The 57671-nt window shown below is 46.6% G+C and carries 54 protein-coding genes and 1 pseudogene (1 of these 55 running past the window's edge); 8 read left to right on the forward strand and 47 right to left on the reverse strand.

The window, feature by feature from the left end:
- Positions 1 to 87: 87 nt before the first annotated feature.
- The 7 genes from KB559_RS15775 to KB559_RS15805 all read right to left on the reverse strand — a co-directional run bounded on the left by KB559_RS15775 (position 88) and on the right by KB559_RS15805 (position 8131).
- The gene (locus tag KB559_RS15775; protein WP_211022897.1) at positions 88 to 1887 is read right to left on the reverse strand and encodes a glycosyl hydrolase family 8; all 1800 of its coding nucleotides are present in this window, start codon (positions 1885 to 1887) and stop codon (positions 88 to 90) included.
- A 30-nt stretch (positions 1888 to 1917) separates the two neighbouring features.
- A complete protein-coding gene (locus KB559_RS15780; RefSeq protein WP_211022898.1) occupies positions 1918 to 2925 on the reverse strand; it encodes a LacI family DNA-binding transcriptional regulator in 1008 nt (335 codons plus the stop codon).
- Between the two features lie 37 nt (positions 2926 to 2962).
- A complete protein-coding gene (locus KB559_RS15785; protein WP_211022899.1) occupies positions 2963 to 4306 on the reverse strand; it encodes an ABC transporter substrate-binding protein in 1344 nt (447 codons plus the stop codon).
- A 45-nt stretch (positions 4307 to 4351) separates the two neighbouring features.
- Positions 4352 to 5194 carry a carbohydrate ABC transporter permease gene (locus tag KB559_RS15790; protein ID WP_211022900.1) on the reverse strand — a complete coding sequence of 281 codons (843 nt, stop codon included), beginning with the start codon at positions 5192 to 5194 and terminating at the stop codon, positions 4352 to 4354.
- On the reverse strand, positions 5194 to 6087 hold the full coding sequence (locus tag KB559_RS15795) for a carbohydrate ABC transporter permease (protein WP_211022901.1): 894 nt from the start codon (positions 6085 to 6087) through the stop codon (positions 5194 to 5196). Before KB559_RS15795 ends, KB559_RS15790 begins: the two co-directional genes overlap by 1 nt.
- Positions 6088 to 6432: 345 nt before the next feature.
- Positions 6433 to 7449 carry a carbohydrate-binding protein gene (locus KB559_RS15800; RefSeq protein WP_211022902.1) on the reverse strand — a complete coding sequence of 339 codons (1017 nt, stop codon included), beginning with the start codon at positions 7447 to 7449 and terminating at the stop codon, positions 6433 to 6435.
- A gap of 124 nt (positions 7450 to 7573) precedes the next feature.
- A complete protein-coding gene (locus KB559_RS15805) occupies positions 7574 to 8131 on the reverse strand; it encodes a TetR/AcrR family transcriptional regulator (protein WP_211022903.1) in 558 nt (185 codons plus the stop codon).
- A 167-nt stretch (positions 8132 to 8298) separates the two neighbouring features.
- Between KB559_RS15805 and KB559_RS15810 the strand changes: the two genes are divergently transcribed.
- The 4 genes from KB559_RS15810 to KB559_RS15825 all read left to right on the forward strand — a co-directional run bounded on the left by KB559_RS15810 (position 8299) and on the right by KB559_RS15825 (position 11398).
- On the forward strand, positions 8299 to 9225 hold the full coding sequence (locus tag KB559_RS15810) for a DsbA family protein (RefSeq protein WP_247681869.1): 927 nt from the start codon (positions 8299 to 8301) through the stop codon (positions 9223 to 9225).
- A gap of 101 nt (positions 9226 to 9326) precedes the next feature.
- Entirely contained in the window at positions 9327 to 9683 is a 357-nt protein-coding gene (locus KB559_RS15815) for a putative zinc-binding protein (protein ID WP_211022904.1), read from the forward strand.
- A 129-nt stretch (positions 9684 to 9812) separates the two neighbouring features.
- A complete protein-coding gene (locus KB559_RS15820; protein ID WP_211022905.1) occupies positions 9813 to 11195 on the forward strand; it encodes a VWA domain-containing protein in 1383 nt (460 codons plus the stop codon).
- A gap of 44 nt (positions 11196 to 11239) precedes the next feature.
- On the forward strand, positions 11240 to 11398 hold the full coding sequence (locus tag KB559_RS15825; RefSeq protein ID WP_211022906.1) for a hypothetical protein: 159 nt from the start codon (positions 11240 to 11242) through the stop codon (positions 11396 to 11398).
- 25 nt (positions 11399 to 11423) lie between these two features.
- Here KB559_RS15825 and KB559_RS15830 read toward each other — a convergent pair whose 3' ends face one another.
- Together KB559_RS15830 and KB559_RS15835 are read right to left on the reverse strand one after the other, a co-directional pair.
- A complete protein-coding gene (locus KB559_RS15830; protein WP_211022907.1) occupies positions 11424 to 11993 on the reverse strand; it encodes an SF0329 family protein in 570 nt (189 codons plus the stop codon).
- 18 nt (positions 11994 to 12011) lie between these two features.
- Positions 12012 to 13001, reverse strand: a complete 990-nt coding sequence (locus tag KB559_RS15835) for a tRNA dihydrouridine synthase (protein ID WP_211022908.1) — start codon at positions 12999 to 13001, stop codon at positions 12012 to 12014.
- A 254-nt stretch (positions 13002 to 13255) separates the two neighbouring features.
- Here KB559_RS15835 and KB559_RS15840 point away from each other — a divergent pair, with 254 nt between their 5' ends.
- A complete protein-coding gene (locus KB559_RS15840) occupies positions 13256 to 15181 on the forward strand; it encodes a chitobiase/beta-hexosaminidase C-terminal domain-containing protein (RefSeq protein ID WP_211022909.1) in 1926 nt (641 codons plus the stop codon).
- 41 nt (positions 15182 to 15222) lie between these two features.
- Here KB559_RS15840 and KB559_RS15845 read toward each other — a convergent pair whose 3' ends face one another.
- From KB559_RS15845 to KB559_RS15950, 21 genes and pseudogenes are all read right to left on the reverse strand, one after another.
- Entirely contained in the window at positions 15223 to 15939 is a 717-nt protein-coding gene (locus KB559_RS15845) for a response regulator transcription factor (RefSeq protein ID WP_211022910.1), read from the reverse strand.
- A gap of 7 nt (positions 15940 to 15946) precedes the next feature.
- Complete coding sequence (locus tag KB559_RS15850) at positions 15947 to 18094, reverse strand: sensor histidine kinase (RefSeq protein WP_211022911.1); 2148 nt, start codon at positions 18092 to 18094, stop codon at positions 15947 to 15949.
- Positions 18095 to 18303: 209 nt separating this feature from the next.
- Positions 18304 to 18804 carry a cupin domain-containing protein gene (locus tag KB559_RS15855; RefSeq protein WP_211022912.1) on the reverse strand — a complete coding sequence of 167 codons (501 nt, stop codon included), beginning with the start codon at positions 18802 to 18804 and terminating at the stop codon, positions 18304 to 18306.
- A 138-nt stretch (positions 18805 to 18942) separates the two neighbouring features.
- Entirely contained in the window at positions 18943 to 20640 is a 1698-nt protein-coding gene (locus KB559_RS15860; RefSeq protein ID WP_211022913.1) for a hypothetical protein, read from the reverse strand.
- Positions 20641 to 20791: 151 nt separating this feature from the next.
- Complete coding sequence (locus tag KB559_RS15865) at positions 20792 to 22390, reverse strand: type I restriction-modification system subunit M (protein ID WP_211022914.1); 1599 nt, start codon at positions 22388 to 22390, stop codon at positions 20792 to 20794.
- A 36-nt stretch (positions 22391 to 22426) separates the two neighbouring features.
- Positions 22427 to 23044 carry a protein adenylyltransferase Fic gene (gene fic, locus KB559_RS15870; RefSeq protein ID WP_211022915.1) on the reverse strand — a complete coding sequence of 206 codons (618 nt, stop codon included), beginning with the start codon at positions 23042 to 23044 and terminating at the stop codon, positions 22427 to 22429.
- Between the two features lie 19 nt (positions 23045 to 23063).
- Entirely contained in the window at positions 23064 to 24275 is a 1212-nt protein-coding gene (locus KB559_RS15875) for a restriction endonuclease subunit S (protein ID WP_211022916.1), read from the reverse strand.
- Between the two features lie 146 nt (positions 24276 to 24421).
- Entirely contained in the window at positions 24422 to 27631 is a 3210-nt protein-coding gene (locus KB559_RS15880; protein ID WP_211022917.1) for a type I restriction endonuclease subunit R, read from the reverse strand.
- Positions 27628 to 28203 carry a restriction endonuclease subunit S gene (locus KB559_RS15885; RefSeq protein ID WP_211022918.1) on the reverse strand — a complete coding sequence of 192 codons (576 nt, stop codon included), beginning with the start codon at positions 28201 to 28203 and terminating at the stop codon, positions 27628 to 27630. The genes KB559_RS15880 and KB559_RS15885 overlap by 4 nt, the downstream gene beginning before the upstream one ends.
- Before the next feature lie 254 nt (positions 28204 to 28457).
- Positions 28458 to 29103 (reverse strand): annotated as a pseudogene (locus KB559_RS25195) (IS3 family transposase); the annotation flags it as partial.
- Positions 29104 to 29435: 332 nt separating this feature from the next.
- The gene (locus KB559_RS15900) at positions 29436 to 30056 is read right to left on the reverse strand and encodes a 7-cyano-7-deazaguanine synthase (protein WP_211022921.1); all 621 of its coding nucleotides are present in this window, start codon (positions 30054 to 30056) and stop codon (positions 29436 to 29438) included.
- Positions 30043 to 31398: a nucleoside 2-deoxyribosyltransferase gene (locus KB559_RS15905; protein ID WP_211022922.1), complete on the reverse strand. Its 1356-nt coding sequence runs from the start codon at positions 31396 to 31398 to the stop codon at positions 30043 to 30045. The genes KB559_RS15900 and KB559_RS15905 overlap by 14 nt, the downstream gene beginning before the upstream one ends.
- Positions 31388 to 31738, reverse strand: coding sequence for a hypothetical protein (locus KB559_RS15910; RefSeq protein ID WP_211022923.1), 351 nt, complete (start codon positions 31736 to 31738; stop codon positions 31388 to 31390). Before KB559_RS15910 ends, KB559_RS15905 begins: the two co-directional genes overlap by 11 nt.
- 106 nt (positions 31739 to 31844) lie before the next feature.
- Positions 31845 to 32309, reverse strand: coding sequence for an NUDIX hydrolase (locus KB559_RS15915; RefSeq protein WP_211022924.1), 465 nt, complete (start codon positions 32307 to 32309; stop codon positions 31845 to 31847).
- A gap of 333 nt (positions 32310 to 32642) precedes the next feature.
- Positions 32643 to 33194, reverse strand: coding sequence for a hypothetical protein (locus tag KB559_RS15920; RefSeq protein ID WP_211022925.1), 552 nt, complete (start codon positions 33192 to 33194; stop codon positions 32643 to 32645).
- On the reverse strand, positions 33194 to 33526 hold the full coding sequence (locus tag KB559_RS15925; RefSeq protein ID WP_211022926.1) for an STAS-like domain-containing protein: 333 nt from the start codon (positions 33524 to 33526) through the stop codon (positions 33194 to 33196). The genes KB559_RS15920 and KB559_RS15925 overlap by 1 nt, the downstream gene beginning before the upstream one ends.
- A 13-nt stretch (positions 33527 to 33539) precedes the next feature.
- Positions 33540 to 34598, reverse strand: coding sequence for a hypothetical protein (locus tag KB559_RS15930; protein ID WP_211022927.1), 1059 nt, complete (start codon positions 34596 to 34598; stop codon positions 33540 to 33542).
- Between the two features lie 659 nt (positions 34599 to 35257).
- Positions 35258 to 36811 (reverse strand): 23S rRNA (uracil(1939)-C(5))-methyltransferase RlmD, encoded by a 1554-nt coding sequence (gene rlmD, locus KB559_RS15935; RefSeq protein WP_247681871.1) that lies wholly within the window; start codon positions 36809 to 36811, stop codon positions 35258 to 35260.
- A gap of 551 nt (positions 36812 to 37362) precedes the next feature.
- Complete coding sequence (locus KB559_RS15940) at positions 37363 to 38244, reverse strand: diacylglycerol kinase (protein WP_211022929.1); 882 nt, start codon at positions 38242 to 38244, stop codon at positions 37363 to 37365.
- A gap of 53 nt (positions 38245 to 38297) precedes the next feature.
- The gene (locus KB559_RS15945) at positions 38298 to 39101 is read right to left on the reverse strand and encodes a sirohydrochlorin chelatase (RefSeq protein ID WP_247681872.1); all 804 of its coding nucleotides are present in this window, start codon (positions 39099 to 39101) and stop codon (positions 38298 to 38300) included.
- Positions 39102 to 39103: 2 nt separating this feature from the next.
- Positions 39104 to 39394 (reverse strand): YerC/YecD family TrpR-related protein, encoded by a 291-nt coding sequence (locus tag KB559_RS15950; protein WP_091230469.1) that lies wholly within the window; start codon positions 39392 to 39394, stop codon positions 39104 to 39106.
- A 249-nt stretch (positions 39395 to 39643) separates the two neighbouring features.
- Here KB559_RS15950 and KB559_RS15955 point away from each other — a divergent pair, with 249 nt between their 5' ends.
- Positions 39644 to 40144 carry a hypothetical protein gene (locus KB559_RS15955; RefSeq protein ID WP_211022930.1) on the forward strand — a complete coding sequence of 167 codons (501 nt, stop codon included), beginning with the start codon at positions 39644 to 39646 and terminating at the stop codon, positions 40142 to 40144.
- 19 nt (positions 40145 to 40163) lie between these two features.
- On the opposite strand, the gene corA is transcribed toward KB559_RS15955, so the two are convergent.
- From corA to KB559_RS15975, 4 genes are all read right to left on the reverse strand, one after another.
- Positions 40164 to 41123, reverse strand: a complete 960-nt coding sequence (corA, locus tag KB559_RS15960; protein ID WP_211022931.1) for a magnesium/cobalt transporter CorA — start codon at positions 41121 to 41123, stop codon at positions 40164 to 40166.
- 91 nt (positions 41124 to 41214) lie between these two features.
- Positions 41215 to 42204, reverse strand: a complete 990-nt coding sequence (locus tag KB559_RS15965; RefSeq protein ID WP_211022932.1) for an inorganic phosphate transporter — start codon at positions 42202 to 42204, stop codon at positions 41215 to 41217.
- Positions 42205 to 42298: 94 nt separating this feature from the next.
- Entirely contained in the window at positions 42299 to 42913 is a 615-nt protein-coding gene (locus KB559_RS15970) for a DUF47 domain-containing protein (protein WP_114498688.1), read from the reverse strand.
- Positions 42914 to 43110: 197 nt separating this feature from the next.
- Positions 43111 to 44190, reverse strand: coding sequence for a DUF3048 domain-containing protein (locus KB559_RS15975; protein WP_211022933.1), 1080 nt, complete (start codon positions 44188 to 44190; stop codon positions 43111 to 43113).
- A gap of 150 nt (positions 44191 to 44340) precedes the next feature.
- Here KB559_RS15975 and KB559_RS15980 point away from each other — a divergent pair, with 150 nt between their 5' ends.
- Complete coding sequence (locus KB559_RS15980; RefSeq protein WP_211022934.1) at positions 44341 to 44850, forward strand: DoxX family membrane protein; 510 nt, start codon at positions 44341 to 44343, stop codon at positions 44848 to 44850.
- A gap of 30 nt (positions 44851 to 44880) precedes the next feature.
- On the opposite strand, the gene KB559_RS15985 is transcribed toward KB559_RS15980, so the two are convergent.
- The 3 genes from KB559_RS15985 to KB559_RS15995 all read right to left on the reverse strand — a co-directional run bounded on the left by KB559_RS15985 (position 44881) and on the right by KB559_RS15995 (position 46960).
- Positions 44881 to 45672 carry a dioxygenase family protein gene (locus KB559_RS15985; RefSeq protein WP_211022935.1) on the reverse strand — a complete coding sequence of 264 codons (792 nt, stop codon included), beginning with the start codon at positions 45670 to 45672 and terminating at the stop codon, positions 44881 to 44883.
- Between the two features lie 120 nt (positions 45673 to 45792).
- Positions 45793 to 46620 (reverse strand): alpha/beta hydrolase, encoded by an 828-nt coding sequence (locus KB559_RS15990; RefSeq protein ID WP_211022936.1) that lies wholly within the window; start codon positions 46618 to 46620, stop codon positions 45793 to 45795.
- A gap of 124 nt (positions 46621 to 46744) precedes the next feature.
- Positions 46745 to 46960 (reverse strand): hypothetical protein, encoded by a 216-nt coding sequence (locus KB559_RS15995; RefSeq protein ID WP_211022937.1) that lies wholly within the window; start codon positions 46958 to 46960, stop codon positions 46745 to 46747.
- A gap of 259 nt (positions 46961 to 47219) precedes the next feature.
- Here KB559_RS15995 and KB559_RS16000 point away from each other — a divergent pair, with 259 nt between their 5' ends.
- Positions 47220 to 47918, forward strand: a complete 699-nt coding sequence (locus KB559_RS16000; RefSeq protein WP_211022938.1) for a DUF1129 family protein — start codon at positions 47220 to 47222, stop codon at positions 47916 to 47918.
- A 71-nt stretch (positions 47919 to 47989) separates the two neighbouring features.
- On the opposite strand, the gene KB559_RS16005 is transcribed toward KB559_RS16000, so the two are convergent.
- The 10 genes from KB559_RS16005 to purH form a co-directional block, all read right to left on the reverse strand.
- A complete protein-coding gene (locus KB559_RS16005) occupies positions 47990 to 48748 on the reverse strand; it encodes a hypothetical protein (RefSeq protein WP_211022939.1) in 759 nt (252 codons plus the stop codon).
- Positions 48745 to 49446 (reverse strand): ABC transporter ATP-binding protein, encoded by a 702-nt coding sequence (locus KB559_RS16010; RefSeq protein ID WP_247681873.1) that lies wholly within the window; start codon positions 49444 to 49446, stop codon positions 48745 to 48747. The genes KB559_RS16005 and KB559_RS16010 overlap by 4 nt, the downstream gene beginning before the upstream one ends.
- A 28-nt stretch (positions 49447 to 49474) precedes the next feature.
- Positions 49475 to 49849 carry a GntR family transcriptional regulator gene (locus tag KB559_RS16015; RefSeq protein ID WP_211022940.1) on the reverse strand — a complete coding sequence of 125 codons (375 nt, stop codon included), beginning with the start codon at positions 49847 to 49849 and terminating at the stop codon, positions 49475 to 49477.
- A gap of 38 nt (positions 49850 to 49887) precedes the next feature.
- Entirely contained in the window at positions 49888 to 50652 is a 765-nt protein-coding gene (locus KB559_RS16020) for an ABC transporter permease (protein ID WP_211022941.1), read from the reverse strand.
- Positions 50645 to 51613 (reverse strand): ABC transporter ATP-binding protein, encoded by a 969-nt coding sequence (locus KB559_RS16025; protein ID WP_211022942.1) that lies wholly within the window; start codon positions 51611 to 51613, stop codon positions 50645 to 50647. The genes KB559_RS16020 and KB559_RS16025 overlap by 8 nt, the downstream gene beginning before the upstream one ends.
- Positions 51614 to 51859: 246 nt before the next feature.
- Positions 51860 to 53122: a threonine ammonia-lyase IlvA gene (gene ilvA, locus KB559_RS16030; RefSeq protein ID WP_211022943.1), complete on the reverse strand. Its 1263-nt coding sequence runs from the start codon at positions 53120 to 53122 to the stop codon at positions 51860 to 51862.
- A 157-nt stretch (positions 53123 to 53279) separates the two neighbouring features.
- Positions 53280 to 53507 carry a hypothetical protein gene (locus tag KB559_RS16035; protein ID WP_211022944.1) on the reverse strand — a complete coding sequence of 76 codons (228 nt, stop codon included), beginning with the start codon at positions 53505 to 53507 and terminating at the stop codon, positions 53280 to 53282.
- 103 nt (positions 53508 to 53610) lie between these two features.
- On the reverse strand, positions 53611 to 54516 hold the full coding sequence (locus KB559_RS16040; protein ID WP_211022977.1) for an AraC family transcriptional regulator: 906 nt from the start codon (positions 54514 to 54516) through the stop codon (positions 53611 to 53613).
- 306 nt (positions 54517 to 54822) lie between these two features.
- Positions 54823 to 56094: a phosphoribosylamine--glycine ligase gene (gene purD / locus KB559_RS16045; protein ID WP_211022945.1), complete on the reverse strand. Its 1272-nt coding sequence runs from the start codon at positions 56092 to 56094 to the stop codon at positions 54823 to 54825.
- Positions 56095 to 56459: 365 nt separating this feature from the next.
- On the reverse strand, positions 56460 to 57671 hold the 3' portion of the coding sequence (purH, locus tag KB559_RS16050) for a bifunctional phosphoribosylaminoimidazolecarboxamide formyltransferase/IMP cyclohydrolase (protein WP_211022946.1). Its footprint extends 336 nt past the window's final position; only the last 1212 of its 1548 coding nucleotides appear in the window; the start codon falls outside the window, past its right edge; it ends in the stop codon at positions 56460 to 56462.

A 57671-nucleotide genomic window follows, 5' to 3' on the forward strand; every position in this document is an offset into this window, starting at 1 on the left:
CGCAAACTGAGGGAGAATCCCCTCGCAGTTTGCGCTTTTACTCTTAACAATAAGATCATGCCTGTCTGCTCTACTTTACCTTACAAGTTAAGGAGCATCAGATTTCGAAGCAAGCAGCACTGCTACCTCAGCCCGCGTGATTGAGGCGGCCTCATCAACACCAGCCTCTACATCATCCACCGAAGTAAGCTTCTTTGCCTTCGCCAACAAAACAGTTACTTCACCTCTACTTATTTGCTCTTTAGGCTTGAAGCTGTCACTTTCTGATTCATTCCCCAGTATACCTGCCTGTACTAGCCGAGAAACCGCAGGTAATGCCCAAGGTTGGATTGTTGCAGCATCCAGATACGGCAGTTCGAACTCCCCTGCCGCTTCAAGCCCTAGCCATTGATCAAGGGCAACGGCAAATTCCGCCCGACTAATCGCTTCATCCGGCTTAAACTTACCATTCGGGTAACCATTAAAAGTTCCCTTTAACAAGCTGTCAACAATTACCTTTTCCGCCTCATGCCCAGCAATATCTGCGGAGGCAACTCCGGTTGGAGACCACCAATTCCCCGACACGACAATCATGCTGAGCAACCGGATCGAATTGCCGTAGTAATAGCTCCACTCCACTTCCGTCGGATTGACGGCATCCGTATGATAATCCCACAGATCGTTAAGCCATTGCTGATTACTGCTGTCGACCATCGCGCTGACCATCATTGGAGCCGTAAAGTCGAGCCCGCCGTCCCATTCACTCAGTTTCGTCTTGCCGTCAAGCGAATACCCTGACCAGATTTGGCCGGGTTCGTCATGCTTACTAGTGACAAATTGATTGAGTGTGGTCAATTGCTTCAGTGCGCCTTTGTCTCCTGTCAGTAAAAAGTCGGTCCCGATACGCCAAGGCGTCCGGCAAGAATTGTAATTATATGCTCCGTCAAACTCGGACTCCAGGAAGTAACCGCTCTCAGTATTCCAAGTAAATTCTGACACAGGCTTGTAGGTTCCATCTTTCTCATCCAGGTACAGGAAGTCCGGGAGCAAGCCGGTCGAAGGACTGTACGTCGAAACCACACTATTTACAATTCCATACGTCTTCTCGATCACCTTCAGCCAGCGTTCATCGCCGGTTGCTTTATAGAACTCCTTCATATGCTGGAGCATGAAATCCGAGGGGCGGGTCGCATTTTTGAAATCGGGACCTCCCTTCGAACCCGGCACCCAATCGCCCAATTGCAAATGGAAGTGATCCGGATGAACCTCGCTCTCGAGGATCGCACGGATAACCTTTATCGCTTCCGCCCGATAATTAATCTTTCCGGCACTCCCCCATTGCTTATCGGCCAACAGCAGCGAGTACGCAATGTCCATATCGCCGTCAATCGCGGAATCGGTTCCGTTGACATTGTAGATTGCTCCGTCCCGATCCGCCTGCTGCCATGCCATCAAATCGGGATGTAACGCGCTCGGATGAGCTCGAAAATAACGGTACATCCCGTCGAACAAGTCTTTCGCTTCTTTATCGTGGCCAGCCATTAGAGCGGTGATCATCATCCCATATCCATGAGCCTCGGATACTGTGATCGCATCCCCATTCCAGCCTCCATCGTTGTACCAGACATAATACTGACTCTTATCATAAGGATTTGCCTTTATATACTTCTTCTTGTATTGATCATAAAGCAGCTTGACCTCTTTATCCATTTGCTCCTGTGTAACATGATTTGGTTTGATCGAACCAGTAGTATATTTCATATGTTGCGGAAATGGTCTTAACGTCTTGTCAGAGCCGGAAGTAGTCCCCGCAGCGAGAGCATTTGCGGGAACCAGGCTGAACAGCAGCGTTGCAAGCACTAACAGTGTTATTCCATAACGACGACCTGAACCAGAACAGATCTCCATATTGTTAAATCCCTGCCTCTCTTCATTGGTCTATCGTTTTGATTTACCAGGTGCAGTTGATTCTCGTACAATGAGCTCCGGCTCGATCTGTATCTTCACGTTACCTGTACTTGTATTGTTAATCGCAGCAAGCAACTGCTCGACGCCCATCGCCGCAATTTTGTCAGCCGGCTGCCGAATGGTCGTCAGCATCGGACGAAATTCCGACGCCAGCACTTGATCATCGAAGCCGACGATAGATACATCACTCGGGATACGTATGCCTTCATTCAAGCAGGCATCCATGACGCCAAGCGCAATGTAATCGTCCGCCGCAAAGATAGCCGGCGGAAGCTGTCCTGCCGCAATCCAATCCATAGCAATCCGGTAGCCGGAGGGAATCTCGAAGTTTCCCCGCTCGATCCGGCAAGGCTTCAATCCGGCATCAGCAAGCGCTGCCAAATAGCCGCGTTCCCGCTCCCGGCTGCTCAAATAGTGTTCCGGACCTGCAATGTGAGCAATCTCTGTATGTCCCAGATCGATCAGATGCTTCGTCGCCTCGTAGCCGCCCCTATAATTGTCGACAATGATGGACGTTACGAATGGATGACTCTTCGAGTTGTCGATCATAATGAACGGAATATTCTTTTTCACCAAATCGTTAATATAATCGTCCTCATCTTGCGGGGAGAGCGACAACAAAATCACACCATCCACACGATCCTCCTCGAATAAAGGGCGATTAGCCGTATCTGCATAGCTCTTTGAAACCGATAAGGCCAAATAATATCCGTATTCCGTCACTTTGCTGTTAATTTCGTTTACGACTGCATCAAAGAACGAATCGTGCAGTGTCGTCAGCGTCAGCCCAATAATCCCCGTCTTGCCTCTTGCCAGACTTCTAGCGGCGGCATTCGGATGGTAATCGAGCTCCTTCATAGCTTGCAGCACCTTTTCCTTGTTCTTCTGACGGACCGAAGACGAATTGTTCAATACTCTAGAGACGGTTACAACCGACAATCCCGATTTTTTAGCAACATCATAGATACTGATCTTCATCATATAGCTCCCTAAAAACTTGTTTACGAATATCTTATTATTTATTCAGTCGTTCAAGCAACGTTTTCAGTTTTTCTTCAATTACAGGCAGCGCGTCTTCGACCTTCTGGTCGCCATTTTCGACGCTTGCCAGCTCGTTGATGAACAGCTCGTTGATTTGCGAGTAGTTGGAGATCAAGTGATTGTACGATTCGAAGCCGTATTTGTACGCGCCGTCGAACACCTGCTTGATTTGCTCCGGATCGATTCCTTCAAAATTATTATAGTATTTCTCGGCCGCAGCCTGATTGACCGGTGGGTTTCCGCCGCTTAGCTCGATCGATTTTTCCTGAATATCCTTCGTTATCAGGAACTTGATCCACTCCATAGCTTCTTTTGGATGCTTCGAGTCTTTCAAAATAAAGAGCGGATCGACGTACAGCACGCTTCTTACATCCTTGTTTGGTCCTTGCGGAACGGCCGCTACGCCGACGTTGAAGCTGAAATCACTGGAAGCCGCAAGGCTCCAGGAGCCGACGACAGACATCGCGATTTTGCCGGAAAGGAATGGATCACCGAACTGGCCGGAGACCGACTTCGAGAAGGCTGGTGTCGGCGACACTTTCTCGTCATAAATCAATCCATAAACTTTTTTATATGCTTCAACCACTTCAGGTTTGGTCAGATTGATTTCGGAAGGCTTCCCGCCGTTATTCCAAGTATCCTCGGAGTATACGTTACCGCCGAAGTACTGCGGACGCTGATCGCGCTCGCCAAAGCCGAAGTCAACGCCGTATTGCGCTTCGTTCAAGTCTTTGGAGTCCACCGTCAGCTTTTTCGCATATTCGAGCATTTTGTCGAAAGTCCAGCTTTTATCCTCATAATCGGAAGGAGGATACGGAAGGCCCGCTTTGTCGAATAGATCCTTATTATAAAGCATAACCGTGACATAGCTGTTGAGTGGAATACCATACGATTTGCCATCCACTTTATAAATGTCCATCACATCTTCCGGAATACTGTAGTCAGATGCTTTGAAGTCGCCGAGATATGGCGTCAGATCCAGCAGCATCCCTTTATTATAGTATTCCATAAATCCGCCGTATCCCCAGTGTGACGTAACATCAGGACTGTTCTTCGCAGCAATGGATGATTGCAGCTTGGAGTCGAACTGCTCGTACGGAGCCTTCGTCACCTTCACTTTAATGCCCGGATGACTTGCTTCAAATTCCGGCACAAGCTTCTCCACGAAAGTGCGGTCCGGTGAATCGATCGTATAGTGCGTGATCGTCACCTGCCCTCCTTCCTTTCCTTCTTTACCATCACCGCTCGAACAACCTGCAATAACGAGCACAAACACCATGAATAAAATGAATACGAGCTTGCCTTTCTTATGCAGCATTACAAATACCCCCTCATATTTTCGTTATGCGATATATGTGAAAGACTACTTGATGCCCGTAAGCACGATGCCTTGCACGAATCGTTTCTGCGCAAAGGCAAACAGTGTGAGAATCGGAAGCACGGACAGAATCGAGGCGGCCATCATCAAATTCCACGGTGCGATTCTGAACTTCGAGGACAGCATGGAAGCCATCCCGATCGGAAGTGTAAAGTTTTCTTGTGAATCCAGATACAGGACAGGTGCAAGCAAGTCATTCCAGCTCCAAATAAACGAAAAGATGGCGACTGTGGCAAGTACCGGTCCGGATACAGGAAGGGTCAGGTTCCAGTAAAGCCGGAATTCGGAGCATCCGTCGATGCGTCCCGCATCGTATATCTCTTCCGGCATCCCTGCAAAGAACTGGCGCATCAGGAAGATCATATATGCCGAGCCAAAAAAGGACGGTAAAATAAGCGGAAGTAGCGAGTCATGCAGCCCCAGCTTCGTGAATAGGAGAAACTGCGGAATCATGATTGCCGGATACGGAAGCATCAGTGTGCATAACACAAGTGAAAACATAAGTCCGCTCCCCCTGGTTCGATACCTCGCGAAGCCAAAGGCTACGAAGGAAGAAGAGAACACGGTACCGATAACGGTTGCAATACCAACAATCAAGCTGTTTTTGTATTGCATACCGAACTTGATCTCCTCGTTCACAAACAGCTCTCTGAAGTTCTCCCATGCGAAATGCTCGGGAATGATGGAAGGGGGAAACAGCAGCATCTCCTTCGTGGTCTTGAGCGAAGTCGAAATCATGAAGCCGAATGGCAGCAGCATCGCAACTGTAATCACCAACAAAACTAAAAAACCGATCAGCGGAACAAAATCGTATTTTTTCGCCTTCATCAGTCCTTCCCTCCCTCATAATACACATAACGATTCGACATCTTCATGATGAAGAAGGTAACCAGCATAACGGCAGCGAGCAATATCCATGACATCGCCGATGCGTATCCGTAACGGAAGTTCTTGAACGCGTTAATATAAATGTTATAGACATAGAACCAGGTTGAATAATTTGGACCGCCTTGCGTAATCGTATAGGCCTGTGTAAAGACCTGGAATGATTCGATCAGTCCCATAATGAGCTGGAACAGGAATACCGGGGAAATGAGCGGGAGAGTCACATTCCAGAACGTGCGCAATCTGCCTGCGCCATCCAATTTCGCCGCTTCAACCAAGCTGGCCGGAACCCCTTGAAGACCCGCCAGGAAAATAAGCATGCCCGCGCCGACGCCCCAGAACGACATAATAATGAGCGCCCACATCGCATATTTCTCATCCAGAAACCAATGGATGGGTTCGACCCCGAAGATCGACAGGATATAATTGAACAATCCGGCTTGCGGGTTGAACACCCAGAACCAAAGCAATGCCATCGAAACGCCGGAAATCATGCTTGGAAAGTACATGGCTGTCCGAAAAAAGCCGCGAAACGGTACTTTCTGATTAATTAGCATGGCGAACCCCAGCGACATTAGCAGGGTTAGCGGTACACTAATGAACGTGTACTTCAATGTCACACGAATGGAATTCCAAAACTGTTCATCCTGAAAGAGTTCTGTATAATTGCCCAGGCCGATAAAATCGGGGGCATGAATAATGTCATACTCCGTAAAGCTGTAATACAGTGAAGCCAGAACCGGGAATAAAGCAAAGACGATAAATCCAATCAGCCAAGGGGAAATAAAAAAATAGAACAGCCTTCCCTGACGGCGGCTTTCCTTTGTTAACTTCACTAAGGGGTCCCCTCCTTATAGCAGTAGATAGCTCCCAAAAGTTAAAGCGCTTTAACTTTTGGGGATAAAAAAATAACTTTCCCTCCTTCACAAAATTTCATTTTTTCTAGTTTTTGAAGTCTCCAGAAAATTAAAGCGTTTTAACTTTTGTTGACCTTATTATAATTGCCAATGGAACTATTTACAAGGATAAATTTGTATTAAGGTATTTGATTTCCTTCATGCCTGTTCGAGTATATGTGCTTGGTCACCAAAAGCAAAGAGAACAGTCCGAATAGCGCGGCTGTTCTCGTAATGCAGTTAAAATGCAATTAAAAGCAATCCTGCCTGAACAAGCAAAATGGCCTAATTTTTACCGCCATAGCCCTTATAAGTAGCATAAACTGCATTTGCATATTGATCCGCCAGTATCGGACGGCCATACGAATCTGTTGCTCCTGGATACCAATTATCTCCGCCGTTATAATGCAATAATCCGTTGTATATATTTCCAAACCTCGTAATCTTCTCATTTAAAATCAACGCTCCGAGATATACCTGATCTTGTTCACTGTTATGATTATACGCACGGCCAAACTTTGAGCTGAATTGAGATGAATATGCATTGCGAGTATTCGGTTCTACCTGCATTAATCCGTCGCCAGCAGATGGACTACCCGGTAAACCTGCTCCAAAGCTGCTTTCCTTTTTAATAACCGCACTTAGTAATAAAGCAAAATCTCCGCCTTTACCATAGGCATTGTCCGCATTCATAACATAGGTCCAGATATGGCTTGGAACCTCGGCAGGCTTAGTTACTGTGGGAGATGGTGAACCCGTATAAATTTTGACCGATGACATCTTGTCATTGATCGTGTTGCCGACCCAGGAAGAATCTGAAGTAAAGGTCCACTTGGTTCCTCCATAATTATCATTCTCATATACTTCAACCGTCCAGCCGCTTGGGACCTTAAGAGACGACATCCAGTCATTCGGAATTCCGTTTGCGTTCAACTGAGATAGTGTATAGTTGCCTACCCCGAGCGTCACTGCTTTTCCCCCATAATTTATATCCGCATAGAATATTGCTCCGTTCGTTGCCGGTGGTGTGACGGGCGGTGTGGTTCCGCCGCTTCCGCCTTTCTGCCATAAAGCAGGGACATTGGATGGCTCCCAACCTACGAGGGAAGTATGTGCCTGAAGACAGGTATAAGTGCTTCCACTATAGGTTACTGTGTCATTTACTGCATATGCGGTATTTGGAGCCCATGCTCCTCTAGCGGCTGCGTTCACTGACGGTAAGGCTGACAAAAATGTGGATAGAAATACTGCTAAAACTACCAAAAGTGATAAGGGTTTAAATGAATGCCTGTTACTAGCCATTTTCAAACCTCCTTGTTTTGGTTTGTCTGCAGCCCGTCATTAAGACATGCCACAGGTTTTAACTGTACTACTATTCCATTTTATTTCCACATTTTAAATTAATTCCATAATTATTATTTTGGAGCTACTCTCCGATCCCCTTCTGAATATAAGGAATTACTAATTTAATAAAATCCTCTGGAGACTTTTCCTTACTATCCCTTCTCCATTCTACAGAAGCCCCGTAAATTCCCCAGCTTAATAGGACAGCTGTAACTTTTAGCGCTTCGTCCTCTTCCGTTCTATTTTGTTTGAGCAACATTTTATAGAAAATAATTTCAAGCTGTTCTCTAATAATACGGCCAATCGAATCCTCGTAAGCTCTATGGCAACGATTGGATAGCGATTTTTGAAAATTGGTAATAGCTTTAAATATACTAACAAGGACTTCCTCATTTAGCTCTTCATGTTGGTAGAAGTCATAATTCAATTGGACAAGCAAAACTTCCGATAATGCTTTTTCTAATAAGTCGTAGATATCTTCAAAATGATAATAAAAAGTTGCACGATTAATATTGGCTTCTGTAGTTATATCCTTAATGGTAATTTCCTTGAATTCCTTTTTCCCTGATAGCTCAATAAAAGAATCCATAATTAATTTGCGAGTACGCAGCACTCGGGGGTCTGTCTTTGATTGCGCCATTATGTCAATACACCTACTTTTTAAACAATTTTCAAAATGTGTTGCATATACGACAAATCCACAGAACTATTGGTGTTGATTATTTTAATTATGATCTAAGCTTCAATTACTGGCAAATACGATGCACGCACCTTTTACAGGAATTAATGAGAGATGAGGGAAATGATATGAACAATAATATGATTTGCGATATTAAAACAGGAATATGCGGGGAAGCTGGCGAGGGAGTCCTGGAGATTATCGATTTTAATCAACCTCCAAAAGCCATTCATCTTTATTATGTTACAGATCCGATTTGTTCTCATTGCTGGGCTCTGGAACCGGTACTTCGTCGCTTTGAACATCAATATGGACATTATTTCAAGCTCCATACCGTTATGGGTGGGTTGCTCGAAAAATGGCACGATGGCCCCATCGATCCTGCCAACGGAATTTATAAACCAGCCGACGTTGCTGTTCACTGGAGAGAAGTTGGAGAACATTACAGAATGCCCATTGACGGGACTTTGATGATCGATAATCCGGTTCAGTCCTCCTATCCGCCCTCACGTGTATTCAAAGTGATCCAAAAATATCATTCCGATGCAACAGCGTCTGAATATTTGCGCCGCTCAAGAGAAGCGCTCTTCGCATTCAATCAAAATATTTCTGATAAACCCGTTATGGTTGAAATCGTAAACAAACTTGGTCTTGATGGAGAAGCTATTGTGAATGAAGCCGAGCATTCTGTCAGTCAACAATTATTGGAAGAAGACTTTGAGCTGGCCAGGAGTTTAGGGGTCAGAGGCTTTCCGACCATTATCATGACCAATGAGGAAAATAAAGGCGTGAAAATCGTTGGCGGTCGTCCGTTGGACTACTATATTAACGGTTTAAAACAAGTTCTTAATGAGGAAGAACTGCAGCCCAACCCACTCCCTTCCCTTTCCAGTTTGCTTGAAAAGGAAAAACTTCTATTTTCCAAAGAAATTGAAGTCATGTATGATGTTGAACCATCAGAAGTCCACAATTTTATTGAAAAAGAGCTTGCGCAAGATCATTATCAAACGAATGAAATTTTAGGGGAGTCTTATTTTACATTAAAACAAAAGTAACGGTAGGTTTATAGATAAAGACGAGTGACCCCCCTCACAATTCAATCCGTAAACTGAGATTATACTGACAATTACTTTATTGAATTGGAGAGGGATAGCCAATGAAAAAAAATGATCTGCCGCTTGTTTATTCATGTTCCGGATGTTCCTCGGCTGCACAGACCGCGAACCGGATTGCGATTAAGATGGATCGGGAAGTGATCGCGGAAATGTCCTGCATCGCCGGTGTGGGCGGTGACGTAAAGCCGCTTGTCCGAACAGCCAAGTCGGGACGTGACATCATTGCCATTGACGGTTGCCCGCTGGCCTGCTGCATGAGCTGTTTAGCCAGACATAACGTGGAGCCTAAGCATCATTTTGATTTATCGAAATTCGATGTGCCTAAACGTCTTGGAGAAGATCCTAACCCCCAGCATGTCCAGAATGCCTACGATCAGATTCTCGAACTTATCAAGTAATGTCAACTCGTGTTTCTTCCTCCGGAAGTAATGGTTACTTCATAGGAAAGGTCTAAGGACCCTTTCTCTTCCTTTTTAGTGTGGTATTATGAAATTTGATACTTTTTTGATCAAGGAGGAAGTATTCCATTGGTTGTAAGAAAAATGTACACCTTAGTTCTGTTGTCATTCTTGTTGCTTGCTGCAAGCGCTTGTTCCTCTAAGGAAAAAGCCAGTGACGCCGATCCGCAGCCGGCCCCATCGCAGAATAACTCCATTGAGACGGCGGAGCAAACCGGCCCGAAGGATTCAGAGGATGGAGAGGACTTCCGTCCCTACCAAACCGAGGATGTCATGGAGCGGCTACTGCTTGCCCCGGGCAAATTCAGCGGAGAACAATATGATGAAGCGGAAGTAAAGCGATGGATTGATCAATTCCCGGAAGGAAAAACGGCGGAGGAATACTACGCCCGCCTGCTTTCCTTGGTCGCTGAGGATTATCGGCCGTATCATACGCTTTTTAGCCAGTACGATACCTCTTATCAAGACGCAAGCGCCATACCGGAAGAAAGGGAACAACCTGGTTCCCCGGGGAGCAAACAATTGAACGTTCAAATTTTATTCGATGCGAGCGGGAGCATGGCAGGTAAAATCGACGGGGAGACAAGGATTGAACTGGCCAAGGACGCAGTAAATAGCTTTGTTGCCGAGCTTCCCGAGAACACGAATGTGGCTCTGCGCGTATATGGCCATAAAGGAAGCGGGAAAAACAGCGACCGTGAGCTGTCCTGCAGCAGTACCGAAGAAATCTACGCCCTGGCTCCCTATCAAGAGGAAAGCTTCGGAAAAGCGCTGAATCAGTTTGCTCCGGCGGGCTGGACCCCTCTCGGCGCTTCCATCGAAGCCGCGCATGATGATCTGCAATCCTACACGGGAGAGAACATCGAGAACATCATTTACATCGTAAGCGACGGAATTGAAACCTGCGGCGGCGACCCGGTCGGTGCAGCCAAAAAATTAAACCAGTCGGCAGCAAAAGCGATTGTCAACATTATCGGTTTTGACGTGGACGATGAAGGACAGCAGCAGTTGAAACAGGTCGCCGAAGCCGGAATGGGCAAATACACCACCGTACGGACAAAACAGGAGATCGAAGACTTTTTCAAAAAAGAGAAACATCGCCTGATTGAGGAATGGTTTGCCTGGGAGTCCGAAAATGTGGGTCAATATTTTCAATCCGAACAAACTCGTGTCGATGAAATGTTTGAGAAAGAAAAAGAAATGATCGAACTGGTTTACAGCGAACAGGAGCATCTGGACACGCTCTCCAATTATGTTGATGAGAAATTTGATGTCAATGGCAGAGAGATAAGAGATTATACCCGCAAATTGGGATTTGCATTAAGAGAATATGCCCGGGAAACCGCCTTCGGACTCAGAGAAGAACTGCGTGACAAAGGGCTCGAGCATCGGAATGAGGTTCGAGATCAAGGCCTTGAAGAACGCCAGAATCTTCGAAACAGCGGGAAATAAAGCCTGCAAATTGTCTATTAACGTTTACAATGGGAGGCAAATTCATGGGGGCAAATAACAGACCTAAGTTGACAGTTATTGAAGGGAAATTGAATCAGCAAAAAGGAGCGGACGAAGAAACTCGCCGCCCCTTTTGGTTTCGGATTCTCGAAGGGATTCTTATGTTTTTTGTGAGAATTATTAGTTGGATTCGGCATCTTTAAGCTCCCCAACTACGGGGATCCACCATCACAACGTATTCCGCCGCAATTCATAAAAATACTGCACAATCGGATGCTTCAGCTTTATCTTCTCGGACATGTTCAAGATCCGCTTCTTACCGACTCTTTTGTCCACCAAGGCTAGAACATTCATTTGAATATCGTTGCTTTCCAGACTTTCCTCGATAGGGGTCGTCAAAAACTTATTAGCCACCACGATAAAATTGGATTTACTTAATGAAGCCTGTGCGGACAAAAGCTCTTTTGCATGTTCCGTACTTTTTCTGCTTCTAGCCATCACTATTAAACGATCCTCCGGCACCGGCCCCTTGGTGCCTTGTCTGACGACTTCAATTTCGTCACTGCTGACAGGAATTTGGATATCCGGATCATTCTTAATTTCCAGTTCGGTTTGATACCAGCGGATAGAATTCGCTTTATCACTCATCTGGAGCACATTCTTTTTATCCACCAAAATATAGCATATCCCCGATTTATCAGGCAGATAACGGTACCCTGGCGCGCGGTACTCCACCCTTCCATTTAACGCAGGACTGAGAAAGCCCTCCAGTTGCTGCTTCAATTTACTCCAGGACATGATATCCCCCTCAGTTGCTTATTCCCCGTGTTCCTCCGGCCCATCCTGCTCCTTGCTTGCAAACTCATCCAGCAGCGCACGCACATCACTTGTTGACCTTGTGTTCATTAACGTATTTCTTAACTCACTTGCCCCTCGAAATCCGCGGACGTATATTTTAAAGAAGCGTTGCAGAGGTCTGAACGAACGTGGTTGCAGTTCTGAATATTGATCATGGAGATCCAGATGCAGGCGCAGCAAATCAAGCAATTCCTCACTGCTGTGCTCCTTCGGCTCCTTCTCAAAAGCAAACGGATTATGAAAAATACCGCGCCCGATCATAATTCCATCCACACCGTACTCTTCAGCGAGCTTGAGGCCGGTCTGACGGTCTGGGATATCCCCGTTAATCGTCAAGAGGGTATCCGGCGCTACCTCATCGCGCAGCTTTTTAATCTCCGGAATCAGGTCCCAGTGAGCAGGCACTTTGCTCATTTCATCTCTTGTCCGCAGGTGAATGGACAAATTAACAATGTCTTGCTTCAAAATATGTGTTAGCCAGTCGCGCCATTCGTCTACGTCACTAAACCCGAGCCGTGTTTTTACACTGACGGGCAGTCCCCCGGCTTTGGCAGCCTGAATGATCTCCGCTGCGGTTTCAGGACGGCAGATCAGGCCGCTCCCCTTCCCGTTCTCCGCTACATTCGCTACAGGACACCCCATATTAATATCGATACCTTTGAAGCCTTCTTTCGCCATACCGATGCTCATTTGACGGAAGTATTCCGGCTTGTCCCCCCAGATATGCGCTACCATGGGCTGTTCATCCTCTGTAAAAGTCAACCGCCCGCGCACACTATGGTTGCCCTCCGGGTGGCAATAGCTCTCCGTATTCGCAAACTCCGTAAAAAACACATCCGGTCTGGCCGCCTCACTTACGACATGGCGAAAAACAACATCCGTCACATCTTCCATAGGCGCCAATATAAAAAATGGCCGTGGCAAATCACGCCAGAAATTATTTGTCATATTATAAACCTCTCTATTTAAATCAGGATAGACATTAAATAAGTATATCATAACCCGGGAGAAGCTTAATTACCCAATATATTCATATATAGCTGAATGACAAGGAACGATCAAGACTATCAACAGTCAGACTTGAATTGCGAATCAAGCTCGAACTTAAAGTTTTCTTTAACTTTCATTCATGAGCTAATCTACCATGATAAAGTAATAGGAGGAAAATCAATAATATCTATCACACTTCAGGGGGACAAACGATGAAAAAAAGAGTTGTCGGATTATTGATGACAATGCTGCTTTGCTTAAGTGCCGCCATTTACTTGGCCGATAACGCAGTAGCTGCTAAGACTTCAGCCGACTTTACAGACTTGAAGGATCTGGACGCGGCGACGAAAGCCAAGTTCGACGCACTGATATCTGCTGGAGTATTTGAGGGTGTGGCTGAGGGAACTTTCGGTCTTAAGGATGAGATGAACCGGGCGCAATTCGCCAAGGTTGCCGCGTTGATATTCGATTTGGAGGTGGATAAGGATTCACAGACGTCTTCATTCAAAGATGTCAAAGCCGATGACCCTGCAAATGGATATGCGGTGCCATACATCGAGGCGGTGAAAGCCGCAGGGATCACGGATGGTTATGGGGACGGTGTCTATGATCCTGCAGGTAAGGTAACCAAGGAGCAGTTAGCTACGTTCTTGATTCGCGGGCTGGGAAAGAATGCAGAGGCCCAGGCAACGCCGGGCGTGAATGATAAGTCTGTCTCTGACTGGGCCAAGGGATATGTGGCCTTAGCGTTGGAAAAAAAATTGATGTCCAACGGATCGGACGGAACGTTCGGCGGGCAATCGAATGCAACTCGCGATCTGCTCGTGACAGGCGCTTACGAAGCCAAAGAGCAACATGCAGCACAGGTTGAAGCGAAGAAAAAAGAGGAAGAACAAAAGAAGAAGGAAGAAGAGAAGAAGAAGGAAGAGGAACTGAAGAAAGCGGAAGAAGAAAAGAAACATCAGTCTGTGCCGTCCTCGTCTCCAGTTACACAGCCAGGGCCGTCTTCATCATCCCCAGCTCCGCAGCAGCCGGTACAGGCTACCGTTGAGACTCCTACGGCGCTTCCTGCAGGCGGTGCTGTGACATCGGGGACACAAGTTACTTTGACTTCAACGACCGCATCTGCGGAGGTGTACTATACGACGGATCTCAGTGAGCCGACAACCTCCAGTACGCGGTATACAGGACCGATAACTATTACGAGCAATACAACGATCAAGGCTATCGCCATTAAGACCGGATCGAAGAATAGCCCGGTTGCGAGATTTGAATATACGGTCAAGATGCCAATCCTGTTACCTGACTCGATTCAGCCTATGACTGAAGGAGAGCTCTATACCGGCAGCGTAGCGAAGCTATCCGGAGGAACGGGAGCCGTTACTTATGCAGTGACGAATGGCGCGCTGCCTGAGGGACTGACTTTAAATCCTATCACGGGAGAGATTACCGGAATTCCAAGCGTGAGCGGTGGGTATGACTTTACGATCAGCGCGACGGATTCGGCAACACCTCCGGCAACCGAAACCAAGAAGTATACAGGTACTATTTCGCCTGCATTATCCTCCAAGACGCCGCTGGACCTGATTAATGAAGCGGCGGAATCCGGTGATTGGACCGGGGTGGATGAGTCGATTTTTGCTGCCGCAGGAATTACGGGAGTTACATCCGAGTACCTATCCGGTATCCAAGGCATATTGCAAGACTATGATTATCCTTCGAGAGCACTGCCCAAAGATCAATCTCAGATTCAAACCATTGTGAATGAGACAATTAACCTAACTCTCATCAACTATTATTTTGCATATGGTTATGGAACCGAACCTACCAAGGAAACTTTTGAGCTCGCCGGTCTCACTGGAGTTACAGATGCGAATCTAGCCGATATCATAGCGCACCTTCAATCGAAATATAGGGGAGCTGGCGGTGAGCCTGGTGGTGATCCAGGCGGATTCCCAGGAGGATTCCCTAGTGACGATTCTGGCGAAATCCCCGGTGACGGTTCCGGCGGATTCCCTGGAGGTTTCCCTGGCGACGGTTCGGGCGGATCATTATACTCCGGGTCCTCTAAACAAGAAGTCCAGGCTGTGATTGACGAGTACTTGGCAATTTGGGGTCAAATGAACTTATTAGAGTAGAGCCATAACGGCGCAGGGAGATCATCCCTGCGCCGCTTCTTTTATTCATGAATTAGATCATACGGTTGCAACCCACCTCTGGCAACCAGCATATATCCGGTCCCCCGAATCGTAACAATTCGCTCAGGGTGGGCAGGGTCAGCCTCGATTTTTTTGCGTAAATTGCTGATGTGTACAGCGACCGTTCTCGTATCCTCCAGACTCTCCGTTCCCCAGATGAGCTGAAACAACGTATCGACACTGACGGCACGATTCACGTTTTGGGCCATAAAGGACAGTAAACTGAACTCTTTTTTCGATAAAAAGGTGGTTTCACTCCCTATGATAACGGACTGTGCGTAGAAATCCAGCGTAAACCCCGGTAACTCCAGCAGTTGCTCCCGTCTCCCCGCCGATACCCTGCGAAGATGAGCCTTGATCTTGGCCATGAGTACTCCCGGACTGAACGGTTTGGTCACATAATCGTCGCCCCCATAAGATAATGCGTCAATTTTCACCTCGTCTTCCTCACGGCTGCTTAGAAACACAATCGGCGCATCCGTGTAATTACGTGCGTTCCTGCACCAATCAATGCCGTCTTCATTAGCCAGCATTACATCCAGTACAATCAAATCCGGCTCGAACGATACAAGCAGCTCCATGGCTTCTGTCCCGCTATAGCTGTAGGAGCACAGGAAGTCCTCACGCTCGCAATAAGCCTGAACAATCTCGCATATATGGGGATCATCATCGACGATCATAATTTTGTGTCCATTCATCACGCCGTCACCTACCTTCTCCACGAATACTAGGAATGGATATGTAAAATATCGACCCGGTCTCTCCGTCGCTCTCCGCTCGAACCATTCCTCCATGCGCTTGCACGATTTCCCGGCAAATCGCCAGCCCAAGCCCGCTGCCTTCAACCTCATGATCCATGCCCGGTCGATCATACCTGTAATTGCGATCGAAGATTTGCTCGAGCTGATCCGGAGGAATTCCCGTACCAGAGTCTTGTACGCTAATGATTGCATAGCGGGTATCCTTCACCTCGTCCACAGCTAACCCAATAGACACCACCCCGCCGCTGGAGGTAAACTTCATGGCGTTCGACACTAGATTGAACAACACCTGCTCCATCCTTTGCATGTCCATCTCGACAATAGGCGATTTTGTCCCTTGAACATCCGCATCACTCATATCCAGCCTGAAATCCAGTCCTGCGTCACGCACAACCAGTTCGTATTGTTCATAGAACCGGCGCAAGAAGTCAGCCACATCAACCGGCTCCATTCGATACGAGACTTGTCCCGTCTCCAGATGCGACAAGAAGGACAACTCATCGATCATCCGGTTAATCCTAATCGTATTATCCCGGATATACTTCAAGTACTGTTCATTGCGTTCCGGCTTGACTCTGTCCTGCACAGCTTCGACATAACCAAGCATGCTGGACAGCGGCAACCGCAGATCATGCGTAATGTAGGCAAGAAGCTTCTTCCTGCCTTGCTCGGATTGAAGCAGCCGGTCATACGAAGTGCGGAGATCATCATGAGCTGCGGATAAGGCATATGTGCGTTCCTGCACGGTCTGTTCCAAATTTATATTCATTTCAGTCAGCTTATTATTCGCCTCCTGCAGCTCACGTGCAATTCTCTCTTCGTTCGTTGCCGCCCTTGTAAATCTGGAAGAAAGCAGAAACATCTGTGCGATCGTAAATACCAACAGACCAAACGGAGAAGTATTTCCGACGGGTGACCATTCATTGTAATACAGAAAGTCATTGATGACCGTAACCAAAGCAACCACCGACACCAGCAGGAAGAACAGCGCCCCCTCCATACGCCGCACCGCCGCTTGGCCCAGCCCCACCATCAGATACACCATGTGCAGAACAACGATCACACCGATGACCGTTAATAACTTGGTATAGAAAATTGCAGGAGTTACCGCAACTACTAAACAGAATGCGCCAGTTACAACCTGCGAACCAAGACGAAACCAACGCGACACATAATTCGGAAAAATGCAGTTCGCGTACATCATGATGATATAACCACCGCTGCATAAAATCAGGTACTCGATCTTGAACTGCATTTCCCATGGAAAAGCCGGCCACCATTGTGTAAGCAAGTGCTCCCCGACCAGCAACGATCGGATGCCAAACAACAAGGTGAACAGACCAAAATACAAGGGAGCCCTGTCTTTCCGTCGCAGTACGAACAACAACAGGTGATAGATGCCAATGACCAGAAGGCTTGCGGTGATGAACATTTCATCAGCGATTTTCAGATGGGTTCTGACCGTTAATACATCACTGCCGCCCAACTCGATATCCTTGGTGATGCCACCCCGCTTATGATGGAAGTTGGAGACTTGCATCACCAGCTCCACGGTATCATTCTCGGGCTGGAAGAACACCAGCTTCGTTGCCAGACGCGGTGTCATGCTGTTCTTGTCCTGGCCAACGACACCGACTTCTGCCAGCAGCTCGCCATTCACCCATAATTTATACGCATGAAAAATGGTCGGCAGCCGCAGCGCAAGCCGCTCGTTTCGATCCTGCTCGCTAAGCTGGATAACCACCCGAAAAGTTGCAAAGCCTGTACCGTCCAGTTGCCGGCCATCTAACCGATAGCCTAGCCAGGAGCCCGGGATGCTGATCCAGCGGTCATGAGGCCCGTCCTTTACCAAACGATTCTGAATGTCCTCAGGTGACAGCAGCTCTTTCCAGTAGAACGCCCACTCCCCTCTTAACTTTAGCGGATTCTGACTGACATGAACCTGCGTAATATCCAGTATGCCTTCTTCGCTTTGGAACTTAGGGGAGTCCGTTGCCGAGATGACGGCATAGCTTGCAATCAAACCTACAACAATGGCAGCGGTTATGTACAGAAAAATCTTACTTGAACCGAATCGGAAAATACCCCTCACGATGAACCGACCCCAATCTACAAAATGCGACATTTAGCTAATTATTTAAATAATAACATCATTAAAGGAAAATGGGGCCTGTAAATATCGGCGGGGCCTTAAACACAAACATCATGTTTGAGGCCCTTTTTTTGAACGCAAGAAAACCGTCCTCACCCGGACGGTTTATTAATGTGTAAACCCATGTATACTCCAAAGCTAAATCTTACTTACTTCGTACCTTGTGCGATTGCTTTCGTTTCCTGAACTGTACCATATGGATGCTCAGGGGGTGCATAGATAACATAAACTTTAAGGGGGCGATTACCTGTATTGGTTAGATTATGCCATTTTCCGGCAGGTACCATAATGGCATAGTCCTCGCACGCCATAACTTGAAAATCTAAATTATCTCTTCTATCACCCATTTGAACAAGGCCCTGACCTTCTTCAATCCGTATGAACTGGTCAGTTGTCGGATGGACTTCCAAACCTATGTCTTCCCCAACATTAATACTCATTAAAGTTACCTGAAAATATTTACCTGTCCATAAAGCAGTGCGGTAATTGTTGTTTTGTTTGGTTGCTTGGTCAATATTCACTACTAATGGTCTTGTTCCATAATCTTGTAATGCAATGTTTCCATATGGAGTATAGTTGTGGTTGTTCCAGTTGTAATAGTGGGGGCTTTGATTTTGCCATTGATACTGATAACCTGAATTAGCGTACATGCTTATGCTCCTCTAAGTGATTTTCTTATTGACCATTTATCCTATGCAACTGCCTAGTTACAGGTACGCAAAATGGGCAATAGCCCACTAGTTTACAACGATGAAAAAAAGAGGGGTTATTTGCCCCTCTCTTCCTGATCACTTCACAGGGATCGTATAAAACATCCGGCTTCCATTACCGTTGGTGTACCAGACCACATTTCCTTCGCTGACAACCGGTTTGCACTCAGACAACATAAAATTTTTGATGGTCTGAACATTACCTGTCGCTTTGCCATTTCCGTCGATAAGCACATATTTCACATCACCCGGACGGTTTTCTGTATCGAACTCCTGCCACAACACCATCATTTGATCATCCGAAATACGGACAAGCTTGGGAATCGACGCGATCTGGTCAGTACCTACATATTTGGCCAGTGTAACTGTATGAACGGAGGAATTATTAATACTGTTCTTAGGCAACACACTCAGTATGATATCCCGCTGGTCCCTTTCCAGCCCTACCATCTCATACGAGGTGTAGTCCCTAACCAAAGAATGGTCTACCGTATTCATCGCGGCAATATAGCTGCTAGAGGACATCTCAACCCCGCCAATAGAAACCCCGGTCGCATTCGCTCCGATTCTGCCTGGAATTCTAAGCAAATCCACCTCGTTGTAAGTCTTTCCGTTGCCCTTATGAAGAACTACTGAACGGGGATAGGCATCCCCATGATCCACAAGCACTTGCGAACCACCATCAAACAATACATATTGATCAAATGAATGGCTGACATGATTTTTCTGGAATCGCCCCAGATCGTTGGTTACCTTCATATTTGAGGTATTGACGATAATAGTGAGCTGGGATTGATGATTCAGCTTGTCCTCCGTGGTGTATCTTGTACGCGAGGTATGGAACACTAGAGTATCGCCTGACTCAGCCATTCTTCCGGACCCGGCATCAAAAGGTTCAACGGTATAGCTCTGTCCCCCCGTTATAGAGACGCTGTCCAACCTATTGAAGCTTTTATCATACCGGACAATCCGGATTACTTCCTTGTTGTCGTTCTCTTCGCGGTTCTCTTGTCCAAAAGCGATATAATTATATTGCGCCCCGCTGTAAAAACCGCCAAACAACGGCAGCTCATAATCGATCTTTTGCGTCGCCGCCAGCTCATACTTGGCATTGTAGGTATCTATCGTAATCTGTTTGCCAGCCTCCACGACACTTACGGTGCCATCGGAGTTATTTACAAGATAGGATGACACCGTACTTTTCCATCTTGGAAAATAAGAAGACTCGGCATTCCTCCCCACTTCACCGGATACCGCGGCCCGGTAAGCATGATCCGGTGTTCTTGAGAACATAACCAGCCGATTCTGCTGACTGTCATACGATAGCTCGAAAGGGATTTTGTCGGCCAAATCTCTTAATTGAAAGTAAGTGTTCCCCTCAATATTGTAGGCCTTAATGGACTGCATTACCCCGTCTACCATGACTTTAGAGGAGGACAACGTGGCAGCATAAGTTCTACTTCTGCTAAAATAGAGGCTGTCTTCCGTTCCCTCAGGTGAATAAGCTTTCCCTGTTTCGATTTCAATGGCTTGATTCCCCGGATTCCAGGTAATATTAAATTGACTTGGAGTTCCCGAGAAATTCCGGGCCAGATCACGCAGATTGAAGTAATTGCTGCCCTCGATGTTGAAGCCGTTAGAGCTCTTTTCTTCCCCGTCAAAATAGGTGCTGCTTCCAGTCACCGCAGCCTTCACTGTATTACTTGCAAAAGTTTTGATGCCAAATGCCGGTGTTACCAGCAATAAAACAAGTAACAAACCAAAAATCCTTTTCATTCTTCGTTTCCCTCCGTTGAATACGATATGTACCGCAGACTAAATTGAGTCTTTAATTACTTATCGGCAATGGTGCTTTACTGGTTAAGTTGCATACGTCTGTATTCAGGCAAAAAAATACCTGGACGCGAACGTCCAGGTCATAAAAATCTTACACATTAATACCCAAGATTCTCAACTGTTCATTGATTTTAGCTTCAAGTTCAGCAATTTCTTGTTTGTCCTGCTCTAATTGCTTAATCACTTCATCAAGATCGATGGTTTGCTCTTCTGCAGACGTATCTACGTAGCGAGGAATATTTAGGTTGAACTCGTTTTCTTTAATTTCTTCAAGCGATGCTACGTGAGCGTATTTATCAACATCCACACGATTTCGGTACGTTTCAATAATCTTATTGATGTTGTTATCCGTAAGTTTATTTTGATTCTTGCCTTTTTCAAATTCATTGCTTGCATCGATAAACAAGATGTTTTTTGTTTTGCGATTTTTCTTGAATACCAGAATCGTAGTCGGGATACTTACGCCGTAAAACAAGTTGGCAGGCAACCCTATAACTGTATCAAGATAGTTTTTTTCAATAATGGTTTGGCGAATCACGCCTTCTGCTGCACCACGGAACAAGACACCGTGCGGTAATACAATCGCCATGGTTCCCGTATCATTTAGATGATACAAGCTGTGTAAAATGAAGGCATAATCCGCCTTGGTTTTAGGAGCGAGTTTACCGTATTCACTAAAACGCGGGTCTTTCAACTTTGTTTCGCTATTATCCCAATGAGCAGAATAAGGAGGATTCGCAACCACAGCGTCAAAAGAGCGCGGGTGGTCGATTCCTTTTTCATCCGGTCCGTCAGGCCAATCGCTTTCAAGCGTGTCCGCATTAGACAGAGTCATGTTGTTAAATGAAACGCCATGCATCATCAGATTCATGCGAGCCAAGTTGTAGGTTGTCGTATTCTTTTCTTGCCCAAAGAATTTAATCGCCCCTGGCTTATGTCCTCCAGGCAACTCCCCTTGAACGGTTAAGAGCAATGATCCAGATCCACACGTAGGGTCATACACTGCAAAAGTCTTGTCCGATTCTTCTACGCCATCCGTGACGATTTTAGCCAATATTTTAGAAACTTCATGAGGTGTGTAAAACTCTCCACCTTTCTTCCCTGCGCTTGCTGCAAACTGACCGATTAGATATTCATAGATCGCGCCAAGAATATCTTGTCCATCTTCACCTCTGTAATCAATACCATCAACCAGCTTTACGATCCGGGTCAGTGATTTCGCACGTTCATTTGTAGAAGAACCAAGACGAGAGTCTCCAAGGTTGATATCGTTAAACACGCCACGAAAATCATTTACGGCTTCTTTGTTTAATTCAGCGTTCTTATTGAAGTTGTCAAACATCGTTTGATAATCACTTGGGATCACCATACTGTTGTCAATTTTATTAACTAAGGATGCCCATGTATCAAGCGGCGCAATGGCATAACCTAAACTTGAGGATATATCCTCCAAGTAGTCCTTCAAATCGTCGCCCTTCGCTTGATCTAAATAGGCCTGATTGATCGACTCGCCTTCGGCAACATCAAGAATATTATTTTCAACTAAATATCGTTCCTGATGCTCGGACAGATAACGATAGAACATAAAGGCTAGAATGTAGTTCTTGTATTCTGCAGCATCCATGCTTCCACGAAGCTCGTTTGCCATAGCCCACAGTTTTGTTGTAATGGTTTGTAGTTTATTGCTCATAGTGTTGTTATCCTCCTAGATATACAATCCTCACATTTAGTGCTCGTTTTTGAGGTTTTCCGTTTTATATACGTTGTACCCCTCATAGAGATAGCTTGCGTCGATGCCCTTCATATAAACTTCACGGTCGTTGATCTTATCTGTAAGCGCAGCTTTAAGTAGCAGCTTGATTTCAATGTCCTTAATGGGACTTCTTTCCATAGCAAGCATATAATCCTCTTTATCAACCTTACTCCAATCAACAACTTGCCTCAGTTCCTTTTTTAATATCGTATCAAGCCATATCCGCATGCTTCTTCCATTACCTTCTCTGAAGGGGTGAGCCACATTCATCTCCACATATTTTTCTATGATTTCGTCAAAGGTGGATTGCGGCATTTTTGCGATATTATCAAGTGCAGCTTCAAGATACATAACGGGTACGAATCGAAAACCACCCTTTGCGATATTTACATCACGCACTTTTCCGGCGAAGTCATAAATGTCTTCGAATAGACACTTGTGAATTTCGGATAAAGACTTAAATGTTCCGACCTCAAATGTATCTAACAAACCCGTTTCAAACATTTCAAGAGCTTTTTGCTTGCTGACTTTTTCCTCCACACGAGCAAGTTCCAAGGAATCGGTAATTCCTAGCTTGTTTTCTAAAGCCATAACTTAATTAATCCTCCTATCAAACAAACATTTGTTGTAGAAGTACTTTCTTCTGTTCTTTCAAGTGTTCCAGCTTACGCTGATGAAGGGTGATGAGGTGGTCGAGATCACGGAAAAACGAGCCGATTTGCGACTGTTCCTGCGCAGAAGTCGGATAGCATATTGTTGTTTTGGCTAGATTCGTCCGGCTTATCGAGAGGACCTTGATTCCCTGCATGATCGGTAACAACTGTTGACGATATGATGGTGAGTTTATATAGTATCCTAAAAAGTTGGGCTGCATGTTCACCTTAGGTCTGCAAGCTATTGTATGTAATCCTGATACTACAGGAATGCTTGTAATTCCTGCTATTTCAGTAGCTTTGCCAACGGTTGTATCCTCGGCGGCATCGGCAAACAGCACATCACCGTTTTGGAGAAGATGACTCTGATAATCTGAAACCTCCGCTCCTGTAATGAACGGAATCACATCTTTGCAGCAATCAGTAACGGCACCATATTTGATGAGAATATCACCGTAATGGACGTTCTTTATTTTTCCGTCATCATAGTTCAAATCAGCTCTTGAAAGAGTATTGCTCGGTAACGGATCGAACATTGAATCAAACCTACGCTGTTCCCAAGCGTCAGTGAATCCAGGGAAACGAACTTCAGGAAAATCTTCACCATCTTTCGAAAACATTTTTTGGAGCAAGCCAGCCTTCAAGTTTTTCACGTTATTTAACTTACGCTGATGAAGGGCAATAAGGTGGTCGAGCTTGCTGAATAGTACTGATATTTTTGATTGTTCGGCCTTAATTGGCACCATTGTTTTTAGCTCAATAAGCTTCCCAACGGCTAATCCCGGTTGCGCTGATTGACCAGAATACTGACCTAAATTCATTTTTCCAAACAAATAGTATAAAAAGCGAGTTTCGTTTTCATAATTTGCACTTACAGCAACTGCGTGTTCCGTAAAATAAGCTTTTCCACAGGAATATTGCATATTCCCACATAAGGCTCCTTGACGACCAATAAGTGCAAATTCACCATCATGATTGTATTTATTTGTATACCCTCGAATGCCGTTGCCGCCGTAGACCGGATATTCGCCTAATGGGGAAATATCCGAAGCCTTGATAAACTCTCCACTGCGGAACTTATTGCATAGATCCCCCAACTTATGCTGTTCCCAAGCATTAGTGAAACCCGGGAACCTTATTTTTGGTACATTAACTTTATCTTCACTCATTTCAGTTCTCCTTGTATGCCCTAAATTTAGAACCCTTTTTGCATCTTCCTTGCGGTATATACATTTTTTTTTGCACAAGCCACTTTTTCTATAGATCGAATGGTAGTTTCCAAGTTGGAACTAACCATCTTCCTTCTACGACCCTCTTACCTCTCTGCCAATTCATCCGCTAGTTCATAAATCGCATCGCGCAAACCGTTTCGATACTTCATTTTAGGCAAGGATTGCACTCCTTCGTCAAGCGCAAGTGTCATGTAGTTAGAACTGGCTTGAGTGATGATGTCACGGATTTGACCGGTATCATCCAAATCTTTCTCACCGTAGCGATGGCGGCTGAACAACTCACGCATCCCGGCACTTGTGATAATTTCCGTGATCCCCCACTTCACGCGGAAGTCAAGGAACATTCGATCCAAGCTAACATTGTTGGCTTGCTGGATGATCTGTTCACTGTCATTTAGCCTTGCAGGATACTTGAAGTCAAATCCTGCAGGGGGAAAGTGGCCTTTCATAATTGCGTCCGCTGCATTCATAATCTTGGCTGCATAGTTGCGATCATCCAATCCATTCGCAAATTGGTTGATTTTCTCCTGCGTTTCTTTGGCTTCTTCCTTCTTACCTTCGTGAACCTGGTTCAGTAATTGTTCAACGAGTTCCGTAAGGTAATCATAGTCCACTTTAACATCCTTCACGTGAGTCATCCGCAGTTCGATTTGGTAAAGAGGAATCTGCTTCTCTTTAGCAATATGAGACTTAAGTTCATTGGTTAAGACCGTGGTCAACATTACTTCTTGCTTGGAAGTCATCCCTAACTTCTCTAGTAACTCATCTGGATCGTCATAGTTAAATCCAACTTTTTCGCCATCCACTTCTTCAGGATCATATTGCTTTAATTTGGCCATGCCCCTGTTATATTCACGGAGCAAATCAAGCATATCATCCTTTTGCTTCTCAGAAGGCGGTAACTGTTGAAACTTCATCGTCATGCTGCTTAATTTTTCAACAACTTGTTTCACTTCGTGAAACACATCTTCAAACGGTTTGGCAATGATCCCGTCTTTTTCATTAGAATTGCGTTGTTCATCTTCAGACAAAGTAGCTGAATTTTTATTGGCATAAACAGCGAGCGCTTTATTCATCAACTTCTCGTTGTGCGCGGGCCAGCGGTAATTGACTACACGTCCCCAAGGTTTCCCTTGCATATCCGCAATCCGGTTCGTTCGTGAATAAGCCTGGATTAACCCAGCACCTTTTAAGGTTCGATCCACATAAAGCGTGTTCAGCTCAGGCGCATCAAATCCTGTTAATAATTGATCCACCACGATCACCAAATCGAGGAACTTACCATCTGAAGCAGATTTATTCAAGCGTGAAGTCACGTCCTGGGTGTAGCCCGAAACATCATCCATCCCGAAAGCTGTACCAAATTCAGCATTATAAGCCTGGATGGCCTCATACAAACCTTGATTTGTAGCAAGCATGCTATCATTATTCGATGAATTTTGACTGAACGTCACGGCAACTTTTAGAGTCTGACCGCCGTTCTTCTTATTTTCTTCATTAACACGTTGAAACTCCTTAAAATACATCATCGCCATTGGCGTGCTTGCTTTCCCGCCGCCCACGTGCGTCGTAAACAAAGCATTATATTTGCCTTCATTAGAACGGTTGCGCCAATGTTTGAAAATATCCTCCACGACCAGTTTGACATGATCCAGATTCTCATCGTAGAAGCTGGGTTCAACCGCATCATCCATGTCTTCCTGGGATAGATGGCCTATTTTCTGTTGAATTTGCTCATCCTTCCATTTTGGATAACGTTCACGGTAAAACGCAGGAAGATAGACTTCCTTCATCTGTTTTTCGTCAATCGTTGTCTCAAAATCAACCTTGAAACCTAAAACATTCCGGTCCGCAATCGCCTCACGAATGGTATATGCATGTAATAACGGGCCAAAAATATCTTCCGTTCGAAGCCCGGTCGTTGTCTCATCAAACATTGGCGTTCCTGTATAACCAACCCAGGCCGATCTCTTAAAGGCTTCCTGGATATTTTTGAAGGAGTCGCCGCCTGTGGAACGATGTGCTTCATCCACGATAAACACGATATTCTTGTCTGGAGCTTGAAAAGATTTACGTTTCACCAACGTATCCAGTTTTTGAACGGAAGTCACAATAATGCCATTGTCTTTACTTTTCATCTTACGGCTCAAATCGGTTGTGTTATCTGTGTTTTGAACGCTGCCAAATGTGTCTTCCGTCGCATCCGGGTCGTAGGCTCTATAATTTTCATTCGTTTGCTTGGTCAAGGCAATTCGATCGACCACAAAGACAACCTTATCCACTTTCGGCATCCGGCTTGCAAGCCAGGCCGTCTTGAAACTGGTAATGGTTTTACCCGATCCGGTGGTATGCCATATGTAGCCGATTTTATTTATGCCGAATTCAAAATCAGCACGTTTCAATCTCTCGATCACATTTTGTGTCGCGTACACCTGATAGGGACGCATCACCTTCAAGGTTTGTCTATTCTTTGTTCCGTCCAAGATCATGTAGTTGGTAGCCATTTGATGCGCCATTGGAATGGACAGCATGGAATCCGCAAATTCCTTCCAACTGCGTACGATCGTATTGTCACTCTTGCGCTGCCAGTTAAACGCGAAGTCCTTATTAAATTTATCTGATGTCGTATTTGCCATGTACTTCACATTGTTCGGTGTGATGGCCACCAGGATTTGCAGAGTTGAGAAAATATCACGATACTGGTTTTCATTCGCATATTGTTTCATTTGATTGAGCGCCTCATCGACATTACGGGTATCACGCTTTTCTTCAATTTGAATGATGGGCAGACCATTAATCAGAAGAGTTGTGTCAAAATATCGAGTTTGTTTCCCTGTGATCACTGCCGGACGTTTAATTTGATTGACCACTTGATAAACGGTCTCCCCGGCCCCGATCTGTTTTTGATCAAAAACTGTAAGGAACACATGACGTCCATCGTCCAAATCAATCTCGATTTGCGACACCCCGTTTAAGCCGTACAGGAACTGCCCCGCTTCATAAGGGGTCTTAATATCCGAGATGATCTTCTTCACTTGATTGAATTCCACAACACTTAAAGGATGTTCAAGCGTGTTCTGATTGTGTTGTTCCAGAATTGCCTTAAAATTATCCCAGAGCTGTGCCGTAGTCTTAATATGCGGTTCATATTTCCACAGTTTAGTTTTTACTATGTAATCAACATTGGATTCTTTGGTGCCAAAATCGCTTATTCCATCTAGATGTTCTTGTCTGGTAATTGTGCCGCTCGAAAGATATTGAATTAATTCCGTTTCAAATTGATTCTCGGTCATTTATGGATTGCCTCCTTGAGCTTTTTGATTAATACAATAATTTCAAAATTAGCCGCCCTTTTCTTTAATGCTTCTAGTCTCAGTTGGTAGAAATAAAGATCACCGATCATCCGCTGTTTGTCTATGGTTGGCAAATCCGGCAACTCAAGCTCTTTCACTTGTTTCAGCGTGTATTTTAGAACTTGAGAACCCTGCAATCCCATTTGAAACTGTTTTTTGATGGATTGATCTTCATTAAGCAAGAAGGCAAGATATTTTGAATCTATCTTATTGCCAACCACTAACTTGACGTAGTTTTGTGTGTATAGGTACCCCTTATGATTCACACTAACGATGGAAGATTTCCCCGATATCAAACTGAAAACAACATCATCTGGATATAGTGTATTGACCTTATCGAAAGTTCGCACTTGTTTGCCGTCACTACCATTAGAATCCATACCAACCAAATCCGCTTCAAGATCGGATTGGCCATAATAGTTGTAAAGTGGCGCTGTAATATCAGACGATTCTTTAATTCTAAATTGTGGCGAACCACTAACAAACTCCACCAAATCCTCTAATCTAATCATATGAATTCGTGCCTTTCTTAAATTAATTTTTTCTTGTTGTTTCCATTCTATCTAACTGACTATGAAAAGGCAATTTTTTTAATTTTTTAAAATTACATTCTCGCATGAGGATTTACTCACTTCTATATAAAAAAGTTGGCTGCCCCCTAAAGAGCAGACAACTTATCCTGGTTAATATGACACAAGGCTATCGCGGGACTGATTGGATTCTCAACATTAAATCAGACATCCTTTTTAAGGGCTGCTTGGCGATACTAAACAGGCGTCATGTATCCCAGAGATCCATGAATTCGATGCTTGTTAAACCAGTTGACGTAGTCGTACAGTTCCAACAGTAGGTGATCAAGGCTCTGGAACTCCATTCTGATGGATGAACTCCGTTTTCATGACCTTGTTGGTGGCCTCCGCCACAGCATTGTCATAAGGACAACCCTTCGCGCTTAACGACCGACCGATTTCAAAGGTCTCAGAAGCTCGTCCATCTTCTGATTTTCAAACTCACTTCCACGTTCCGTATGAAACCACTGGATTTGGCTCAGGTCGCCTTCTTTCGTAGCAAAGGCGCGAAACCAGAGCAGCGTCCTTATGTGGACCTGCACTTTGGCCGATGATCTCTCGATTGAACAGGTCAATGAGGACGCAAATGTAGTGCCAGCGGTGCTGGACCTTCACATACGTCAGATCGCTAACGACGAAGCGCTTAGCTCCAGCCTGGTCAAACCACGATCTAACACATTCGTCATAACCGCCTCATTGCAGGCCGTTTTGTGGGGCTTAAACTGGGCAATGGTATAAGGTGGAGACAAAGCCTTGCTCGCGCATAATGCGGCCAATACGGCGTCTGGACACGACGAGTCCTTGTTTTTGGAGCTTGGTTTTACTTTTTTGGGTAACTATATTTAAGGTATGCCTCTGTAGTTATCTTAAGATAGTCGTTATTTACGCTTATATAGCCTTCGTCTTCCTACAATTTGGATAATTACTGAAGCCTCAGAAACCTGCACTTTCATTGTCATCTTGCTTAACCATTGAAAACCTGCATTATGCAGATTATAACTTTGACTGTAACGTCGGCAACCTTTGTTGATACTCACTACGGAAGAGTAATATTTATATGATCATAGGAAATATACTCATTCTTTCGACTATGTAAAAAAAGCACCCATTATAATGGGTGCATTACTTGATTGAAAATATTTCTATTGGACAGGTGAAACTTGTTTGTTAAATTGTTATAGATTATTTAATGCATTAATCCTATCCACACAATTAGGACAAACCCCGCAGTGGAATTTACTACTTGCTTGACAGGAATAAGTAATTGCTATTGGCACCTTTAATTCTAAGCCTAATTGAGCTACTTCAAGTTTTGAATAATCTCGGAAGGGCATACATACTTTAACACTTCCATAACCTTCTAATAAGGTACCTAATTGATCAAAAAAGCTTTTAGAACAGTCAATTTCCTTGGCATGATTAGAGTTAATGAACGCTGAGTATACCTCAGCTATACCTTCCGTTTGAGCTAAAGATGATGCAATGGATAGAAACAGCAGGTTTCTGTACGGAAGATATAAATCATCCGCTTCCACTTCTTCGTTCCATAAATCCGGTTCATTTATCATACGAGAGTTAGAGTTGATATATATATCTCCAACCCTAACCACACGTATATCTTTTTTAAACTCTTCAGGTATAACTTTTTGAAGTGTATTGAATTCTTCTTCTTTGAAGTGCTGACCATAGTCTATAAATAAAGGCAACACACTTTTCCCTTGTTTTTTTAACCAGTAAGCCATAACAGTCGAGTCTAAGCCACCCGAAGCCATCAACAAGGCATCAAATTTTTGCATCTAAGATCTCCTGTTCATTTTTTGCTATTAACTCATAAACTGTTTTTATTACGTCATCAAGTGTATAACAAATTTGGTTTACAGTCTTCCTTAAGAACAAGTTCCGTGATTGTTTGTATGGATCAAATAATATGGTACTTTTTCCTTTTGCCGCCATCCATCCAATTTCTACGTATGTTCCAGGGTCATCGTTGAGAAGAACAGCCACTAGAATAGAGCATTTCTCTAAGAGAAGCACATCATTAATATAAGCTGTCATTTGTTGTTCAAGCGACTCATTACCACGTATTAAACCATTCTCTTTTACTGGCCTATGTGGAGTGAAATTATGATAAGTTAAGGAATCAGAAAGCTTATCAATCCATCTCACATCAACATCGGGAAAATCTGGAGCTGCTATATATACGTGATGCTTCTTTCTATCCTCCCAAGTTAATGAGGTACCAGTAAGTGCTTCCAGTTCGCTGTCTTCAGGCAGATTTTCTATACTTTTTTTAAACATTGTATGATCCCAAGTACTTGAGTACCAGGAAGCAATATAAGAAGCTATTTTTAAAGAGAGTGTTTCCTGTTTACCAGTTCTTATGTTACTTAAAAAAGTAGAATTAAAACAATCCCCTACTCCGACAGAATGCACCGTTTCTGTTAAAAATGCTGGAGTTGAAATTACAGTGCCGTTAGAAAAAAATCTTGATCCTCCTCTATTTTCCTTTAATAGAATTCCTTTTGCTTTTTCTGATCCTACATTCATTATTAATTGTTCTGAGCTACCTAAGCATTCTGATAAAAAATAGCTTGATGAAGTTGAAATGATAAATGTTTCAAGCAATATTCCGCTTTCTAACCACATAATAAGATGATTTATACCATATTGAAAATCAATATGAATCGGCGTCTTGTAAATCTTTATTACTTTAAGCAAATCAATTAATGAGTAATTGCCCGGGTATATCAAGATATCGGAATAATCGTTATTTTGCAATAATATTCTCAAATCGTTAAGCTGAAACGCTACCTCACTTTGCTCTCTAAGTAAATCATTATAACCCTGGTCGGCAACCTCAATTGAATCAGTAATGAGCATTACATTAGGGCAATTTTTCACATCACCAATTTGAACAACTGAACTTGCATTTAATTCTGTTTTGAAACTTTCAATACTTTCCTTTAGATACCCAGGAGCTATGTAAGCAAGATCGTATTGCTGTTTTAATGCATCCATAGCCCGAGCAGTATGGAATATACCACCCAATCTAAGCAACCTCTGATTTCCAGCCAACTCATTTAAATGCACATCAGTATATACTTCGCCAATTATTAAAAATTTCGAACTATTCTGCATTTAAATCAACCATTACTCTTGGTATTGGATTGACTACACTATAGGTAACTGTTCCCATATAAGAGATACCTTGCTTCATACATGCTAATAAGTAGCTGTATTTACTAGGAAGATTCCCTATAATTATTTGATTTTCAGAGCTTATTACAACAACACGCCCATTTACCAATTCCCTCTTAACTTCAATTAAATGCATAAACGGTGGTACCTCATTTAATTCACTATAGTACTCAGAACGAGCTACTTCCTCTAGCTCAACTCCTTCTATTGCTTTTTTACAAAGATCATTATTTGGTGACTTCTTTAAATCTCCAAAAGACCCATAACCTGAACTTCCCATATCTATCTCTCCTATCTTTTCACATTGATACTATTTATACACATAACTTCTATAATCCTGCCAAGTAAAATCAAAAATAAAAAAATGCCCATAAATATAGGCATTTTTATACTTGTAACGATATATCACAAACCTCTAATAATTCTCTATTATAAACTAGCTTACCAGTTATAATTCCTTCACTTTCCATAATATATGGAAGTAAATACGTTGTACTGGCAGGGATAATTTTGCTATTATAAATTTTATCGATTTCGATCCAATCTACTTCTCCTTCCGATGAAGGCATGAGTTCACCGTTATAGTTATTGGAATCGAAAAGCATTAAAAGCTGAGTGTTTTGCTGTCTACTCAAGCTAGAAACAGTCATCACACCTCTAAATCTCACTTCATTGAGTTGAAGCCCTGTTTCTTCAAAAACCTCTCTTAAACATGCTTCTATAGGAGTCTCTTGGCCTTCCACTTTTCCACCAGGTGCGTTCCAATATCCTTTAAAAGGAGTCTTTTCTCTTTTTTGTACAAGTATTTTATCTTCATCTCTAACTACACAGAGTGTAAAAATACTACTCACTATTCTCACCTCACCCTATAATAGTTAGAATTCAATAATTAATGTAACAAAAATCAAAAAAATATGAAAGAGAACGCATGTGCCTCCAGTCAGTATAATGTCCATCTTCGAATATTTCTTTTATTTATAAAACACTATTGCCTAAATATTTTAAATATAGAAAAAAATCAGGGCATTCAATAACGAATGCCCTGAGTAATGGAAAGGAGTTATTAAAGCGAATCACAATTTGGAATTAACGCACTTATTTTGATGACAGCTACCTTGTTTTTTTCAATATTTATCACTAATTATCAACCAAACCCAGATCTTGAATAAACTCAAGATAAAATTTCATGCTTCATTAATTTCTACAGTAAATTTATTAATTAAATTCTCAATCCTGAGCAATATCAATTCAATGTTCTCTAATCCTCTATCATCAATCTGTACTGTCCTTGTACTTTCTACCCACAAATCTTTTACAGAAGCATTCAGTTGCTGAATAAACAAACTATCCCTATTTATTATGTTTCTAGAAACAGTTAGCTCATTCAGTTCATGTAATCGAGCTCTAAGTAGCTTAAATGTTGCATTCTTTTTCGGATAGCTCAATTGATTCCCCTGAATTGCAACTAACTTAGACTCCAAGTAAATCCGGTAATCTCTATAGTATGAAATAAATAAGTCCTTTGTTCCTCGTTTAATTTCTTTTGTTTTTTCAACAAAAAAAGTAATAAAAAGAGCAAGTAGAACTGTCATAACGAGAGTTAACAAATCAGTCAGGTTAATCTCGTTTTCGAATTTAAATAGCCTCGATTTTATAATCCAAGCAGCAGTTGCACCGCCTATAATAAAACTGAATATTACTACAATACAGTAAATTAATACTGCTCTGTACTTCATTAAGAGACACTCCTAGTATCTTCAATATATTCAGTAATATCATCTATAAGATAAGGTTCTTCATTGGAAATAAATTCAAGATGATTTAACATCTTTTCTGCTCCATATATCCTAGCTGCCCCTCCAAATGCTTCCTCTAGAAAACTAGTACCATAACCAAAGGTACCGTCTAAATTTACAATTAACTTTACATTTTCATTAAATGCTTTTTCTAATTTTTCACATAATATTTCTTCTCGGAATTGCTCTCCTGAAAACTCACCTTCAGTTCTACTTCTGGGCCCGGGAGTTTTAGTAAACTCTGAAGCAATTTCAATTCGCAACTTATCCACTGTGTATTCCTCCTCACGCAATGATCTCCCAATACAAAAAAGTACCCTTAAAATTGCAGTCTAAAGAACCATAATAATCATTACTCACATCGGCTACAACATCGTTGGTTATGATATTTAAATTCGTGACAAAACCTCTTTTACTTGCTTCGTAAATACCAGGTAACCCTTTGCCGCGATAATCCAATCCTGTTATAGTTTTGTGTACTTTCCCCTTAAGTATCGATTCTAACATCTCAGAGTGTTTATTAATTTTCATTATCTCCATCATCTTTATATATATGCCGGTAAGCTTAGATGTTTCTGGTTTACTCTTTAAGCTTTCAAAAATCCCAACACCGAAATCCAGAAAAACAAAAGAAACCCTTTTATTCATTCTATCGTGATGTACTGTCAGCCACCACGCTTTTTCTTCCTTATTGGTAGCGGCATGATTATGTGTATTGTGCATAAGTTCAATAAGAATTCTGTACAGACCCTTATTAGTCTCTCTTTGTTCTAACGTATCGGATGTACGCTCGCATATCCATCCAGCTAAACTCGATATAACCTTCATCCCAGGTTTGGTAATAAACTGATTTCGTTTCCCATACACATTTTCTGGAGACTCATTAAATAAAGTTCCAAGATGACTTGAATTTAAATGATCCAAGAAACCAGACGAAATCAGTAACCCCTTAGATGTCCTATCTTTAGGGAAATTACCATTAAACTCGACCTTATCAAGTCTAAATTCAGTCATTTTAGAAAGCAAAACCGTAATTGCTCCATTGTCAATTTCAGTTACATTCTCCAAATTAACATAAACCTTCTTTTTATCTCTAAGTAAAGTATCCAATTTATTTATTATTTGTAATACTGCTTTTGTGTTTTTTAAAAATGAAAATTGTGATGGTACAGTTACATAAACGAATCCTTCATTTTTATGCTTTAAAAAGGTTTTACTGAGACCTTGTTCTCTGCGCAACTTCTGACGCTTCCATCTCTTATGAGCTTGGTTTCTTAAAAATAATTTTCTTGCATGTCTTTCAATGTAACGCTTATATTTCAGTTTTTTTTTCCAAGAGTTCAATTACTCACATCCTAGCTAGAACATGAATTTTAAATACTTATTGAAACTTTATTATACCACATCCGTTCCATACTGTTTATAAGTGATATTACTTCTATTTTTTCAAAAAAAGATCGAATATGCAAATTTCGCCTCATTTATGATATGGTTCACTTTAATTAATCTTCACTATTCTCCCTCTTAGTAAGACCTACTCCTCCTTCGACAGGTGTAACGAAGGAATGAGAGGTCAATTACCCGGCACTAAGTTCCTAACACTAATTGCCCGCTGGACGGCAACGATACTGCAATCCAGCGGACTTATTCTTTATACTTAGGGACGGGGCAGAGAATAAAATAGGACAAGCTATTCGTGCTTTTCTACTTTAGATCTCAAGTCAATACTTTAATTATCTATATACCCGCTTTTACACCATACACGTTACCAATTGAAACTAAGCAGCCTGAGTCACTATGAATACCGAACTCAGCAGCTTAAATTTTGTTTTGTATATGTCTACCTGACAGGGATCACATCAATTCCTTAGTTTCTTCTGTTCATTTAGGCTGAAATCCGGTGGGGTTTTACATCAATTTTACATCAAGTCTGATCTTAAGCATCTGTACCACCAATATTCCAACTCTGTCCCACATTGAAAATCTAATTAAATAAAAGGATTTTATTTCACTGTCTCACTCTTCACCAACAAAGCCACCGATTCCACATGCACCGTATGCGGGAACATATCCACCGGCTGCACCTCCACCGTCCGATACCCGCCATCCTCAAGGATGCGCAAATCCCTCGCCAATGTGGAAGGGTTGCAGCTCACGTACACCACCCGTTCCGGCTTCATCTCCAGGATCGTCTCCAGCAGACGCGGGTCGCAACCTTTGCGTGGCGGGTCGACTACGATGACGTCGGCTTCGATGCCCTGCTCTTTCCAGCGAGGGATGACGTCTTCCGATGCGCCGACTTCAAACGTCACGTGCTTCATACCGTTCAAATCTGCATTGGCGCGGGCGTCTTCGATCGCTTCTTTGACGATTTCGACGCCGTAGACACGATCGGCATGCTGGGCCAGAAACAGCGAAATGGTGCCGATCCCACAGTAAGCGTCAATGACGGTTTCGCGGCCGGTTAGTCCGGCGTACTCCACGGTTTTTCCGTACAACACTTCGGTCTGGACCGGGTTCACCTGGTAGAAAGAACGCGCCGAGATCGCAAACTGCACATCGCCTATATAATCATAAATCACGTCACGTCCCCACAGGACACGGGTCACGTCCCCGAAGATGACGTTAGTTTGCTTGGTGTTCACGTTCTGGCAGATACTGACTACATGGGGGATTTGCTCCCGGATCAGGCCGATCCAGGCATCGGCATGTGGGATATCCCGTCCGTTGGTGACCAGCACCAGCATCATCTCGCCCGTGCGGAACGCCTTCTTCACGACGACATGGCGCAGCAATCCGCGCCCGGTCTCCTCGTCATAGGCGGTGACGCCCAATTCGCGGGCGATGGCCTTGACGCGGCCCACCACATCGTCGTTATGCTCGTGCTGAATCAAGCACGTTTCCATATCGACGATACGGTGGCTGCCGCGGGCGTAGAACCCGCCGACCAGCGCGCCGTCCGTGACGCCGACGGGCACTTGAGCCTTGTTGCGGTAGCGCCAAGGCTCGGCCATGCCCAGCGTCGGCAGCACGGTGATGCCGGGGCCGCGCCCAGCGGCTTCGGCGGCGTTGCTTCCGGCCTCGGGCCCTGCGCCCACCACGTGCAGCTTACCGATGCGCTCCAGCGCATCGACGACATGCTGCCGCTTCCAGGCGAGCTGCCCGGCGTAGCTCCAGTGCTGCAGCTGGCAGCCGCCGCATCTGTCGTAGATCGGGCAGGGCGCGGCCACGCGGTCCGGGCTCGCTTCAAGCACGTCAAGGAGCTTGGCGTAGCCGTACTGCTTTTTCGTCTTGAGTACCTTGACCCGGACCTTTTCGCCTGGAAGCGCTCCTTGCACAAACAGCGTGTAGCCCTCGGCCCGCCCCACGCCTTCCCCGTCATGGTTCATGCCGATGATGTCGATGACGACCTCGTCATTTTTCGCGACCGGCAATCCCTCGATTTGCGGCACATTCCTATTCTCCCCGCGCTGCCCTTGCCGCCCGCTCTCCGTCCGCTTCCCCTTCGAATCCCGCCACGCCTGCTTCTGCCTGTTTTGCCCCTGCTGTTTCGTCATACTCATTGCCTCATTTCTATCCGCTTGAATTCCGCGCTTGCTTTACTCTCATCTTAACCGGAACTTGCCCGTTTCTATCCCGCCGCCTCTAACCGCACAAACTTCTATCCGCACAAAACCCCCGCCGACAGGCAGGGGATCAGCAACAACTCGAACCTATTCACTTCAACTAACTGGACTGTATATCAACTAACTGGATTTTATACATCTAATTTCGCAACTTACGCGTACATGAGCTGATTAACTGGAAAACCTACATCTATTTTTGTGAAAAAAGGACGTTTGCGCTCGGACCCCTCAATTTAGCTGTAGGTTCTACAGTTAATGCTTCACATTTAGCCAATTTCTCGAAATTACCTGTATAAAATCCAGTTAATTATCGGTCGGCACATGAGCCAATAGGGCAAAACCAGCCGGCCAATATACATCATCGGCTACGACGGATAATCCCCGGGATGAGAGCCCTCCCTCATCCCGCCCATCTAGCTAGTTTAACTAACAAAGAGCCACACTCGCCGGATATTTGCCACTTTCGATCATCGAACGCCTTCCTAAGCAAAGATCCGCAAATGCTGCGGAAGAATCTCGAACACGCCCGGCAACTCGCCGCCGAGCTCGCCGTCGAGATTGAGCAGCACGTTGTCCGGCGAAGTCACTTCCATCCGCTGCGTCTTGAAATAGACGACGTGCGTGTCATTGAAGTGATCGCCGCGCAGCGCCATCGTCACCAGGCGGATGAACTCCGCCAGGTTGCATTTCTTGACGGCGATGACGTCAAGCAGGCCATCGTCGATTTGCGCGCCGGGGGCAAGCTTCTCGAAGCCGCCGACGGAGTTGCTATTCGCGATCAGGAACAGCATGAACTCGCCTTCCATTCGATCATGCCCTTCGGCATCAATGATAAGATGGGTCGGCGACAGGCTGGCCATTTTCTCAATGCCCTTCATGTAATAAGCCAGCTGGCCGATCAGAGTTTTGAGCCGGCTCGGCACTTCATAGGTCAGTTCCGTCAAAGAGCCGCCGCCGGCAATATTTATGAAATGGCGCCCATTTACCTTGCCGATATCGATCGGACGGGTTTTATTCTCAATTACCAGATCGCAATAATCCTCCCAGCGCTTGGGGATCTTCATCGCGCGGGCGAAATCGTTGGTCGTTCCGAGCGGAAAAATCCCCAGCGGAGGCAAGTTATCCTTGCCGGCCATCCCGTTCACGACCTCATTCAACGTGCCGTCTCCGCCGGCCGCGATAATGATATCATACCCGCGATCCACGGCATCCGCCGCTTCGCGCGTGGCATCCCCTTCCCCTGCCGTAGCATGGCAGGAGGTTTCAATTCCGGCCTTATCCAGCCGGTCGAGTACGTCGGGCAATAGCCGCCGCATCTCTTCCCGTCCGGATGTCGGATTATAGATCAACCTAGCTCTCTTCATTCCATTAACGCCACCTATTATCCGCATTTATTTATATATGTGTATTTAACCTCTTATTGACTCAATGTCTTCATTATATTCAATATTTGCCCTAACATCCAGCGAGCGAGAAAAGGATGCGGCAGCAAGGCGTCCCCGGAATACCGGAAATCAAGGCCGGTAAGCCTGGATGGAATCGCGGTCTTCGTAAAATAGCCCGCGCTGAGGAAGAGCGGCGCCACAATGACCTCGAAACCCCGTTCCTCATTCCAATAGCTTACCTTGCGCCTTACGCTGTCAGGATTGAGCAGCGCATAATCGGCATCCGCGAGCCCGCTGAGTTCTCCCGTTCGGGCTGCCAACGAGGAAATGCCCCGCTCCCAGCGCTGACGGAAACCGTCGTGAATGCTGCCGTGTCCCACCAGCAGCAATACTTCCCGCTCGGGCTCCCGCGACAAATTCTTCACCTTATCCCAGATCATTTCGGCGATCACAGGGTCGTCATCGATCGGATCACCAAAAAACACGCGTGCGGAGCAACGGAGCCGCTCCATGTCGGTCTCTTTCTCCGGCGTGTTCTTAACGCCAAGGGCAAATGCAATTTCATCAATATGCGTACTCCCGGAGGAAACGAACAGAGGGATTACGATCAGATCGCTTACGCCTAGAGCTTCCAGGCGATCAATGCCATCCTGAATCAGTCTGCCTTCCACCTTTTCCAGAAATGATGCCTCTACCGGAACATCCTGCGGCAGTCCGGCCGCCGCTGCTGCGACGGCCTCATCCACCAGAATGACCCACTCCGGGTCAGGCGAGCCATGACTAATGACTAATACGCCGGGTTTAAAGGGCATGTCCGCCTGGTTAAAAGAATCCATCATTAACGTCCCAAACGGTCCAGCGTCATTTTGTAACCGTCATTGCCGTAATTGAGGCAACGCTTGACCCGGGAAATCGTTGCCGTACTGGCGCCGGTCTCAGCCTCAATTTGGTTGTACGTGTTCCCTTTGCCGAGCATTCTCGCAACCTCAAGACGCTGAGAGAGCGATTGAATTTCGTTGACTGTACATAAATCATCAAAAAAGGTATAGCATTCCTCGATGTCTTTCAGAGTAAGAATGGCTTCGAATAATTGATCAATCGTTTTATCATTCAACTTCTTAAGCTGCACTAGATAATCATCCCCTAATGTTACTGTATCCACAATCCCATTGTACCCGAGCCGAGTCCCCATTTTCAAGCATTAACGGTTTCACGCATCACAGAAAGAACGCCCAAATCCGGCAATCGCCTATCGAATCGGGACATTCGTCTATACGCATTCGCCTCCGGGCACATACAGTGTAGTAAACAAACGCCTATCAAGGGCGGGTTCAACGGTTCAATTTTAACCAAAATATTAATAAAGGAAAGTGATCCAATGCCACATTACCAATCTCCTCACCGGAGCGCAGCGCCGTCTTCTTATCCATACAATGACATTTACCCGGGGATTACCCCTTATGAAGCCACAGACTTACCCCTAACTGCGGAAGCTTCCGCATTTGCGCCATTCTCGCCGGCCGCCGGAAGCTCATTGACCACGCTTCCTGCCGCGACGGCTGCGGATACAGCCACCAAAGCTGCATCCGGATTCTCCCTCGCCAATATCGGCGGCATGATCGAGCGGTTGGGCGGAATCGAAGGTATCCTGGCCACGATGGGCAAAGTGCAAAAGGTCATGCAGACCGTCCAGCAGTTTGCGCCTATGGCCAAAATGTTCGCAGGACTTCTTCCCGGGGGCAAAGGCGCGAAGCTGCTGGGCGGCTCCGGCGGTAAGCTCGATGAATATAAGCCCCGCCGCAAAACCCGGAGCAAAAAAGGCCGCAAGAGCACTTCCGGCTCCCGCAGCCGTAAAAAAACAGGCAGACGCCGCCGCTAATTCCCGGCGGCGTCTTGCTTTATTTGAACCAGCCCCGCTTCAGGAAGGCCAGGATCATCCAGATGCTAAGCAGGCCCATCAGGCCCAGGACGGCAAAATATCCGTATCGCCACTCCAGCTCAGGCATATACGCGAAATTCATCCCGTAAATGCCTGCGATCAAGGTGAGCGGCATAAATACCGTAGTAATTACGGTAAGTGTCTTCATGATCCCGTTCATCCGATTGGAATTCAACGAAATGTAGGAGTCGCGCAAATCCGCGGTCATTTCGCGATCGGTCTCGATCATTTCCGCCAGCTTCAACAAATGATCATGAATGTCCGCAAAATAAGCGCGCGGTTCTTTCTCCCCTTGTATATGCTGCGAATTCAAAATTCGGTACATCAGATCCCGCATCGGAACAATGGTCCGGCGCAGCTTAAGCAGCCGGCTGCGAAGATCAAACACCTGATTCATCAGCACTTCTACGGATTCGCGGCTCCCCTGCTTTTCCAGCTCGTCCAGCTCGTCCTCAACCGCATAAACACAAGGGAAATATTGATCTACGAGTGCATCGATAACCATATAAGCCGCCACAAAAGGTCCCCGTGCCCAAGCCTTCCGGTTCTGCGCCCGGCCCGCCAAGCTGTTCCATACATCATCGATTTCCTTCAGCGCCCGTTGATGAAACGAAACCAAAACCTTGTCCCCGATGAACAAATTCACTTCTTCCGTATTCAAGGTTTCCGGGTCCAGGGCATGAAGGACGAGAAATTCATAACCCTCGTAATAATCGACCTTCGGTCGCTGCAATACATGGAGGCAATCCTCAATCGCCAGCGGGTGGAAATGAAAGAACCGGTCCAGCTGCTCCGCTTCTTCCTCACTTGCCTCGTTAAAATCCACCCAGCTCCAGCCGTATTTTGAATCTCCAATCGACTCGAGCGGAATACCCGTCTCCACTTTATGATCATGCGTAATGCCCATGGCTCGGATCATGCCGTCTCCTCCTTCCTGTCTCCTCTTCAATATATAAAGAAAAGCCAACCCGGTTAGATTGGCTTTCGTGTCTTAAGCTTGATTCATTATATTAGAACAACACCGTGTAAATTAATCCTGCCAACACAGCCACGATTGGAATCGTGATTACCCAGGCAATAACGATCCGTCCGGCCAGCGACCATTTTACGGCCGAGAACCGCTTGGCCGAACCTACGCCGAGGATGGCCGAGGTAATGGCATGCGTCGTACTAACAGGCAAGTGCAGCAATGTTGCTCCGAAAATAACGGAAGCGCCGGTAATATCGGCGGCAAAGCCGTTAATCGGTTCGATTTTAAAAATTTTCGTACCCATCGTTTTGATGATCTTCCAGCCGCCGATCGAAGTTCCGAGTGCCATAGCCGTCGCTGCGGAAAGCTTGACCCACAATGGAACTTCCATATGGTCCTGGTATTTGGCCGTAACCAGCGCAAAAGTGATGATCCCCATCGCCTTCTGAGCATCGTTCGTCCCGTGGGTAAAGCTCTGAATCGCCGCCGTGATGATCTGCATCGTCCGGAAGCCTTTATTGACCGTATGCGGACTACGTTTGGCAAAGACCCATTTGAGTATCATCATGACGATGTAACCAATGACAAAGGCGATCAACGGGGAGAATATCAATCCCTCGAGAATCGTAGTAAAACCGCTCCAGTTCAATTTCTCCGAACCGGCTCCGACAAATACGGCTCCTGCAAGAGCCCCGATCAAAGCATGTGACGAAGAAGAAGGAATCCCGAACCACCAGGTAATCAGGTTCCAGATGATCGCCGCGAGCAGCGTTGCAATCAGTATCTCCAGCCCGTTATCCAGCTTGGCGGGGTCCGCCACACTGCCGCCGATCGTTTTGGCCACGCCGGTAAACATAATTGCCCCGAGAAAGTTCATGACAGCCGCCATCATGATTGCGGTCCGCGGCTTCAGTGCCCGGGTAGAGACTGAAGTCGCGATCGCATTCGCCGTATCATGAAATCCGTTGATGAAGTCAAAAGCGAGCGCCAGTATGATAACGATGACAATAATTAGTAGACTCGTATCCATATCTTTTTTGCACAGACCCTGGTCTCTCTATATCTGAATCCGCGCAATCCCAACCTCCCGAAAATCGATTGTAAACCTAAAAGTCTGGCTTAACTTATGAATTGCGCATGATAATGGATTCCAGCATATTCGCCACGTGTTCGCACGCATCTGTCGTCGTTTCAAGACGCTCGTAGATCTCTTTCTTCTTGATCAGAACGATCGGATCCGTCACTTTCGCAAACAGCTCGTTAATGCAAATTCTCAGCAGCTCATCGCCTTGATTCTCCAGGTCATTCAGACGAATCGTATATTCGCGAATGGCAAGAAGCTTCTTCTGGGACAGCAGATGAATCGCTTTTTGAATTTCGTAAGCCGAATTGCGCAAAATTTCCGCAAAATGAATGATATGCTCGTCCGGCTCATTCAGATGATACATATAAAAACGGGATGTCGTCGCTTCCAAACCATCCATGACATCGTCCAGCGTTGTCGTCAGGTTCATGATGTCATCACGTTCAATGGGTGTAATAAACGTTTTGTTCAATTCGACGATAATGGTGTGTGTGTATTCGTCGCATTTGGACTCAAATTCCTTCATTTGCTTAGCAAATTGAGCCACATCCTTAAATTCCGTTACCTGCTGGGCGAAATAGTCCGCCGAATGGACGATCGTATCGGCCATGTTCTCCAAAGTTTGGAAAAAGATATCCTTTTTCTTCACTCGCATCTGAGTTCCTCTTTTCTCTACGTGTAATTTTTACACTCCTAACACCTGTAACACACCTGAATATTCTATCACAACTCGTGAGTTTATAGGAAATAATGTCGCAAACATTTCATCTTCATTTGCTTATATTTACCCTAACTTTCCCATTCTTATCCTTAGTTCCCCATAATTCAACACGGCTATCAGACTTTGCCTGCTTATTCCGTCTTCACATGACTGTCGAAATCCGGTTGATTCGGCACCACATTAAAATAAGTAGTCCCGGGAACGAACGGAACCTCGACATTATCCTTCACGAAGCGGATGACATCATCCGTGCGATGTATCCATTGCCCGCGGATAGCCTTTCCCTGCTGGAACAATATGGCTTCACCTCCAAGATTGAGGTCCACGGCCAAACGGCCCACGTCGTCGAGTACTTTATGGTCCGCGCCCAGCACAACAACATTGGCAGCCGTTAAAGTCTCTCCCGTGTCGAGATCGGTATGCGGGCTTCCGTTAATGTACCTTTTATATAATTTAGTCTCCGTATCGTACTCATAAGTCACCTTGTAGTTGTCCAATTGGAACTTGATCTCTATCGACCCCACCGGTTCCCCTTCAATCGGGTCGTCCTTGCCCCGGAACGTATAGCCGGGAACCTCCGTATCTTCGGTGGCGTATCCCCGTTTGGCCGCGCCCTCCAGCAGCTTCTCCACATTGGAGTATAAATTGTGCGGCGCTTTCCGCGATTTATCCCGCCAGAAATAGGCTCCCGCATTCGTGATCTCGTCCAGATCCTCCTTATGCTGGCGCTGAAGCACGGCATAAGCGTCGTTGCTCGCCCCTGCATGTACCAAAACTCCGTGATAACTCTCGCCAAGCTCGATCATGTACGGGCGAATACTGCGAATGGGTCCGATTTTAGCCTCATCCGCATTGCTGTGAAAGATCGACACCAGCCGTGTCACCCCGCCCTCGGCCAGAACTTCATAGACGATATCGGCGCCTGACAGGCCGGATTGGGGCCTTGCGGCCGGGGCATTATTCACCATGACCGCCAATGGACGCCGGGTCAAGGGTTCATCCAGCGGCATGCCCGTTAGCGGAGCCGTAAACGCGGAGCCTTCGGTTTCCGCAGGCTCACCGGATGGCTCATTATTTTCACTGACAACCGGTACTGTAGACTCGTCCTCGGGAAGCGAGCCCCCTTGCTTCTGACCGCAGCCTGCAAGAAACAACAAGCCTGCCAACAACACCAGGAAAATAAACCTGGTTCTCGTGATGGATAATTTCATGATTCCTCCGTATAACTATGTATTACCTCCATTATACGTCGAATAAAGTCATGGCGAAAAGAACAATTGTACGAGATTGGCAAGAAATGTCGGGCATTTATTACAAATTTTAATTATAGTGTAGTTATAAGAAAAGGAGGAGATGTCCAAATGTTTGTTCATTGGTTGAGGAATAATGTGATCGCTTCATGGCTGCTCGCCGTGATCCGGATCTATGTGGGATTCGAGTGGTTGACTTCAGGCTGGGGTAAACTGACCGGCGGTTTCGACGCCAAAGGCTTTCTGACCGCAGCGATCGATAAGAGCGGCGGTGAACATCCCGCCGTCCAAGGGTGGTGGGCTTCGTTTCTCGAGCATTTCGCCCTGCCTGGCGTAGGACTGTTTAATGTGCTGGTCCCCGTAGGCGAAGTACTGGTCGGACTTGGCTTGATACTGGGCCTATTCACTTGGGCGGCGGCCTTGTTTGGCATGATCATGAACTTCGCGTTCTTGTTCTCGGGAACGGTAAGTACGAATCCGCAACTGCTTCTGCTGCAAATTTTCATTGCCGTTGCGGGTGCGAACGCCGGTCGGATCGGGCTCGACTATTATGTACTCCCTTATTTGCGGCGGGTGTTTGGCCGCAAACGCGTTACCGGCACTTTCCCCGGCAACCGGTAAGGTAAGTAAAGGGCCAATTGGATCGGCCCTTTACTCCAGGCTGCCGAACCTCCAACAGTTCAGGCTGAGGCTGCCATACTCATAGCCTTGATACAATTTAAGGGCCTTGCGGTCATGATCCGCGGCTCCCATGGCATAGAAGAGCGGGGCGAAATGCTCCGTGGCATAAGACGGAACGGCTTCCCTTACATGGGGAGCCTTTTTCTCGTATTCAAACAAGGAACGAAGATTCCATTTCCCCAGCTGTTCCCCAATCCAGTCGTCAAAAAGAACGGCCCAGGACGCCGGGGCCGCTCCCTCGCGATCCAGGAGACGCAAATTGTGAACAAGCCCGCCGCTGCCGATGACTAGTACATCTTCATCGCGCAGACCAGCGAGCATTTTACCGATGGCATATTGTTCGGAAGGCGAACGTTTCGAATCTACGGAGAGTTCCACTACGGGTATGTCTGCATCCGGAAACATGGCGCGCAGTACGACCCATGCCCCATGGTCTAGACCTCTGCCCGAGACGGGCCGGAATGGCAGATTGCAAGAGCCAAACAAGGCACCGATTTCCTTGCTCAGTTCCGGTTGGCCGGGAGCCGGATAGCGAATGCTGTACATTTCTTCCGGAAAGCCGTAATAATCGTGAATCGTAGCATGAGTTTCGTCTTCAGTGAGAAGCTGGACGGAGGAATCCCAATGCGCCGAGAAAATAACGACCGCCCGCGGGCGTTTCAGCGTCTTCTGTCCCAACTGCCGAAGAAAATCAATGTAATCATCGTTTCCGATAGCCAGGGTCGGGGACCCATGGGCTATAAACAATGCAGGCTGAGCCATTTATCCGGCCTCCCGTCAAAGCGAATGGTATACTTCCATTTTATCCCTAAAGGAAGCCATTTACCACTTTCCCGGAAAAAACCGTCTAACTTTTTCATTTCTCACGTCATACGCGAAAGCTCAGATCATCCAATGCTGCCAATTGCTGTTCGCGGCTTCCAAACCGCCAAGCCATTCTCTCGTTTTCCGAATCAGTTGTTCCCGGGTTTCTCCGGAAGAATACGTGTGATCCGCCTGAAAAATAATCTCTTTGTCGCAGCGGCCTTCCTGACGCATCCAGAACACTTTCTGATAGAGGAACGCATAATCGGCCGGGATGGTATCATCGGATGTACCATGGATGACCAGCACGTCTCCCGTAAATTTGACCGCTTCCTGAAACGGCTGATAGGTGCCGAGTGATTCGAAAAATACAGGGCTTAAGCCATATCCCAAATAATCGGCAGTGCCATGCTTAATTGCCTCATCATGAACCTTGCGTCCGGTAATTTTAACAATATCGCTGAACGGATACCCGACTGCGGACCAAAGGATCAGGTTCTTGACCCGCCGGTCCCGCGCTGCCGTAAGCAATGCGACCGCTCCGCCAAGACTATGGCCGATCAAGGTTACCCGGGTCGGATCGATATCGCCGATGGAAAGGGCGTAATCAAGCACCGCCCTTGTCTGCGCGATCATTGAATCGATCCCTTCCCGTCCGTATTCGCCGCTGCTCTCCCCGCATCCGATGTAGTCGAATCGGACGACGAGGTAGCCCTCATTCGCCAGGTCCCGCGCAGTCTTGACGAAGAGCCGGTCCACTCCGATCCGGCTACCGACGAAGCCGTGGCAGATGACAACGAGCGGAACCCGGTCCTTGCACCGTCCTGTTTTCTTGTCCTGAGCCGCATAATGAATGCTTGCCGCAATCTGTTCTTCCCCGTGATGGATCGTAATCTGCCGTTCCATGTCCAGTCCCTCCGTCCGCAATGCTAATTGAGAATTAATTAATGTTATATTAATCCGATGAGTTTAATATGAATTGATATTAAACTCATCTTAGCACCGCTGCTCTGGAGTGTCAATCCTTTCCTCACTCATAGGACTGGATAAAGTACATCCGGGTTTGTTCGGTTCCCTCCCATTGATTTGTAAAGAGGCTGTCCTCAGGACGACCCGCGTCCATCGACATCCCTTGATCATTGACGGAGTCCACGGCCTCCTCTTCACTCACCACTTCCTCCAGGCTTCCCCGGGAATGACTGTTCAACAAAAATCTTCGGGTCAGTTCAGATTCGTATTTGCCCATTCGTCCATTACCTCCTTTATCTTTTGCTGTAGTTTCGGCGGAGCCGGAGTCTTTTTATTCCTTGTTCAAAAAATAGACAACCTTGGTTACTGATTCTCCGGTCATACATGGAATTATCCGAACGGTAAGGTATAGCCATTTCCGTAGGCCCTTGCGGAAGTGACAAAATTTGCAGTATACTACTGGAGAAAATCGGTAAATTAAAAGCAAAATGGGAGAATCAATCAGGATTTGCACAGGTTGGGAGGAGAGGAAATCATTGTACATTCATGAGATGATTCATGAAACTAAAACATTAAGACAACGAATGACCCCGGCTAACGAAGCCTATTTTGGGGAAATGGTCATGTACATCCGATCCGGTTCGAGTTCTTTGACGGAAGCAAAGGGAGAAGAAGTACTGTTGGGCTTGGCCAGACAAATCATCAAGAATCAGGACAAAGGCATTACCGCCGCAGAGCTATTCGGAACCGACGCAGCCGCCTACTGCGAACAGCTTGTGGATGATGTCAATATGCGTAAACCGCGGAGCACCAAAGATAAAATCAAATACTATACGATGATCCCATGGGTTGCTTTAACCTGGGTCTTCTTTATTTACATGATCACCGGCTTCTTCAGCAAATGGTTTGGCGGAGAGCTGGAATATACCCTGATCAGCAGCGCTTCGCTCCTTCTTATTGCCGCACTTTCCATCGTATTAATGGAATTGGTCACCCGTTTTCTCGGCCCCGGCTCCAGAAAGAGCGAGCAGGAGCAAACCGCCGCCCGATCGCGCAAATTTGATCCGAAAGCGTTAGGCGTGTACCTTGCCGTTGCCGTCGGCCTGGTCGCCATCGGATTGCTTTTGGGCCGGATCATGCCATCCTTTACCGTGTCGCCTTGGGATAGCTTAATCATCTTCGTCATTGGGATTCTCGGGCAAAAATTCATTTTCGGACGACGGACCAAATCATAAGCAAAATAAAGGCCGGACCGGGACATGCTCCATACGCATGCCCGGCCGGCCTTTATTGAATTTTGCGATTTTTAGATTTCCATTTTTCGATTAATCAAATAAGAAATCAACCAAACCATCAGCCCCATGAATACGGCTTCGACCGCAAAAGCACCCCAATGCAGTCCGAACATATTCTCGGAGGAAAATTCCGCGCTCATTTCCCCCGAACCGGTTTCAGCTGAGAATATGCCTACCGAAAAAACTCCGAACTCGGCGCCGAACAAAGCTTTCTCTATCACGCCGATCACATATTGAATGACGAAGAAAGTCAAAATTCCGACCCAAGTTCCACCCTTGCCGCGAATACTTATAGCTGCGCCGATCGCAATCGCCAGAAAAATCATTATAATAAACAAGCTGTACTGCCATACCCCGAGCAGAAAAATGACGACAATATCTTTTATAATTTCTCCGTTCAATCCGTTGAACCCTGGCAATGTCGCAATATTCAGATACACAAGTCCATGGACGGCCATGATCGCCAACACGGTAAGGATAAAAATCCAGCAGAGCAAGAACGAAGAAATGACCGACCAGACCGGATGCACCGGCAATAACCTGCGGTGGTAAGCCTTAATATTGTGATCGAACGTTTTGCTGCCGAGGACAATGACGAAAATCCCCGCAGAAGCATAGAGAATAACAATTAAAACGATGGTTATCTCCGTTGCCCAATTTCGCGTAATCCCGAACCATGTGATCAATAATTCGGCAATTGCCAAAATGGCGACCATTCCCAGAAAGGTATTGGCATTCCGCTTCCAATCGTATTTTAGCAATTTCATCATTCCGCAAACACCTCTTTGAACATGTCGTCCACGCTTTTTCCGTGCTTAAGCCGTATATCCTCCACTTCCTCCTGCAGAACGATCTCGCCGTTTCGGATGAAAATTACTTCATCAAAAATCCGTTCAATATCCCGGACAAGGTGGGTTGAAATGACCAAACTGCTGTCCTCGCTATAAAATTCAACGATAGCGTCAAGAATTTTCGCCCGGGCCACCGGATCGACTCCGCCGATCGGTTCATCCAGCAGGTATAGCTTGGCCTGGCGGGACAGCGCTAGCGTCAGCTGCAGGCGTTCGTTCATCCCTTTGGACAGGGAGCTTACCCGGTCCGTATCCTTCAAATTCATAAAATCCAGCATTTTCTTTGCCTTTTCCTCATCAAAATCGGAATAGAAATCGCGGTAGAACCCAACCGCGTCCCGAACCTTCATCCAAGACTCCGTCAAGGGACGGTCCGGCATGAAGGATACGGCCGATTTGGTGTCGAGTCCGACCGGAGCCCCCAGCACGCTGACGCTACCACTCGAGGCCGGTATCAATCCGGCGGCAATTTTCATCAGCGTGCTTTTCCCACTGCCGTTCGTGCCAAGCAGACCGATAATTTTGCCGGAGTCCACGCCGAACGAAACGTTGTTTAACGCCGGTTTCGAACGGTATGACTTCGATACTCCTTCAAACTTCAGTAATTTATCCACCATCACTCGCGTCTCTCCTTTGACGTTGTGGTTATCGCCGTTCCTCCGGCTTAACGGCTTCCGCGACGATCGCCGTGATATCCTGGTCCGTAAACCCCAGCTCCTGCATTCCGTTAATGAATCTTTCCAGCAAATCGCCGGCCATTTCTTTTTTGATCGACATAATTTTCTCTTCCTCACTTGTCACGTATCTTCCAAGACCGCGTCTCGTCTCCACTACGCCTTCACGCTCCAATTCCTGAAAAGTGCGTTGCACCGTATTCGGATTGATTTGCAGCTCGGCTGCAAGTTCACGCACGGAGAGAATCTTGTCTCCGGCTTTCATTTTTCCGGTCACGATCTCCCGTTTGATATAATTCATAATTTGAATGTAAATCGGCAGATTATTGTCGAATTCCATAGTCACATCTGGCCCTTCCTTTCCGCCGCTGATCAGGCCGTATTTTAAGCAACATCCCGTTTTTTAAACGTAACAAAGCTTGCTCCAAGAAACAAGACTAGATATACGGCAAGCACGATCAGCGAGAACGTCAGCGTCATGCCTTGAACCGGCGGAGTGCCGCCTTCCATATATACCGACAAGTTCACGTTTGTGAAATGGACGTACTTGATGATGTCATATCTTGATAATAAACCCACGACCAGGCTTTCGATCAGAACCAGAAGCATGCCGACCCCAATCGTAGCTCCGGTAGAACGGGTTAAAACGCCGATCATAAACGTTACCGTAACATAAATCAGACTATACGCCAGTTGAACCGCCGCAGTGAGGAGAACATCCACCCATCCGTACTCTCCGGCCTGAAGGCCGAACAGCATTCCTCCAACGAGAAGCGAAAAGATACCCGCGAATAGAGATAGGGACAAAATATAAACCAGCACGGACACATATTTGGATGCAAGTATTTTGCTGCGGCTCTGCGCCCGGATCAGGAGGAGCTTGATCGTCCCCAGGCTGTGTTCCTTCGCTACGGAACCGGCCGTCCCGATGATTGCCAGAAACGTAAGCAGCTGTCCCATGCCATTTTCGGAGAACACGCCGACCATAAATTCGAAGCCTGAAGGCATCCCGTCCTGCGAGCCGAAGTTCTTCATCAAATAAGCGATCATCACGACAACAACGGCGATAGCTGCGTAAGGAATGAAGAAGCTGCGTTTCTTGTACATTTTCAACCATTCATTCGTCACCAATTTTCCGAAACTAAGCAATGCGGTTCCCTCCCGTCCATTTCAAAAACTCATCTTCCAGTGATTCCTTAATCTCCTCAATCCGGTACAATGCGATTCCATCGGCACCAAGCGCTCCAACCACCCGCGGAATGTAAGCGTCCCGGACTGAAACTGTCACTTCGTTCTTCTCCTCCGACACGTTTAATACCGTAATTTCCTCCATCCGTTCCAGCCGCGCCTTCGTCTTACCGGCGTCATCCACCCGGAAGGTTACGTTCACTCGTTCCGCCTTCGCAGTTTCTCCGCCCGAGCCTCCGAGATTTCGAACCGTGACCAGCTTGCCTTCCTGAATGACTACGACCCGACTGCACATCAGCTCCATCTCCGACAGCAAGTGGCTGGAGACGAGCACCGCGATTCCCTCTTCGTTCGCAATCCGTTTGAGATAATCGCGCATTTCGCGTATCCCTGCCGGATCAAGGCCGTTGGTCGGCTCATCCAGAATGAGAATCGAAGGATCATGCAGCAAGGCTTGAGCTATTCCTAAACGCTGCCGCATCCCGAGAGAATAAGCCTTCACTTTTTTCTTCATCGCGTTCTCAAGTCCGACCAGCTTTACTACCGTACGGATCCGTTCCTCCGTAATTCCTTCCATCATCCGCTGATACTGCTTGAGATTATCGTAACCGGTCATATAGGGATAGAACTCCGGGTTTTCAATGATCCCGCCCATATGGGCAATGGCTCCCGTAAAATCCTTCCGGACGCTGATCCCTTTGACGAGCACATCGCCTTCCGTCATTCCGATTAAACCGACGATCATCCGGATGGTGGTCGTTTTCCCCGCTCCGTTTGGCCCGAGCAATCCAACGATTTCTCCTTTGTGTATGTCAAAAGAAAGCTTATCGACGATATTTCTGTTCTTGATTCGTTTGGTTACTCCTTTGACAGAAAGCACAGCCGTATTGTCCGCTTCGCCTTTCTCTAAAGGTTCTTTCATTGAGATCACTCCTTATTCTTATTACGTACTAGTGTCATAGTTGAATAGTACACTAGTTTATTGGTATTGTAAAGCCTCTATCTCAGATCTTGTGAAAAGCGGCTTCCGCCCGGGAGAATCGACGCCCTTATTGGGAATCATGAGTGGACACTTTTTTGTCTACCTTGGGGCCGAGTTAGCATCATATAAAAAAAGCCCCGGCTAATCCGCCAAAGCGGACTGCCGGGACTATGCAGGTTCCCAAACTCAAATCAGTAAATTAAACAAGTTCAGATCACGGTTTAACTCCGTATAAGGTATGCCTTTGGCCTCCATCCGTTCGATAAGCCCCTGGTAATCTTCCTTATCACTGAGCTCGATCCCGACGAGAGCCGGACCGTTCTCTTTATTGTGCTTCTTGGTGTATTCAAAACGAGCGATATCGTCATTCGGTCCAAGCACCTGCTCCAAGAACTCGCGAAGCGCGCCCGCCCGCTGCGGGAAATTAATCAGGAAATAATGCTTCAATCCTTCGTAGATCAGGGAACGCTCCTTCATTTCCTGCATCCGGTCGATATCGTTGTTGCCCCCGCTGATGATGCAGACTACAGTTTTACCGCGAATCTCATCGCGGTACATGTCGAGCGCCGACACCGGTAGCGCACCCGCCGGCTCTACCACAATCGCGCTGTCGTTGTAAAGTTCAAGAATCGTTGTACACGCCTTCCCCTCCGGGACTTTGACGATATCATCCAGCAGTCGGGAGGAAATTTCATAATTCAGATCGCCGACGCGCTTCACCGCCGCCCCATCGACGAACTTGTCGATGGTGTCCAGCGTAACCACTTGCTTGCGTTGGATGGCTTCCGACATGGAGGCCGCTCCGGACGGCTCCACGCCGATCAGCTTGGTTTCCGGGCTCATCGCTTTCAGGTAAGTACCCACCCCGGAAACAAGTCCGCCGCCGCCGATCGTGACGAATACATAATCCGCCGGGGTATCCAGGCTCTCCATGATTTCCATGGCAATCGTTCCGTTACCGGCAACAATCTTCGGGTCGTCAAACGGATGAATGAACGTCATCCCGCCTTCATTGCATGCCTTCATCGCTTCCGCAAAAGCATCGTCATACGTATCTCCGGTAAGAATAACTTCTACCGACGAGCCGCCGAATCTTTTTACCTGCTTGATCTTCTGGTTCGGCGTAGTGCTCGGCATGAAGATTTTACCTTGGATACCGAGCGCGTTGCACGAAAAGGCTACTCCTTGAGCATGGTTTCCCGCACTCGCGCAGACGATGCCTTTCTCAAGCTCCTCTTTACCGAGGCTGCGAATCATATTGTACGCGCCGCGTATTTTAAACGAGCGGACAACCTGCAAATCCTCCCGTTTCAAATAAACTTTACAATCATATTTAGCCGACAGAGTCGGGTCCAGTTGCAGCGGCGTGCGTCTAACCACTTCCTTTAGAACATGGTGCGCACGAATGATATCTTCCATTCCTACCGTATGGCTTTTCGTTTGACTCATCTCTATCTCCTTCCAACTCGATTCTCTCATTCTTTTAAAGGTACACCTGAATCGCCCGAGGTTCAAGAGGTATCTTCATAATATCCTTGGCATTGTAAAAAACATACAAACGCCCCTTGGCCGGCTGCGGATCAGCGTGGACCAAAGGGCACTGCACTTACTTTGAGCTCTTTTTAGCAACCATACTTGGTTTAGGCTGCACTTCCGTCTTGTTGACATGGGCGATCTCCGTCAACTTCCATTCCGTTTCGCCCAGCACAAGATCGGCGGGAAACTCTTCTCCCTTTTGCAGATAGTTCTCTCGACCGAGTTCATCAGTATATACGCCTTCGACCTCCACGATTTCGCGGGAAACCGGAAGCATGTCTTTCTTCTCTTTGCTCACTTTAGATCGCCTCCTCCAGCATAGTATCTCCCGGGGGAAATCGTTTATCCAAAACGAAAAAGACCGCCCGGACTCACCCGGACAGTCTCTTCCCGTTCCCATCTCAGATTCTTTTCACAGGCCGCAGAACCGCATAACCATACCCTTCCGGAAAATGCCGCTGATAATCCTGCTTATCGTCTTCGTCCCATGCGTATCCGAGGGATGCGGGGTTGAAATTCCACGCCAGCGCTTCCACGGCCTGCATCACGGGCCAATTGTCCTTCAAATAATCATAAGGAGGATGAAAAAACACCAGGTATTCGGAGGCCGGAATCAGCCTGCACTCCATTCCTTCCGGGATCACGCCCGTATCTTCTACGGGGACGGGAATTCCATATAAGTAGCCTTTCTTCCCGTTTTCATAAAACCATCCTGCCGTCTGGCCCAACTGACCGATCAGCGTACGGCCGGACATGCTTTCCAGAGTCCCGCAAATTTCGTCACAGTCATGCCCGTTTGCCCAGAACGAGCCGTAGTTTGATACTTCCTTGTCCCGAATTCCGATAAATTGATGGGCCGGAATATGCTCTACCTTAACCTCGATATGCTGGATAGCGGATTTTAAATTCATGTTCCATTGCTCCTTCATCGCGAAATGATAAGGAGAGAAGACTTCCTGCCGGACGGCCAGCTTGATGGGACGTTTCGATTTCCGGTAGGCGCCCGGCGTAATGCCGAACGCTTTGACGAACGCACGAGTCATCGCTTCCTGAGACGAAAAGCCGCATCCGATGGCAATGTCGAGCACCCGTTTGTCCGTATCGCGGAGCTCCAAGGCGACACGGCTGATCCGGCGCATCCGGACATAATCCCGAAGCGTCATCCCCGTCAGTGCATGAAACTGCTTTGTGCAATAATGAGGTGAGTAACCCAACTGCTTCGACATCGAAAGCAGTGAAGGCGCCTCCTCCAGATGTTCGTCAACCCAGTCAATCATCCGTTGCACCATCTCGTTCCATTCGTACATCTCCGGCAGCTCTCCTTTCATGAACAATGTATCACGATCATTTTCGAGGCTTTTGATCTGAATTGCAAAAGTAAAGACCGCCCGCTGACGGACGGCCTGAATGGATGTTTCTCTATAAGTGCGAGTTCAAAAAGTCAGGTTTTCAGGACCGAGAAGGTTGGATGAAGCTAGGGACTGAGTAGCGGAGCGTACATGAGGTACGTGAGCAACGGAAGGCCCGGCTGAATTCAAGATTCGACGTCGAATCCGCTTCATGATCCCCTTCGTCGTGGAAAGATGACTTGTTTGAACAACCTCTATAATTGATTATACCAAGGCCTTCGCAGCGATGTCTGTGCGATTTTGCTTACCTTCGAACGAAATTCTGTCTGCTGCGGTGTAAGCTTTATCGCGTGCCTCGGCAATATCCTTTCCGAGCCCGACGACGCCAAGCACACGTCCGCCGCTCGTCACCAACTCGCCGGCCTCGCCCTTGGCCGTGCCCGCATGGAAGACGAGCGCGTCCTTCTCCGAAACCTGGTCGAGTCCGTGAATCGGCAAGCCTTTCGGATAAGACGCCGGGTATCCGCCGGAGGCCAAAATGACGCAAACGGCCGCTTCCTCGCTCCATTCGATCTCCACATCAGCCAACGTTCCATTAACCGCCGCCAAAAAAATCTCCAGCAAATCGCTCTTCAGCCGCGGCAGAACTACCTGAGTCTCCGGGTCGCCGAAGCGTGCGTTGAATTCGATCGTCTTCGGCTTGCCGTCCGGCGCGATCATCAAGCCGGCAAACAGAACGCCCCGGAATGGACGTCCTTCCTGAACCATCGCCTTCGCGGTCGGTTTGATGATCGTTTCGAGCGCCTCTTCGATAATGCTATCCTCGATGTGAGGAAGCGGCGAATAGGTGCCCATGCCGCCCGTATTCGGTCCCTTATCGCCGTCGTATACCTGCTTATGATCTTGAGCAGCCGCCATCGGGCGTACCGTCTCCCCGTCCACGAACGACAGGATCGACATTTCCTGCCCCGCCAGGAACTCCTCGATCACGACCTGGCTGCCCGATTCGCCGAACACCTTGTCTACCATGATCTGCTTCAAAGCGAGCTCCGCTTCTTCCCGGGTAAAAGCGACGGTTACGCCTTTCCCTGCGGCCAAGCCGTCCGCCTTAATAACGATCGGCACAGGCTGGGCTTGCAAATAAGACAGCGCCGCTTCGTAATCGTCAAACTTCTCATAGGCTGCGGTCGGAATTTGATATTTTTTCAGCAAATCCTTCATGAAGGTTTTGCTGCCTTCGATCAGCGCCGCATTTTTCCGCGGTCCGAACACCGGTATGCCTTTTGCTTCGAAAGCGTCGACAATTCCGTCCACTAGTGGATCATCCGGTCCTACGACGACCAATCCAACCTTCTTCTCCAACGCAAACTCCGTCAGCCGGTCGAATTCATGAACCTGAATCGGAGCCAGCTCCGCAATTTGCCCGATCCCCGCATTTCCTGGTGCACAATAGATAACGCCAGCTTTAGGACTCTTGGCCAAAGACCAACAGATCGCATGCTCGCGTCCGCCGCCGCCGATAACTAAAATATCCATCCAACATTTCCTCCTTAATGTATAGCATTTTCGGTGCTACAGGTGCTCTTGGTGCTCTTGGTTGTGTTTAGCCACTCTTGGTGCGCTTGCCTCGTCTAACGGACACAGGAGACGTTAAACCGCCTAAAATGGCTCATTTCTGATTTTAACGGACACCACAGCACTTATTCCCTTAATTAGTGCCTACTTTACTGCCGAATCAGGAAAATAAGAGTTCCCATGTCCGTTAGGTTAGAAAATCTGTGATTTTCGCCCCCATAACGGCCGTGGTGGCCGTTACGCAAAGCGCAATCTCCTCTTCGTCCAACGAAACGACACGAAAAACGACAGGGCCGCCGCAGCGGTCCTGCCGTCCAGGCCTTAGCTTAATGTTTGAAATGTCTTACGCCGGTGAATACCATGGCAATACCATATTCATTAGCCACTTTGATCGATTCCTCGTCCTTAACGGAGCCGCCTGGCTGAATAACCGCCGTGATTCCGGCCTTTGCGGCGATCTCCAGCGTATCGCCCATCGGGAAGAACGCGTCGGAAGCAAGCACGCTGCCTTTGGATTTGTCTCCCGCTTGCTCGATGGCGATCTTCGCCGATCCGACCCGGTTCATTTGACCGGCCCCAACGCCGACCGTCATGTCATCCTTCGCCAGCACGATGGCGTTGGATTTCACATGCTTAACAACTTTCCAGCCGAACAACAGCTGTTTCAATTCCGCTTCTGTCGGTTTACGATCCGTTACGACCTGCAGATCGCTTTCGGTCAAGGAGTGAACATCGCTCTCTTGAACAACCATGCCGCCTTCAATCGAAGTAACGACGAGCTGGCTGTTCCGGCTGCCCGCCGACTCTAAACTGCCGAGCTTAAGCAAGCGAATGTTTTTCTTTTTCGTCAACAGTTCCAGCGCTTCCGCCGTAAATCCTGGCGCCAGAATGATTTCAAGGAAAATCTCTTTCAGCAGCATCGCAGTTGCTTCGTCAATAATCCGGTTGGCCGCGACAATTCCGCCAAAGATCGATACCGGATCGGCATCATAGGCCTTGCGATAAGCTTCATAGATGCTCTCGCCGACACCTACGCCGCAAGGGTTCATATGTTTTACGGCCACGACAGCCGGTTCTTCAAATTCCTTCACGATTTGCAGCGCTGCATTTGCGTCATTGATATTGTTGTACGACAATTCTTTGCCATGGAACTGCTCGGCTGTCGTCAGCGTATCCGCTGCAGCCAGCGGCTTGCGGTAGAATGCCGCTTTTTGATGCGGGTTTTCGCCGTAGCGAAGGTCCTGGATTTTCTCATAGGTTACCGTGTAACGCTCAGGCAGCGGATCTCCGGTCACGTTCGACAAATAATCGGAGATGAGCGCGTCGTAAGCCGATGTATGACGGAACACTTTCGCCGCCAACCGTTTACGAGTTTCCAGCGTCGTATCTCCGCCTGAACGAACTTCTTCCAATACAGTGCCGTAATCGGCCGAATCGACAACCACGCTGACAAAAGCATGGTTTTTGGCAGCCGAACGCAGCATGGTCGGTCCGCCGATGTCGATGTTCTCGATTGCGTCCTCGTAAGTCACATCGGG

Origin of the sequence: Paenibacillus sp. Marseille-P2973 (assembly GCF_018101095.1) — a bacterium.
GTDB lineage: Bacteria > Bacillota > Bacilli > Paenibacillales > Paenibacillaceae > Fontibacillus > Fontibacillus vini.

Bases quoted from the DNA above. Each gene is read 5' to 3' on its own strand.
- KB559_RS15860 (WP_211022913.1), bottom strand. From the start codon at position 20,640: ATGAAAAGGATTTTTGGTTTGTTACTTGTTTTATTGCTGGTAACACCG.
- corA (WP_211022931.1), bottom strand. From the start codon at position 41,123: ATGATCCGAGCCATGGGCATTACGCATGATCATAAAGTGGAGACGGGT.
- KB559_RS15815 (WP_211022904.1), top strand. From the start codon at position 9,327: ATGAAAAAAAATGATCTGCCGCTTGTTTATTCATGTTCCGGATGTTCC.
- KB559_RS15880 (WP_211022917.1), bottom strand. From the start codon at position 27,631: ATGACCGAGAATCAATTTGAAACGGAATTAATTCAATATCTTTCGAGC.
- KB559_RS15780 (WP_211022898.1), bottom strand. From the start codon at position 2,925: ATGAAGATCAGTATCTATGATGTTGCTAAAAAATCGGGATTGTCGGTT.
- KB559_RS15955 (WP_211022930.1), top strand. From the start codon at position 39,644: ATGCCACATTACCAATCTCCTCACCGGAGCGCAGCGCCGTCTTCTTAT.
- KB559_RS15900 (WP_211022921.1), bottom strand. From the start codon at position 30,056: ATGCAAAAATTTGATGCCTTGTTGATGGCTTCGGGTGGCTTAGACTCG.
- KB559_RS15800 (WP_211022902.1), bottom strand. From the start codon at position 7,449: ATGGCTAGTAACAGGCATTCATTTAAACCCTTATCACTTTTGGTAGTT.
- KB559_RS15845 (WP_211022910.1), bottom strand. From the start codon at position 15,939: ATGAATGGACACAAAATTATGATCGTCGATGATGATCCCCATATATGC.
- KB559_RS15965 (WP_211022932.1), bottom strand. From the start codon at position 42,204: ATGGATACGAGTCTACTAATTATTGTCATCGTTATCATACTGGCGCTC.
- KB559_RS15840 (WP_211022909.1), top strand. From the start codon at position 13,256: ATGAAAAAAAGAGTTGTCGGATTATTGATGACAATGCTGCTTTGCTTA.
- KB559_RS15775 (WP_211022897.1), bottom strand. From the start codon at position 1,887: ATGGAGATCTGTTCTGGTTCAGGTCGTCGTTATGGAATAACACTGTTA.
- rlmD (WP_247681871.1), bottom strand. From the start codon at position 36,811: ATGACGAAACAGCAGGGGCAAAACAGGCAGAAGCAGGCGTGGCGGGAT.
- KB559_RS15805 (WP_211022903.1), bottom strand. From the start codon at position 8,131: ATGGCGCAATCAAAGACAGACCCCCGAGTGCTGCGTACTCGCAAATTA.
- KB559_RS15785 (WP_211022899.1), bottom strand. From the start codon at position 4,306: ATGCTGCATAAGAAAGGCAAGCTCGTATTCATTTTATTCATGGTGTTT.
- KB559_RS15985 (WP_211022935.1), bottom strand. From the start codon at position 45,672: ATGGCTCAGCCTGCATTGTTTATAGCCCATGGGTCCCCGACCCTGGCT.
- KB559_RS15810 (WP_247681869.1), top strand. From the start codon at position 8,299: ATGAACAATAATATGATTTGCGATATTAAAACAGGAATATGCGGGGAA.
- KB559_RS15855 (WP_211022912.1), bottom strand. From the start codon at position 18,804: ATGTACGCTAATTCAGGTTATCAGTATCAATGGCAAAATCAAAGCCCC.
- KB559_RS15990 (WP_211022936.1), bottom strand. From the start codon at position 46,620: ATGGAACGGCAGATTACGATCCATCACGGGGAAGAACAGATTGCGGCA.
- KB559_RS15945 (WP_247681872.1), bottom strand. From the start codon at position 39,101: ATGGATTCTTTTAACCAGGCGGACATGCCCTTTAAACCCGGCGTATTA.
- KB559_RS15885 (WP_211022918.1), bottom strand. From the start codon at position 28,203: ATGATTAGATTAGAGGATTTGGTGGAGTTTGTTAGTGGTTCGCCACAA.
- KB559_RS15940 (WP_211022929.1), bottom strand. From the start codon at position 38,244: ATGAAGAGAGCTAGGTTGATCTATAATCCGACATCCGGACGGGAAGAG.
- KB559_RS15790 (WP_211022900.1), bottom strand. From the start codon at position 5,194: ATGAAGGCGAAAAAATACGATTTTGTTCCGCTGATCGGTTTTTTAGTT.
- KB559_RS15865 (WP_211022914.1), bottom strand. From the start codon at position 22,390: ATGAGCAATAAACTACAAACCATTACAACAAAACTGTGGGCTATGGCA.
- KB559_RS15910 (WP_211022923.1), bottom strand. From the start codon at position 31,738: ATGGGAAGTTCAGGTTATGGGTCTTTTGGAGATTTAAAGAAGTCACCA.
- KB559_RS15975 (WP_211022933.1), bottom strand. From the start codon at position 44,190: ATGAAATTATCCATCACGAGAACCAGGTTTATTTTCCTGGTGTTGTTG.
- KB559_RS16005 (WP_211022939.1), bottom strand. From the start codon at position 48,748: ATGATGAAATTGCTAAAATACGATTGGAAGCGGAATGCCAATACCTTT.
- ilvA (WP_211022943.1), bottom strand. From the start codon at position 53,122: ATGAGTCAAACGAAAAGCCATACGGTAGGAATGGAAGATATCATTCGT.
- KB559_RS15835 (WP_211022908.1), bottom strand. From the start codon at position 13,001: ATGACAAATAATTTCTGGCGTGATTTGCCACGGCCATTTTTTATATTG.
- KB559_RS15970 (WP_114498688.1), bottom strand. From the start codon at position 42,913: ATGCGAGTGAAGAAAAAGGATATCTTTTTCCAAACTTTGGAGAACATG.
- KB559_RS16010 (WP_247681873.1), bottom strand. From the start codon at position 49,446: ATGGTGGATAAATTACTGAAGTTTGAAGGAGTATCGAAGTCATACCGT.
- KB559_RS15920 (WP_211022925.1), bottom strand. From the start codon at position 33,194: ATGAAGTACAGAGCAGTATTAATTTACTGTATTGTAGTAATATTCAGT.
- KB559_RS15875 (WP_211022916.1), bottom strand. From the start codon at position 24,275: ATGAGTGAAGATAAAGTTAATGTACCAAAAATAAGGTTCCCGGGTTTC.
- purD (WP_211022945.1), bottom strand. From the start codon at position 56,094: ATGGATATTTTAGTTATCGGCGGCGGCGGACGCGAGCATGCGATCTGT.
- KB559_RS15830 (WP_211022907.1), bottom strand. From the start codon at position 11,993: ATGTCCTGGAGTAAATTGAAGCAGCAACTGGAGGGCTTTCTCAGTCCT.
- KB559_RS15825 (WP_211022906.1), top strand. From the start codon at position 11,240: ATGGGGGCAAATAACAGACCTAAGTTGACAGTTATTGAAGGGAAATTG.
- KB559_RS16040 (WP_211022977.1), bottom strand. From the start codon at position 54,516: ATGTACGAATGGAACGAGATGGTGCAACGGATGATTGACTGGGTTGAC.
- KB559_RS15980 (WP_211022934.1), top strand. From the start codon at position 44,341: ATGTTTGTTCATTGGTTGAGGAATAATGTGATCGCTTCATGGCTGCTC.
- KB559_RS15995 (WP_211022937.1), bottom strand. From the start codon at position 46,960: ATGGGCAAATACGAATCTGAACTGACCCGAAGATTTTTGTTGAACAGT.
- KB559_RS16025 (WP_211022942.1), bottom strand. From the start codon at position 51,613: ATGAAAGAACCTTTAGAGAAAGGCGAAGCGGACAATACGGCTGTGCTT.
- fic (WP_211022915.1), bottom strand. From the start codon at position 23,044: ATGGCTTTAGAAAACAAGCTAGGAATTACCGATTCCTTGGAACTTGCT.
- KB559_RS15905 (WP_211022922.1), bottom strand. From the start codon at position 31,398: ATGCAGAATAGTTCGAAATTTTTAATAATTGGCGAAGTATATACTGAT.